At 66.6% G+C, this 55,611-nt stretch carries 57 protein-coding genes and 3 tRNA genes (1 of these 60 only partly in view); 29 read left to right on the top strand and 31 right to left on the bottom strand.

The window, feature by feature from the left end:
- From QRN53_RS16425 to QRN53_RS16360, 14 genes are all read left to right on the top strand, one after another.
- Positions 1-601, top strand: the 3' portion of a protein-coding gene (locus tag QRN53_RS16425) for a winged helix-turn-helix transcriptional regulator (RefSeq protein ID WP_018769102.1). It extends 98 nt beyond the left edge of the window; only the last 601 of its 699 coding nucleotides appear in the window; its start codon lies beyond the left edge, outside the window; its stop codon occupies positions 599-601.
- Between the two features lie 33 nt (positions 602-634).
- Entirely contained in the window at positions 635-1,603 is a 969-nt protein-coding gene (mshD, locus tag QRN53_RS16420; protein WP_285244905.1) for a mycothiol synthase, read from the top strand.
- Positions 1,604-1,735: 132 nt separating this feature from the next.
- A complete protein-coding gene (locus QRN53_RS16415; protein WP_285244904.1) occupies positions 1,736-3,985 on the top strand; it encodes an RNA degradosome polyphosphate kinase in 2,250 nt (749 codons plus the stop codon).
- 8 nt (positions 3,986-3,993) lie between these two features.
- Positions 3,994-4,962: an NUDIX hydrolase gene (locus QRN53_RS16410; protein ID WP_285244903.1), complete on the top strand. Its 969-nt coding sequence runs from the start codon at positions 3,994-3,996 to the stop codon at positions 4,960-4,962.
- Positions 4,963-5,035: 73 nt separating this feature from the next.
- The gene (locus QRN53_RS16405) at positions 5,036-6,649 is read left to right on the top strand and encodes a hypothetical protein (protein ID WP_285244902.1); all 1,614 of its coding nucleotides are present in this window, start codon (positions 5,036-5,038) and stop codon (positions 6,647-6,649) included.
- A 9-nt stretch (positions 6,650-6,658) separates the two neighbouring features.
- The gene (locus QRN53_RS16400; protein ID WP_175316284.1) at positions 6,659-7,462 is read left to right on the top strand and encodes a thymidylate synthase; all 804 of its coding nucleotides are present in this window, start codon (positions 6,659-6,661) and stop codon (positions 7,460-7,462) included.
- Entirely contained in the window at positions 7,459-8,043 is a 585-nt protein-coding gene (locus QRN53_RS16395) for a dihydrofolate reductase (RefSeq protein WP_285244901.1), read from the top strand. Before QRN53_RS16400 ends, QRN53_RS16395 begins: the two co-directional genes overlap by 4 nt.
- Before the next feature lie 4 nt (positions 8,044-8,047).
- Entirely contained in the window at positions 8,048-8,266 is a 219-nt protein-coding gene (locus QRN53_RS16390) for an NF038396 family protein (protein WP_141159734.1), read from the top strand.
- A 112-nt stretch (positions 8,267-8,378) separates the two neighbouring features.
- The gene (locus QRN53_RS16385; protein WP_285244900.1) at positions 8,379-9,401 is read left to right on the top strand and encodes a hypothetical protein; all 1,023 of its coding nucleotides are present in this window, start codon (positions 8,379-8,381) and stop codon (positions 9,399-9,401) included.
- Positions 9,402-9,421: 20 nt separating this feature from the next.
- The gene (locus QRN53_RS16380; protein ID WP_285244899.1) at positions 9,422-10,063 is read left to right on the top strand and encodes a hypothetical protein; all 642 of its coding nucleotides are present in this window, start codon (positions 9,422-9,424) and stop codon (positions 10,061-10,063) included.
- Complete coding sequence (locus QRN53_RS16375; RefSeq protein ID WP_285244898.1) at positions 10,060-10,470, top strand: hypothetical protein; 411 nt, start codon at positions 10,060-10,062, stop codon at positions 10,468-10,470. The genes QRN53_RS16380 and QRN53_RS16375 overlap by 4 nt, the downstream gene beginning before the upstream one ends.
- A 66-nt stretch (positions 10,471-10,536) precedes the next feature.
- The gene (locus QRN53_RS16370) at positions 10,537-10,938 is read left to right on the top strand and encodes a hypothetical protein (RefSeq protein WP_285244897.1); all 402 of its coding nucleotides are present in this window, start codon (positions 10,537-10,539) and stop codon (positions 10,936-10,938) included.
- 96 nt (positions 10,939-11,034) lie between these two features.
- The gene (gene asd, locus QRN53_RS16365; protein WP_285244896.1) at positions 11,035-12,165 is read left to right on the top strand and encodes an aspartate-semialdehyde dehydrogenase; all 1,131 of its coding nucleotides are present in this window, start codon (positions 11,035-11,037) and stop codon (positions 12,163-12,165) included.
- A gap of 30 nt (positions 12,166-12,195) precedes the next feature.
- Positions 12,196-13,356 carry a cation:proton antiporter gene (locus QRN53_RS16360; protein WP_285244895.1) on the top strand — a complete coding sequence of 387 codons (1,161 nt, stop codon included), beginning with the start codon at positions 12,196-12,198 and terminating at the stop codon, positions 13,354-13,356.
- Here the strand turns inward: QRN53_RS16360 and QRN53_RS16355 are convergent.
- The 9 genes from QRN53_RS16355 to QRN53_RS16315 all read right to left on the bottom strand — a co-directional run bounded on the left by QRN53_RS16355 (position 13,353) and on the right by QRN53_RS16315 (position 21,655).
- Positions 13,353-14,456: a winged helix DNA-binding domain-containing protein gene (locus QRN53_RS16355; RefSeq protein WP_285244894.1), complete on the bottom strand. Its 1,104-nt coding sequence runs from the start codon at positions 14,454-14,456 to the stop codon at positions 13,353-13,355. The two genes, QRN53_RS16360 and QRN53_RS16355, sit on opposite strands and share 4 nt — an antisense overlap.
- 45 nt (positions 14,457-14,501) lie before the next feature.
- Positions 14,502-15,569 carry a UDP-N-acetylmuramate dehydrogenase gene (locus tag QRN53_RS16350; protein WP_285244893.1) on the bottom strand — a complete coding sequence of 356 codons (1,068 nt, stop codon included), beginning with the start codon at positions 15,567-15,569 and terminating at the stop codon, positions 14,502-14,504.
- Positions 15,570-15,733: 164 nt separating this feature from the next.
- On the bottom strand, positions 15,734-16,171 hold the full coding sequence (locus QRN53_RS16345) for a MaoC family dehydratase (protein ID WP_285244892.1): 438 nt from the start codon (positions 16,169-16,171) through the stop codon (positions 15,734-15,736).
- Between the two features lie 2 nt (positions 16,172-16,173).
- Positions 16,174-16,635 (bottom strand): FAS1-like dehydratase domain-containing protein, encoded by a 462-nt coding sequence (locus QRN53_RS16340; protein WP_285244891.1) that lies wholly within the window; start codon positions 16,633-16,635, stop codon positions 16,174-16,176.
- 52 nt (positions 16,636-16,687) lie between these two features.
- Positions 16,688-16,912 carry a DUF3188 domain-containing protein gene (locus QRN53_RS16335; protein ID WP_285244890.1) on the bottom strand — a complete coding sequence of 75 codons (225 nt, stop codon included), beginning with the start codon at positions 16,910-16,912 and terminating at the stop codon, positions 16,688-16,690.
- Positions 16,913-16,954: 42 nt separating this feature from the next.
- On the bottom strand, positions 16,955-17,914 hold the full coding sequence (locus QRN53_RS16330; protein WP_285244889.1) for a DUF2797 domain-containing protein: 960 nt from the start codon (positions 17,912-17,914) through the stop codon (positions 16,955-16,957).
- A 25-nt stretch (positions 17,915-17,939) separates the two neighbouring features.
- Positions 17,940-18,803, bottom strand: a complete 864-nt coding sequence (locus QRN53_RS16325; protein ID WP_285244888.1) for an HpcH/HpaI aldolase/citrate lyase family protein — start codon at positions 18,801-18,803, stop codon at positions 17,940-17,942.
- A 166-nt stretch (positions 18,804-18,969) separates the two neighbouring features.
- Positions 18,970-19,911: an aldo/keto reductase gene (locus tag QRN53_RS16320; RefSeq protein ID WP_285244887.1), complete on the bottom strand. Its 942-nt coding sequence runs from the start codon at positions 19,909-19,911 to the stop codon at positions 18,970-18,972.
- 31 nt (positions 19,912-19,942) lie between these two features.
- Complete coding sequence (locus tag QRN53_RS16315) at positions 19,943-21,655, bottom strand: glycoside hydrolase family 13 protein (RefSeq protein ID WP_285244886.1); 1,713 nt, start codon at positions 21,653-21,655, stop codon at positions 19,943-19,945.
- A 97-nt stretch (positions 21,656-21,752) separates the two neighbouring features.
- Between QRN53_RS16315 and QRN53_RS16310 the strand changes: the two genes are divergently transcribed.
- Positions 21,753-22,964 (top strand): ROK family transcriptional regulator, encoded by a 1,212-nt coding sequence (locus QRN53_RS16310; protein WP_285244885.1) that lies wholly within the window; start codon positions 21,753-21,755, stop codon positions 22,962-22,964.
- Positions 22,965-23,003: 39 nt separating this feature from the next.
- Here the strand turns inward: QRN53_RS16310 and QRN53_RS16305 are convergent, their stop codons facing one another.
- From QRN53_RS16305 to QRN53_RS16270, 8 genes are all read right to left on the bottom strand, one after another.
- Entirely contained in the window at positions 23,004-24,575 is a 1,572-nt protein-coding gene (locus QRN53_RS16305) for a Na+/H+ antiporter (RefSeq protein ID WP_285244884.1), read from the bottom strand.
- A gap of 21 nt (positions 24,576-24,596) precedes the next feature.
- Entirely contained in the window at positions 24,597-25,253 is a 657-nt protein-coding gene (locus tag QRN53_RS16300; protein WP_285244883.1) for an NAD(P)H-binding protein, read from the bottom strand.
- A 120-nt stretch (positions 25,254-25,373) separates the two neighbouring features.
- Positions 25,374-25,928 carry a dihydrofolate reductase family protein gene (locus tag QRN53_RS16295; protein WP_285244882.1) on the bottom strand — a complete coding sequence of 185 codons (555 nt, stop codon included), beginning with the start codon at positions 25,926-25,928 and terminating at the stop codon, positions 25,374-25,376.
- Positions 25,929-26,002: 74 nt separating this feature from the next.
- Positions 26,003-26,791 (bottom strand): membrane protein insertase YidC, encoded by a 789-nt coding sequence (yidC, locus tag QRN53_RS16290; RefSeq protein WP_285244881.1) that lies wholly within the window; start codon positions 26,789-26,791, stop codon positions 26,003-26,005.
- A gap of 94 nt (positions 26,792-26,885) precedes the next feature.
- Positions 26,886-26,959, bottom strand: a tRNA-Met gene (locus QRN53_RS16285).
- A 61-nt stretch (positions 26,960-27,020) separates the two neighbouring features.
- Positions 27,021-27,092 (bottom strand) — tRNA-Thr (locus QRN53_RS16280).
- 301 nt (positions 27,093-27,393) lie between these two features.
- Complete coding sequence (locus QRN53_RS16275; protein WP_285244880.1) at positions 27,394-29,511, bottom strand: DEAD/DEAH box helicase; 2,118 nt, start codon at positions 29,509-29,511, stop codon at positions 27,394-27,396.
- Positions 29,512-29,918: 407 nt separating this feature from the next.
- Complete coding sequence (locus QRN53_RS16270) at positions 29,919-30,572, bottom strand: MOSC domain-containing protein (RefSeq protein WP_285244879.1); 654 nt, start codon at positions 30,570-30,572, stop codon at positions 29,919-29,921.
- 134 nt (positions 30,573-30,706) lie between these two features.
- On the opposite strand from QRN53_RS16270, the gene QRN53_RS16265 reads away from it, so the two are divergent.
- The 4 genes from QRN53_RS16265 to QRN53_RS16250 are packed head-to-tail and all read left to right on the top strand — an operon-like array spanning position 30,707 to position 35,191.
- Positions 30,707-31,297: a Tat pathway signal protein gene (locus QRN53_RS16265; RefSeq protein WP_285244878.1), complete on the top strand. Its 591-nt coding sequence runs from the start codon at positions 30,707-30,709 to the stop codon at positions 31,295-31,297.
- 3 nt (positions 31,298-31,300) lie between these two features.
- On the top strand, positions 31,301-32,512 hold the full coding sequence (locus QRN53_RS16260) for a glutathionylspermidine synthase family protein (protein ID WP_285244877.1): 1,212 nt from the start codon (positions 31,301-31,303) through the stop codon (positions 32,510-32,512).
- A gap of 13 nt (positions 32,513-32,525) precedes the next feature.
- Positions 32,526-34,019, top strand: a complete 1,494-nt coding sequence (locus tag QRN53_RS16255) for an APC family permease (RefSeq protein WP_285244876.1) — start codon at positions 32,526-32,528, stop codon at positions 34,017-34,019.
- Positions 34,016-35,191: an acyl-CoA dehydrogenase family protein gene (locus QRN53_RS16250; RefSeq protein WP_285244875.1), complete on the top strand. Its 1,176-nt coding sequence runs from the start codon at positions 34,016-34,018 to the stop codon at positions 35,189-35,191. Before QRN53_RS16255 ends, QRN53_RS16250 begins: the two co-directional genes overlap by 4 nt.
- Positions 35,192-35,218: 27 nt before the next feature.
- Here the strand turns inward: QRN53_RS16250 and QRN53_RS16245 are convergent, their stop codons facing one another.
- From QRN53_RS16245 to QRN53_RS16225, 5 genes are read right to left on the bottom strand one after another with little or no spacing between them, the layout of a single operon-like run.
- The gene (locus QRN53_RS16245) at positions 35,219-35,989 is read right to left on the bottom strand and encodes an SDR family oxidoreductase (RefSeq protein ID WP_285244874.1); all 771 of its coding nucleotides are present in this window, start codon (positions 35,987-35,989) and stop codon (positions 35,219-35,221) included.
- 35 nt (positions 35,990-36,024) lie between these two features.
- Complete coding sequence (locus QRN53_RS16240) at positions 36,025-37,368, bottom strand: MFS transporter (protein ID WP_285244873.1); 1,344 nt, start codon at positions 37,366-37,368, stop codon at positions 36,025-36,027.
- On the bottom strand, positions 37,365-37,871 hold the full coding sequence (locus QRN53_RS16235; protein ID WP_285244872.1) for a winged helix-turn-helix transcriptional regulator: 507 nt from the start codon (positions 37,869-37,871) through the stop codon (positions 37,365-37,367). The genes QRN53_RS16240 and QRN53_RS16235 overlap by 4 nt, the downstream gene beginning before the upstream one ends.
- Before the next feature lie 53 nt (positions 37,872-37,924).
- Positions 37,925-39,088 carry a cystathionine gamma-synthase gene (locus QRN53_RS16230; RefSeq protein WP_285244871.1) on the bottom strand — a complete coding sequence of 388 codons (1,164 nt, stop codon included), beginning with the start codon at positions 39,086-39,088 and terminating at the stop codon, positions 37,925-37,927.
- Positions 39,089-39,115: 27 nt separating this feature from the next.
- A complete protein-coding gene (locus QRN53_RS16225) occupies positions 39,116-40,501 on the bottom strand; it encodes a cystathionine beta-synthase (RefSeq protein ID WP_285244870.1) in 1,386 nt (461 codons plus the stop codon).
- A gap of 62 nt (positions 40,502-40,563) precedes the next feature.
- On the opposite strand from QRN53_RS16225, the gene QRN53_RS16220 reads away from it, so the two are divergent.
- The 3 genes from QRN53_RS16220 to QRN53_RS16210 all read left to right on the top strand — a co-directional run bounded on the left by QRN53_RS16220 (position 40,564) and on the right by QRN53_RS16210 (position 43,598).
- Positions 40,564-41,748: an ArsB/NhaD family transporter gene (locus QRN53_RS16220; protein WP_285245001.1), complete on the top strand. Its 1,185-nt coding sequence runs from the start codon at positions 40,564-40,566 to the stop codon at positions 41,746-41,748.
- A 145-nt stretch (positions 41,749-41,893) separates the two neighbouring features.
- A complete protein-coding gene (locus QRN53_RS16215) occupies positions 41,894-42,877 on the top strand; it encodes a DNA-3-methyladenine glycosylase family protein (protein WP_285244869.1) in 984 nt (327 codons plus the stop codon).
- 106 nt (positions 42,878-42,983) lie between these two features.
- Complete coding sequence (locus QRN53_RS16210) at positions 42,984-43,598, top strand: hypothetical protein (protein ID WP_285244868.1); 615 nt, start codon at positions 42,984-42,986, stop codon at positions 43,596-43,598.
- Positions 43,599-43,696: 98 nt separating this feature from the next.
- Here QRN53_RS16210 and QRN53_RS16205 read toward each other — a convergent pair whose 3' ends face one another.
- Complete coding sequence (locus QRN53_RS16205) at positions 43,697-45,373, bottom strand: AMP-binding protein (protein WP_285244867.1); 1,677 nt, start codon at positions 45,371-45,373, stop codon at positions 43,697-43,699.
- A gap of 102 nt (positions 45,374-45,475) precedes the next feature.
- Here QRN53_RS16205 and QRN53_RS16200 point away from each other — a divergent pair, with 102 nt between their 5' ends.
- Positions 45,476-45,754 carry a putative quinol monooxygenase gene (locus QRN53_RS16200; RefSeq protein ID WP_285244866.1) on the top strand — a complete coding sequence of 93 codons (279 nt, stop codon included), beginning with the start codon at positions 45,476-45,478 and terminating at the stop codon, positions 45,752-45,754.
- A 67-nt stretch (positions 45,755-45,821) separates the two neighbouring features.
- Here QRN53_RS16200 and QRN53_RS16195 read toward each other — a convergent pair whose 3' ends face one another.
- Complete coding sequence (locus QRN53_RS16195; protein WP_285244865.1) at positions 45,822-46,256, bottom strand: thioredoxin family protein; 435 nt, start codon at positions 46,254-46,256, stop codon at positions 45,822-45,824.
- A 92-nt stretch (positions 46,257-46,348) separates the two neighbouring features.
- A complete protein-coding gene (locus QRN53_RS16190; protein ID WP_285244864.1) occupies positions 46,349-46,903 on the bottom strand; it encodes an acyl-CoA thioesterase in 555 nt (184 codons plus the stop codon).
- A gap of 71 nt (positions 46,904-46,974) precedes the next feature.
- Between QRN53_RS16190 and QRN53_RS16185 the strand changes: the two genes are divergently transcribed.
- Complete coding sequence (locus tag QRN53_RS16185) at positions 46,975-47,709, top strand: potassium channel family protein (protein WP_285244863.1); 735 nt, start codon at positions 46,975-46,977, stop codon at positions 47,707-47,709.
- Positions 47,710-48,049: 340 nt separating this feature from the next.
- Complete coding sequence (locus QRN53_RS16180; protein ID WP_285244862.1) at positions 48,050-49,048, top strand: LysM peptidoglycan-binding domain-containing protein; 999 nt, start codon at positions 48,050-48,052, stop codon at positions 49,046-49,048.
- Between the two features lie 55 nt (positions 49,049-49,103).
- Here the strand turns inward: QRN53_RS16180 and QRN53_RS16175 are convergent.
- A tRNA-Tyr gene (locus QRN53_RS16175) sits at positions 49,104-49,185 on the bottom strand.
- A 167-nt stretch (positions 49,186-49,352) separates the two neighbouring features.
- Positions 49,353-49,607 carry a hypothetical protein gene (locus QRN53_RS16170; protein WP_285244861.1) on the bottom strand — a complete coding sequence of 85 codons (255 nt, stop codon included), beginning with the start codon at positions 49,605-49,607 and terminating at the stop codon, positions 49,353-49,355.
- A 184-nt stretch (positions 49,608-49,791) separates the two neighbouring features.
- On the opposite strand from QRN53_RS16170, the gene QRN53_RS16165 reads away from it, so the two are divergent.
- Both QRN53_RS16165 and QRN53_RS16160 read left to right on the top strand, forming a co-directional pair.
- Positions 49,792-50,283: a YajQ family cyclic di-GMP-binding protein gene (locus QRN53_RS16165; RefSeq protein ID WP_285244860.1), complete on the top strand. Its 492-nt coding sequence runs from the start codon at positions 49,792-49,794 to the stop codon at positions 50,281-50,283.
- Between the two features lie 188 nt (positions 50,284-50,471).
- The gene (locus QRN53_RS16160) at positions 50,472-50,963 is read left to right on the top strand and encodes a DUF3995 domain-containing protein (RefSeq protein WP_285244859.1); all 492 of its coding nucleotides are present in this window, start codon (positions 50,472-50,474) and stop codon (positions 50,961-50,963) included.
- Here the strand turns inward: QRN53_RS16160 and QRN53_RS16155 are convergent.
- Positions 50,907-51,488: a DUF2306 domain-containing protein gene (locus QRN53_RS16155; protein WP_285244858.1), complete on the bottom strand. Its 582-nt coding sequence runs from the start codon at positions 51,486-51,488 to the stop codon at positions 50,907-50,909. The genes QRN53_RS16160 and QRN53_RS16155 overlap by 57 nt on opposite strands.
- 138 nt (positions 51,489-51,626) lie before the next feature.
- Here QRN53_RS16155 and QRN53_RS16150 point away from each other — a divergent pair, with 138 nt between their 5' ends.
- Both QRN53_RS16150 and QRN53_RS16145 read left to right on the top strand, forming a co-directional pair.
- Positions 51,627-52,367, top strand: coding sequence for a helix-turn-helix transcriptional regulator (locus QRN53_RS16150; RefSeq protein WP_285244857.1), 741 nt, complete (start codon positions 51,627-51,629; stop codon positions 52,365-52,367).
- Between the two features lie 42 nt (positions 52,368-52,409).
- A complete protein-coding gene (locus QRN53_RS16145; RefSeq protein WP_285244856.1) occupies positions 52,410-52,784 on the top strand; it encodes a VOC family protein in 375 nt (124 codons plus the stop codon).
- Between the two features lie 75 nt (positions 52,785-52,859).
- Here the strand turns inward: QRN53_RS16145 and htpX are convergent, their stop codons facing one another.
- From htpX to QRN53_RS16130, 3 genes are all read right to left on the bottom strand, one after another.
- Positions 52,860-53,726 carry a zinc metalloprotease HtpX gene (gene htpX / locus QRN53_RS16140; RefSeq protein ID WP_285244855.1) on the bottom strand — a complete coding sequence of 289 codons (867 nt, stop codon included), beginning with the start codon at positions 53,724-53,726 and terminating at the stop codon, positions 52,860-52,862.
- A gap of 240 nt (positions 53,727-53,966) precedes the next feature.
- The gene (locus QRN53_RS16135) at positions 53,967-55,280 is read right to left on the bottom strand and encodes a dicarboxylate/amino acid:cation symporter (protein ID WP_285244854.1); all 1,314 of its coding nucleotides are present in this window, start codon (positions 55,278-55,280) and stop codon (positions 53,967-53,969) included.
- Positions 55,281-55,480: 200 nt separating this feature from the next.
- On the bottom strand, positions 55,481-55,611 hold a 131-nt coding region (locus QRN53_RS16130), incomplete at its 5' end, for a hypothetical protein (RefSeq protein ID WP_285245000.1).

The following is a 55,611-nucleotide window of genomic DNA, read 5'->3' as shown; positions in this document are numbered from 1 at the left end:
CGAACCCACTGCCCTGCTGGAAACGGACCCGTGCGACATCGTCCTGCTGGATGCGCGCAAGGACCTCGTGGGCGCCCGTTCCCTCACCCAGCTCCTGAAGGCCACCGGCCTCAGCGCACCGCTTGTCCTGATCCTCACCGAGGGCGGCATGGCCGCGGTTTCCTCCGCGTGGGCCGTTGACGACATCGTCCTTGATTCCGCCGGACCCGCCGAAGTTGAAGCGCGCATCCGGCTGTCCGTAGCCCGGGCCGTACCGGAGCAGGAGGACGCACCCAGCGAAATCCGGGCCGCCGGTGTGATCATCGACGAAGCAAGCTACACGGCACGGGTCAACGGCGCACCGCTGAACCTGACGTTCAAGGAGTTCGAGCTCCTCAAGTACCTGGCACAACACCCGGGCAGGGTCTTCACACGCCAGCAGCTGCTCACGGAAGTCTGGGGCTACGACTACTACGGCGGCACCCGCACCGTTGATGTCCACGTCCGCCGGCTCCGCGCCAAGCTCGGCGCGGACCACGAGAACCTGATCAGCACCGTCAGGAACGTCGGCTACCGCCTCACCCTGGTCAGGCAGCAGGAAGACGAACTGACCGAAGCCTGAGCCCGGCCCGCCTTTGCCGTATAGCCTTGGCTCATGACTCCAGCGCATCCGCAGAAGTGGCCCGTCCATGTCGTCCGGGGCGGGGTTGACCAGCAGCTCCTGAAAGACTGCCGCGACCTCCTGGCGGCAGCCGAGGAATCGGACGGCAATCCCTCGATCTCCGAACAGACCCTGGTGACCATGCGCGCCGGCGACTCCCCGGACCACGCCCTGCTGACGCTGGCCCTGTACGCGCCGGACGAGGACTCCGATCCCGCCACAGGCCAGGACCTGGCCGGATTCGCCGTCGTGGTGGACGAACCGGACGGTACCGGTGTCCTGGAAATCGCCGTGCACCCCTCGTACCGGAACCAGGGCGTGGCCGACCGGCTGGTGGGCGCGCTCAAGGAGGTGCGGGGATTCGACGGCTTGAAGGCCTGGTCCCACGGCAACCACGAGGCCGCCGCGGACCTCGCGGCCCGCTACGGCTACGCGCCCGTGCGCGAATTGTGGAAGATGCGGATGACGACGGCGGGCGCGGACCTGCCCGACGCCGGGCTGCCGGAAGGCGTGGCCATCCGTGCCTTCGTGCCCGGCAAGGATGAGGAGGCGTGGCTCGCGGCCAACCGGGCGGCGTTCGCGCACCACCCCGAGCAAGGAAACCTGACCCGCGCGGACCTGGACGCCCGGATGGCGGAGGACTGGTTTGATCCTGCAGGCTTCTTCCTCGCCGAAGACCGTGACGGCCGTTTGCTCGGCTACCACTGGACCAAGGTCCACCCGCGCCACGGAGGTCATCCGGCAATCGGCGAAGTCTATGTGGTGGGCGTTGCGCCGGAAGCGCAGGGCCTCGGCCTGGGGAAGGCCCTCACGATCGCCGGCATCAAGCATTTGCGCGACTCAGGACTGAACGGGGTCATGCTCTATGTGGATGCGGACAATACTGCGGCCGTTGCCTTGTACCGGCGGCTGGGGTTCACCCGGTGGGACATGGACGTCATGTACGGCCCGGCTGCCGGCTAGGTTAAGGACGCCGGAACATCGCCCGGCGGTGGGTGAAACAGGGCCGTGGGGCGGGTGAATGCTTGTAAGGTTGGAAGGGAGCCGTGCGGGGCGGAAGCGCCGGCACCACAGCGCCAGCCATAAGGAGAAGCCATGAACCCGGAACGCTCCGGAACAGCCACGTCCCAGGATGTTGCGTCGCCTGCGCGTGCGCGTTTCGGCTCCTCCGAGGTCCCTGCGGCAAGGGCCACCCAGGACCGCATCGACATCCCGGAATTCGCACCCAACCTCAAGCCTGAGGGCGACATCCGGCCGGACCGTTTCCTGGACCGCGAACTGAGCTGGCTCGCCTTTAATTCGAGGGTGCTGGAACTGGCCGAGGACCCCACCCTGCACCTCTTGGAACGCGTCAGCTTCCTGTCCATCTTCGCCTCCAATCTGGACGAGTTCTTCATGGTCCGCGTTGCCGGCCTTAAACGCCGGATCGCCACCGGCCTGGCCGTTCCCTCCCCCGCCGGTCTGAGCCCCGTGGAGGTGCTGGAGCGGATCAGCGAGGAAGCCCACCGGCTGCAGCAGCGGCACGCCCAGGTTTTCGCCGACCAGATCCGCCCGGCACTGGCGTACGAGCACATCCACGTCATGCAGTGGGGCGAACTGGACGACGCCGCCCAGCAGCAGCTCAGCGTGATGTTTGCCGAGAAGGTGTTCCCAATTCTGACGCCGTTGGCGGTGGACCCGGCGCACCCGTTCCCCTACATCTCAGGCCTGTCACTGAACCTTGCCGTCGTGGTCAGGAACCCGGTCAGCGACAAGGAACTGTTCGCCCGCGTCAAAGTGCCGGACCAGCTGCCCCGCCTGATTTCCATCGACGGGCCGCGGGCCGGCGCAGTCCCCGGACGGGTGGCACGGTTCATCGCCCTTGAGGAAGTCATTGCGGTCCACCTGGACAAGCTCTTCCCGGGCATGGAAGTTCTGGAGCACCACACGTTCCGCGTTACCCGCAATGAGGACGTGGAGGTGGAAGAGGACGACGCCGAGAACCTCCTGCAGGCGCTCGAGAAGGAACTGCTGCGCCGCCGCTTCGGCCCGCCGGTGCGGCTTGAGGTCACCACGGACATCAACCCGAACATCCGCGCCCTCCTGATCCGCGAACTTGGGGTCGAAGAGTCCGAGGTGTATTCGGTCCCCGCGCCGCTGGACATGCGCGGGCTGTCGGTGATTGCCGGAATCGACCGTGCCGACCTCCACTACCCCAAGCACATGCCGCACACCTCGCGGTACCTGAACGAATCCGAAACCTCCAAGGCCGCCAACGTTTTCGCCGCCATGCGGCGACGGGACATCCTGCTGCACCACCCGTACGATTCCTTCTCCACCTCGGTGCAGGCATTCCTGGAGCAGGCGGCGTCGGACCCCAAGGTCCAGGCGATCAAGCAGACCCTCTACCGCACGTCCGGGGACTCCCCCATTGTGGACGCCCTGATCGACGCCGCCGAGGCAGGCAAGCAGGTCCTGGCCCTGGTGGAAATCAAGGCACGCTTCGACGAGCAGGCCAACATCTCCTGGGCCCGGAAGCTGGAGCAGGCCGGCGTGCATGTGGTGTACGGCATCGTCGGCCTGAAGACGCACTGCAAGCTTTCGCTGGTGGTACGCCAGGAAGTCGACGGGCTGCGCCGGTACTGCCACATCGGCACCGGCAACTACCACCCCCGCACCGCCCGCTACTACGAGGACCTGGGCCTCCTGACCGCGAACGAGCAGGTGGGCGAGGACCTTTCCAAGCTGTTCAACCAGCTCTCCGGCTACGCCCCCAAGTCCACCTTCAAGCGTTTGCTCGTGGCACCCCGGTCAGTCCGGTCCGGACTCATCGACCGGATCGAGACGGAGATCCGCAACGCGAGGGCCGGCGTGCCCGGCCATGTGCAGATCAAGGTCAACTCGATGGTGGACGAGGCCATTATCGATTCGCTGTACCGTGCCTCGCAGGCCGGAGTGAAGGTGGACGTTATCGTCCGCGGCATCTGTTCGCTGCGCCCGGGGGTCCCGGGACTGAGCGAAAACATCACGGTGCGCTCCATCCTGGGCAGGTTCCTCGAGCACTCACGGGTCTTCGCTTTTGCCAATGGCGGCGACCCCGTGGTGTACATCGGTTCCGCGGACATGATGCACCGCAACCTGGACCGCCGGGTGGAGGCCCTGGTCCAGCTGAGCAGTGCCGACGACATCACCTATGTCCTGGACCTCCTGCGGCGCTACATGGACCCGGAAACGTCCAGCTGGCACTTGGACAACGAAGGCGCGTGGACGCGGCACCACCTTTCGGACGACGGCGAGCCGCTTGAGGATGTCCAGTCCTGGCTGCTGGCATCCCGGCCGCGGCAGCGCACCCTGAGCCGGCGCTAGGCAGCGCATTGTCGAGCGATGCACTCGTAGCCGACCAGACTGACCACCCGGGGGAACCCGTAGCCGTGACGGCTGCGGGTGCCATCCCGTGGCGGGTCACCAAGGACCGGCTGGAAGTCCTGTTGATCCACCGGCCGCGCTATGACGACTGGTCATGGCCCAAGGGAAAGATTGACGACGGCGAGACCGTCCCCGAATGCGCTGTGCGGGAGGTGCGCGAGGAGATTGGACTCGAGGCGCCCCTGGGAATTCCCTTGCCGCCCATCCACTACCACGTCGCTTCAGGCCTCAAGAAGGTCTACTACTGGGCGGTCAAAGTCAACGGCAATGGCCTGGTTCCGGACGGCAAGGAGGTGGACAGCGTGATGTGGTGCGGGCCCGAGAAGGCGGCCCGGCTGCTGTCCAACCCGTCCGACGTCGGCCCTTTGGAGTACCTGCGGGACGCGCATGAGCGCGGCAGCCTGGACACGTGGCCCCTGGTGGTGCTCCGCCACGCCAAGGCCAAACCCCGCTCATCCTGGAGCAAGGCGGAAGGTGAGCGGCCCCTGGCCGCCACCGGGACCCGCCAGGCGCAGGCCGTTGGAAGGCTCCTGCAGGCATGGAAGCCGATGCGCGTGGTTACCAGCCCGTGGCTGCGCTGCGTTGCCACCGTTGCCCCGTACGCACGGGCTACGGGAGCGAAGGTGAAGCTCGCCGAGGGACTGACCGAGCACAGGCACCAGCGCAGCCCGCGGAAGACGGCCGCCGTCATCGAATCCCTCTTTGACAAGCAGCGGCCGGTGGTTGCCTGCACCCACCGGCCCGCCCTGCCAACAGTGCTCAAGCAGCTTGCCGGCCACATGCCTTCACACCTGGCGAAATTGTTGCCGGCGGACGAGCCCTTCCTCTCCCCCGGCGAGCTCGTGGTATGCCATGTAACGCAGGGCGGGAAGAAGCGGATCGTGGCGGTGGAACAGTTCAAGCCGTTTGACGACTAGCCACACTTCGGCTTGACCCCGGGCTCCCGTCCGTCTTGACTGGGTGGACTACGCACTGTTCTGGGGGGATAACGTGCACGCTGCCACTCTCGCTGTTGTCGACGACTTTCCGCTGCCGGCGCTGCTCTGGCCGGTCGTTCTTGCCGGCGTTGTGTACTGGCTGCTTTCGCGGGTGATCCGGAGGGCAAGGGATGGCAGCCCACGGGCTTCGGCGTCGCGGCACGCATTCCTGACGGGCCTGATCGGATGGCTTGCCAGTTCCCTGGTTCCGGCCGCGAACGCAGGAATTATCCCCCTTCCCCACTCGGCGGCCGCTCCGGTGGATATCCTCCCTGCCCTTGCATGGCCGGTCCTCGGCTGCGTGGCCGCACACGCGCTGGGGCAGGCCAGCTACCCCAAGGCACGCGCCAGGCCGGTCCTGCAGAGCGGAAAACCTCCCAGGCTCCGGGGGTTCGTTTCCCGTCCGCTCGCCTGGACGGTGGCGGTGATCTTCCTCCTGTCCGCTGCCCAGATCGCTTGGACGTACACGCTGCCCGGTTTCGCTCCCCTTGAGTACGGGTCACGTCCGGATGGTGACGGCGGCTATGCCACCTTCGGCGGGGAAGGCCGAATCGCCGGAATGGACTTGGGGACGTACCTGGGTGCGGCGTTGGTCATCCTGGCAGGGGGAACCCTCGCCGTGCTGTTCCTGACCAGCCGCAGGGCGCCGGTAGACGGACTCGCTCCGGGACCGGACAGGCTCCTGCGAACCATCACCTCGAACCGCCTGCTCCGTACGGTGGCGACCATCGCGTCCGGGTTGGCGGCCATTGCGGGGAACCACGCAGCCCGGCCCGATCCGTCCACCGGACCGTCCAACTGGTTCAACCCGGCAGGGGCCCTGAACCTGGCTGTCCTGCTGCTGATGCTGTTGTGGGCCCCGCCGAGGCTTCCCGGACCATCGCCGGTCCCGGGGAAGGGCGCGGCGGGAGGGCAACCGGTGACCAGACTCATGGTGTCGATCGGCGCGACCATGGGACTGGCCGCATTCCTGCCCGTGCCCGCAGCAATTTTCGCCCCGGGAGCGTTTGCGGGGCAGCCGGCGGTCTTCGTTGCCGCGTCGGCGTGCGGCGTCCTGGCGGTTGTTTCACTCGGCGAGCTGTTGGTCCACCGGAACTACGGAACCCCGGAAGAGCCCCGCAGTTGGCCGCGCCACGCGATTGCACCCGGCATGGCCGGCACCCTCGTGGTGGCTGCGGCCGTATTTGTGGCTGTTGTGCTTGTGGTGGCCTGGCGCCGGATGGGGCCGGAAGTGGGGCCGTCCTGGCAGGTGACGGCGTGGAGCAGCGCAGGAATCGTGCTCGTTGCCAGTGTTCCGTTGGTCCTGGCCCGGCGTCGGAGCAGCGTCCCGGGGCCGGTTCCGGGGCTGGACGCCGCGCTTCGAGCCATCACTGTGCACCGCGTGGTCCGGACTCTGGCCGCGTTCCTGGCCGCCCAGGCAGGGGTGCTGCTGATGGCCGCCGGGCCACAGCTGCAGCGGCCGTCGCCCCCGGGCCTGGAGCGGTGGGACGTCCTGTGGCAGGTGTCCCCCGCCCTCGGTGCTTTGCTGGCCGCCGCTGCCGTGGTCATCGCCGTGATCCCGGTGGCAGCGGTTGGCCCGCGTCATGGCGCGGCGTCTACGCAGCCCTTGGTCCCCGCTGCAAAGTAGACTTGGGGCGTGAGCATCCCTACGCCTTATGAAGACCTCCTGCGCGATGTCCTGGCCACCGGCACCCATAAATCGGACCGCACGGGCACCGGAACCACCAGCGTTTTCGGGCGCCAGATCCGCTTTGACCTCTCCAAGAGTTTCCCGCTGATCACCACCAAGCGGGTCCACTTCAAGTCCGTGGCGGTGGAGCTCCTGTGGTTCCTGCGCGGCGAGACCAACATCAAGTGGATGACGGACCAGGGCGTCACCATCTGGAACGAGTGGGCGGATGAGGACGGCGACCTCGGCCCGGTTTACGGCGTGCAGTGGCGAAGCTGGCCCACCCCTGACGGCGGCCACATCGACCAGATCGCTGAACTCATTGAGAACCTGAAGTCGAATCCGGACTCCCGCCGGCACATCGTGTCAGCGTGGAACGTCTCCGAACTCAATGACATGGCGCTCCCGCCCTGCCACGCGTTCTTCCAGTTCTACGTGGCCAACGGCAAGCTGTCCTGCCAGCTTTACCAGCGCTCCGCTGACATGTTCCTGGGAGTGCCGTTCAACATCGCTTCCTATGCGCTGCTGACCTGCATGGTCGCCCAGCAGGTGGGGCTTGAGCCCGGCGAATTCGTGTGGACCGGCGGGGACGTGCACATCTACGAGAACCACATGGACCAGGTCCTCAAGCAGCTGGAACGCGAGCCCTACGAGTACCCGCAGCTGAAGATCACCCGCAAGCCTGCCTCGATCTTCGACTACACGCTGGAAGACTTCGACGTGGTGGGCTACCAGCACCACCCCACCATCAAGGCGCCGATCGCCGTATGAGCACCGAAAACTTCACCGATCCCCAGTCCTTCACCGAGGAGCTGGCCGCCTCAACCACCGGCGTCGGCCTGGTCTGGGCACAGACCTCCGACGGGGTCATCGGCAAGGACGGGGACATGCCCTGGCACCTGCCGGAGGACCTCAAGCATTTCAACCGGCTCACCACCGGGCACCCCGTGATCATGGGCCGGAAGACCTGGCTGTCCTTCCCGGACAAGTACCGTCCGCTGCCCGGACGCACCAACATCGTCATCACCCGGCAACAGGGCTGGGCCAACACGCCCGAGGCGGAGGGCGCCGTCGTGGTTCCCTCCCTGGATGACGCGCTCCTTGAGTCGCAGTTCGTCGACGGCGGCGAGACCGTCTGGATCCTGGGCGGCGGTGAGGTCTTCCGCCAGTCCACGGACCTCGCCAACGTTGCGGTGGTCACCACCATCGATATGAAGGCCGACGGCGACACCTTCGCCCCGGAGCTCGGCACCAGTTGGGAGGCCACCGCCTCCGTCCCGCCGGACGGGTGGCTGACGGCCGCCAACGGCACACGCTACCGATTCACCAAATGGTCACGGACCGAGGGCTAGGAACATGCTGAAGAAACCGGAAACCCTGTTCGTCCTGGGTTACATGCTGCTGCCCCTGCTGGCGCTGCTCTCCGCGATCGTGGGGCTCACCATGATCCTGGGCGGCAACAAGATCGCCGGAGCCATTGTGCTGGTGGTGGTCACACAGGTGTTCACCTTCGGGGCGTTCTTCGCCCTGCGTGCGCGGAAGGCAGCGGTGCTGGAGCAGTCGGACCAGGGCTAGGGCTTTCGGCAGCGGCATGGGAAGGACACCCCATCGCGGCCGAGCAGCTCCTGCCCTAGTCTGGGCACACAGCACTCTGGGGGCTGTTGGATGAATATTGGGGGGAATCCTGGTGGCAGGAACTTTGTGGGGCGCCGACGTCGAGCAACTGCGGACCCTCGCGCAGCAGTTCAACAAAACGGCGGACCTGCTTCAGCAGCAGTCCACGCAGCTGAGCAGCCAGATCAACAACAATCCGGCCTGGAAAGGCGCAGACGCCCAGCGGTTCCGGTCTGACTGGAACAGCAGCCACCGGACCCTCCTCCAGCAGACAGTCTCGCGGCTTCAGCAGGAATCGAAAGTACTGCTCAAGAACGCCGATGAGCAGGAGAAAGCCAGCACGTCTGGCGGGCCTGGCTCCGCCACGGGTGGCGGAGTGCCAGGTGTTCCCGGATCACCCGCTGCTCCAAACCCGTGGGGCCCGGACTGGCTCGCAAAGGGCTCCCCTTTCAGGGATGCTTGGGGCCTCCGTGGAACGTTCAAGAGCGCCCTGGACCTGCCCAAGAATGTCTTTGGGCTGGCCACGATGGCCTCCCAGGGGCTGGACAAATTCACCGACGCCGCCCGCTGGGCGAAGCTTCCGGGCAATAGCATCACGTACAACCTGCTGGATTCAGGCACGGATCTCCTCGGACTGAAGAATCTGCAGAAATACATCCCGGCGCTCAACCAGTTCGGCGGAGTATTCAAAGAAAGCCCCTGGCTGTTCAAAGGCCAGGGCGCAATCCTGGAAGGCCTTGGAAAGGGCGGACTCGGCCGGGGCCTGGGCTGGGCAGGCGTGGGCTTGAACGCCTTCGACGCCGCCGGATATCTCGCAGAAGGGAAATACGAAGAGGCCGGTTGGTCGGGCGCCAAGGCGGCACTTGGCGTGGCCTGCTTCCTGCCGCCTCCCGCCGGAACCATCTGCACCGTAGTCAGTGCCGGAATTGCCATCTACGAAATCCCCGCGGTCAAGGAATTCGTCAACAGTGCGGCCAGCAACGTGGTGGACACAGTGGCCAGCGCCGTTAAAGATCCGGGCAAGTTCGTCGAAGACACCGGCAAGAACCTGGCAGACCTCGGCAAGAGTGCGGCCAGCTTCCTTGGCTTCGGATAATTCAACTAAAGGACAAACTCGTGACAACCAGCACTGAACTCATCGAATCGCCGGACACGGCAATCGGCTTCGGCTTTGCCGAAATCGCATACCTGATCAGAAGGTTCGATACCGAAGCCGCCAGGAAGTCCGGCCAGGTACTCCGTTTGGAAGAGGAAGTCAGGTCGGACCCGATCTGCATCGCCGGAAGTTCTTCACTTCTGGGCCGAGGCTTCGCCAGCGTCGACGACGACCTTGAACTGGAAGGGCCGGCGGTGCCCGTCGCATACGCCCTGTCCAAGGCCGTCCGGTGGTCCGAAATCAGCCTGGTTGACGCGGAGAAAACCGATACTGTGGTGCACGTGGAGTCGGACAAGGTATCTCTGCTGATGCAGCCCAGAACGCTGGGCACTTGGTTCGTCTTCGCCCAGGACCCCGATTTCGACGGCGCAGATGCCGAACTCTTCCTCATCGAGCAACACAGGCAAACCCATCCCGAGGGGACCGCGTTCATCCGGGTTAAGTCGATCTCCGGTGAAGACCACCTGCTCATCCGACCAGATGGCCTTGCCTGGGCGGTGGGCAAAGTCATTGACCCTACAAAGGATGTCGAGGAAATCACCGGCCTGGACACAGCCGGCCTGCTCACCCGGCTTCGGGAAACCCGGGGAGAAACCAAATGAGCAGCGAGGCGCCCCAACCCGGGCCTCCGGCACGGCGCAAAGGCTACTACAAACGCCAGATCGAATTGGAAGCCGGGAAGCAGGGACTGACGCCCGAGGAATACGGGGTCTACAAGGGCTCAACCGGCAGCGCCATCAAGCCCATCAACTCGGCCGGCGGCCTGCTCTTCCTGGCCATCCTGATATCGCTGTTCTCTGGAGTAGTCGTCGTAGCCGCCATTATTCTGCTCACCGGTGAAGGGGTCACCAACTGGGTGCAATTCGTCTTCGGCTGTGCAATCGCCCTTGTCCTGGTACCGACATCATGGGCCTACTACTTCAAAGAACGTAAGGCAGTGCGCCTCCGGAAGGCAGCGGGAAAGACTCTTGAACCCCCTACCCGCCGCTCAGGCAGGCCGGACTGGTAGGAAGACTCGGAATGGGGGTATCCCGGAACCCAGTGCACTCCGGATTGGTTGGGGGCCAGGATCGGCATGGCCAAGCGTAGTAAGGGCGTGCCGCAGGAACCTGGCTACGTTCCTTACCCGCCGCCCAAACAGCGCGTGCTGCATCGCCTCGCCGAGAACGGGGAGGCGGTGGCCTACACCGAGGAGGAGTACGGCGTCCGCAAGGATGATGGCCTGGGCCTCGTCGAACCCGTGAACAGTTCGGGTGGTCTGCTGTTCCTCTCAATCCTGATCACCCTTGCATTCGGCGGGATGCTGTACGGCCTGGTTCAAATCGCCATCACCGGACAATGGGAGATCCTCGGCCGCACGTGGTGGATGTTCCTGCTGATCCAGATCCCGCTGCTCGGCGCCTGGGCCGGCTACTTCAAGGAGCGCAAAGCCGAAAAGCTGCGCAGAGCGAAGAACCTCCCGCGGCCGGTGGAATAGCGCCTAAAGGAGTGTGCCGCCGTCGTACCTTTCCTGCTCGCCCACGCGTGACGTAACCGACTGCGCCCTTCCGGACGCGAAGTCTAAACTGGACGAATGACTACAGCAGCTACCCCTTCCGTCGGCCTGGTCGGATGGCGCGGCATGGTCGGTTCCGTCCTCATGCAGCGCATGCAGGACGAGGGCGACTTCGCCAACATCAACCCGGTGTTCTTCTCCACCTCCAACGCGGGAGGTGCCGCGCCGTCGTTCGCTGACAGCGCCGGCAAGCTCGAGAACGCGTTCGACGTCGACACGCTGGCAAAGCTGCCCATTATCGTCACCGCCCAGGGCGGCGACTACACCAAGCAGGTCCACGGCGAGCTGCGCAGCCGCGGCTGGGACGGCCTCTGGATCGACGCCGCCTCCACCCTGCGCATGAGCGACGATTCGATCATCGTGCTGGACCCCATTAACCGCGACGTCATCGACAAGGGCCTGGTCAACGGCACCAAGGACTTCATCGGCGGCAACTGCACCGTCTCCTGCATGCTCATGGGCCTCGGCGGCCTGTTCAAGAACGGCCTGGTGGAGTGGGGAACCTCCATGACCTACCAGGCAGCATCCGGCGGCGGCGCCCGGCACATGCGCGAGCTGCTCAGCCAGTTCGGCACGCTCAACGCCGAGGTCAGCACCGAACTGGACGACCCCGCGTCGGCCATCCTGGACATCGACCGCAAGGTCCTGGCCCACCAGCGCACCGACATCGACGCCACCCAGTTCGGCGTCCCCCTGGCCGGCTCCCTGATCCCCTGGATCGACGCGGACCTGGGCAACGGGCAGTCCAAGGAAGAGTGGAAGGCCGGGGTTGAAACCAACAAGATCCTGGGCACCTCCGAGGAAACCCATGTGATCATGGACGGCCTCTGCGTCCGCATCGGCGCCATGCGCTCCCACTCCCAGGCCCTGACGCTCAAGCTGCGCGAGGACCTGTCCGTCGCCGAGATCGAGAAGCTCCTGGACGAGGACAACCAGTGGGCCAAGGTTGTCCCCAACACCAAGGAAGCCTCCATGGCGGACCTCACCCCGGTGGCCGCTTCCGGCACCCTGGACATCCCGGTGGGCCGCATCCGCAAGATGGAGATGGGTCCGCAGTACATCAGCGCCTTCACCGTGGGCGACCAGCTCCTCTGGGGCGCCGCCGAGCCGCTGCGCCGCATGCTCAACATCGCCACCGGCAACCTGTAGCAGCCCGCCCGGCCGCCGCGCAGGCAGATCATGGCATTCCTTGCACTCGCCCTGATCACCGTGGTTGCCATGGCCGGCCCGCTGCTGGCGTTGCCGGCCAAATGGCGGGTGCCAGTGGTGGCCGGCGAGCTGTTCGCCGGCGTCGCCATCGGCCGGAGCGGGCTGAACCTGATCGACGCTTCCGACCCCACGCTGCGGCTCCTGTCCGACGTCGGTTTTGCGCTGTTGATGTTCGTCGTCGGTACCCATGTCCCCGTACGGGATGCCCGACTCCGGTCAGCCTTGGGCCACGGTGCCGTGCAGGCCGTGGTGGCAGCGGCCTTGGCTGCTGCCACAGGAGTCGCCGTGGCGGCAGCCTTCGGTACCGGCCACGCCCCGCTCTATGCGGTCCTGCTCGCTTCCTCCTCAGCGGCGATGGTCCTGCCCATCGTTGACTCACTGGGCCTCGGCGGCCCTCCCGTGCTGGCCATGACGGCACAGGTGGCCATCGCGGATGTCGCCTGCATCGTGGCGCTCCCCCTGGCCCTGGACCCCGCGAACGCCGGCCGGGCGGCCGTGGGAGCCCTCGCCGTCGCACTGTGCGCCGTGGTGCTGTTCCTGCTGCTGCGACGTGCCGAGCAGTCAGGCGCCCGGGCCAGGCTGCACAAATTGTCGGAAAACCGGAGGTTCGCCCTGGAGCTCCGCATCCAGCTGGCAATCCTCTTCGCCTTGGCCGGACTGGCGGTGCTCAACAACGTCTCCATCATGCTCGCCGGCTTCGCCTTCGGCCTGGTGGTGGCTGCCGTGGGTGAGCCCCGTCGGCTCGCCCACCAGTTGTTCGCGGTGAGCGACGGGTTCCTGGGACCCGTCTTCTTCGTGTGCCTGGGCGCCTCGCTGAACCTGAGCGAGCTGGCGGCGCACCCCGGCATGATCCTGCTGGGACTGTGCCTCGGTGGCGGATCCCTTCTCATCCATGCGGTCCTCCGCCTCCTCGGCGTGCCCGCCATCCTCGGCGTCTTGTCCGCAGCCCAGCTTGGCATTCCGGTGGCCGCGGCCAGCATAGGAACCCGGACGGGTGTCCTGCTCCCCGGTGAGGGCGCCGCGGTGCTCCTCGGCCCCCTGGTCACCATCACCGCGAGTGCCTTCGCAGGACAGCGTGCCGCCCGGCGGTGGGCACCGCCGGCAACTGGGAAGCCGATTCCGGGAACCTAGCGTCCAAGAAAGCCGAGATACTCCTGGGCGGCCTTGGCGAGCGTTTTATGGGCGGCCGGGCCAAGGGGCGCGTCGGCGTCGAACATTTCCGGCACGACGACGGCACTCCGGCCGGTGCCGTGGACAGTCCAGGTGCCGGCAACCTTCCCCGCGGCCACCACAGTCTTCTTGAAGATACCGTTCCCGCCGGGAACGATCAGGTCGAAGTGCTCCGGCGCCAGGACGGGCGTGCGGTCGGTGTAGCCGAGGACGAACTCGTCAAAACCGGGCAGCAGGTGCACGGAGCGGGCGCCCGGCAGGCCGGCCTCGAGGAGGGCCGCCGTTTCGGGCGACATCCAGTACGTGGTGCCCTCGCATTCCAGCTCCTCCAACTGCCCGCTGACCTCCCGGAGCGCGGCCCTCACCTCGGTCAGCGGCAGCTGCGTCCACCAGGCGAAGTCCCGCAGCGTGGCCGGCCCGTGGCTGCGGAAGTAGCGGAGCAGGAATTCCGCGACTGCTTCCTCACGGTCCAGGGCACGGGATGAGGGTATCCACTGCTCGTAGGCCGCGATCAGCTGCTGGTTCCCGGCCAGGGGACCCAGCACCAGCCAGCCGTGCCGGCAGAGCGAGCCCAGGAGGTGGACGCCCCGCTGCCCCTGGGTCGGCTGGCCGCCGGCGTCGAACACCCGGAACAATTCGGGGCGGCTGACGGGACCATCCGCCAGAATCCGGTCAAGGGCGAGGTCCCGTGCCTTCTCAACGTCCGCCCATGCAATGTCCAGCTGGCGGTGCCGGGCTGCGATGCTGCGGGTGATCCGCTCGGCAGTCAGATCGAGCATCCAGCGCAGGTCCTCGGGCGCCACCAGATGCAACGTTCCCCGCATCGGCCAGGACCGGACCACCGTGCCGCTGTCGATGGCCGCCCGTACCTCGCTGATCCCGGCGCCCGGCACCCGCGCCCCGACGGCCCACAGGGCTGCCGGCAGGTCCTGGGCCTGCATGGCTGTCATCCACCGGACCAGCTCCGGCACTGAGCCGCCGCCAGCGCCCAGCAGCCGCTGCGATGCGAGCCGCAGCCTGCCTATCATCCTGCGGTCGCGCAGGGCACCTCGTGCAGCCATGGCCCCATCCTAGGCCGGTCACCCCCGGCGCGGAGCCGTCAGGGCTTAGAGCTCCAGCCCGATCAGCAGCGGTTCGGGGTGGAGCAGGATCCCGAAACGGCGCTCGACGCCGGCGCGCACCTCCCGCGCCACCGCCGCCATATCGGCCGCGCTGGCTGTGCCGCGGTTGGTGACCGCGAGGGTGTGCTTAGTGGAAAGTGAGGCACGGCCCCCGGAGACGCTTCCAGGTTCCAGCCCGAACCCTTTGCCGAACCCGGCCTGGTCAATCAGCCACGCTGCCGAAAGTTTCACCAGCCCGTCCCCGCCTGCCGGGTAGCGGGGAGCCGATTCCGGCAGCGTTTCGGCGACGTCGGCCGGGACGATGGGATTGGTGAAGAACGAACCGGTGGAATAGGTATCCCTGTCGTCGGCGTCCCACACCATCCCCTTGGAGGCGCGCAGCCGCAGCACTTCCCGGCGGACGTCATTGGCGTATGCTCGCTTGCCCACCTCGACGCCGAGGGAACGGGCCAGCTCGGCGTACCGTATGGGTGCGCTCATGCGGCCCAGCGGCAACTGGAATTCAACGGTGAGGACCACGTACCGGGGAGAACCGTCAACGGTGGTCCGCTTAAGGATGGAGTCCCGGTAACCGAATTTCAGTTCCGAATTAGTGAACGTTTGCACGGCGTTCCGCTCGCGGTCCCAGGTACGGACTGCGGCAATGGTCTGTGACACTTCGGCGCCGTAGGCACCCACATTTTGGACGGGAGTGGCCCCGGTTGAGCCAGGAATACCGGACAAAGCCTCAATCCCGGACCAGGCGTGGCGGACGGCGTGCTCCACCAGCCGGTCCCAGTTGTGGCCGGCCTGCACCACAACGGCAACACCCCCGCACGAGTCTTCCGCGTTCACCGTGAAGCCCTCCGAGGCGATCTTGACCACGGTACCGGGGAACCCGTCGTCGGACACCAGGAGGTTGGAGCCGCCGCTGATGATCAGGAGCTGCCGCCCTGCGGCGTCCGCCGACCTGACGGCGTCGATGATCTCCTCCTCCGTCCGGGCTTCGATGAAGGCGCCGGCGGGGCCGCCGACGGCGGACGTGGTCAGCTGGGAAAGCATGGTGACAGTCACCCGTCAACAATACTAGGGAACCGCCGGGCGACCCGTCGTCGCGGCTTCCTGACCCACCTGTGCCACAAAAAGGGTTGAGGGAGGATGCCCACGGGGGCGTCCTCCCTCAACCCTGTTGAGCAGCCGGGCCTATGCGCCGGCCGGGCGGTGTTGCCGGCGCTGCCTCAGGCCAGTTTGACCAGCGCCTGGGCCTTCATCAGCACCTTCTGCCCGGCCGCGATGACGGTGAGGTCGATCCGCGCGGTGTTGGCCTCGGCATCGAGCTTTCCGATGATGCCGCTGACCTCGATGGTGGCGCCGGGTTCAGGGGTGCCGGTGGTATCGGTGACCAGGACAGGCTTGGTGAAGCGGGTCTGGAAATCAACGACGGCGGCGGGATCGCCTGCCCAGTCCGTCACCAGCTGGACGGCAGAGCCCATGGTGAACATGCCGTGCGCGATGACGCCGGGCAGTTCCACACCGGTGGCAAAGGCCTCGTTCCAGTGGATGGGATTGAAGTCACCGGAGGCGCCGGCGTACTTGACCAGGTCGGTGCGGGTCACCTCAATGGTGCGGCTGCCAATGTCCTGGCCCGGGCTGAGTTCGTGGATGCTGAAGCTCATGGCTACTGTCCCTCTCCGCGGACCAGGATGGATGAGTTGGTGGTGGTGACGTGCTTGCGTGAATCGTCGTGGCCGAGGGCGAAGATCTCGGAGCGGGTGGTGATCATGGCGCCGCCGCCCATGGCCCGGACGCCGTCGACGTGCAGCTCCGCGACGAGGCGGTCTCCGGCCACGATGGCGCGGTGGTGGATGAAACGCTGGTCGGCGTGGACCACGCGCGAGAAGTCAATACCGGCTTCCGGATCCTCGATGAGCTGGGCATCGGCGCGCTGGGCGATGATGATGGCGAAGGTGGGCGGGGCTACGAGATCGCCGTGACCCAACGACTTCGCTGCCTCGACGTCGAAGTGCGCGGCGTGGGTGGCCTTCACGGCGCGGGCGAACTCGCGGATTTTCTCCCGGCCAACGTCGTACACCTCTGCGGCAGGGTAGCTTCGGCCCTGCAGATCCGGATTGATAGTCATGGATTCCAGCCTATCCTCCGCGTGTTGGCGGCAGGAAAACGCGGAGGATAGGCTACCGGCGGAGGTTCTTACGAATGGACTGGCCGCGGACCACCATGCCCACGACGTGCAGCACCAGGCCCAGGCCGATCAGCGGCAGGGACGCCATGGCAAGACCCTGGTTGCCGCCCGTGTTGCCGATGACATTGAGGACGATGCCGACGGCGATCAATCCCATCGCGCTGAAAACCAGGACTTTATAGCGGGTTGGCGCGGTGGCCCAGAATTCGTTCAGCACCGTCCAAGTCTACCGAGCGCCGCGGCCGGGCAAATCCCAAGCTCAGAACAAGGCCTCCTGCAGGGCAGGAACCGCAGAGGCGTACTCCCCCAGCACGATGGTCCGGGCGGCGATCTGGGAGAGGTTGACCACGAAGGGGGCGTCCGTGCCGTCCAGCCGCGCCAGGGCGTTAGCTCCGCTCAGGGAACTGACGTCGAAGCCGTGCCGGCCCCGGTCCAAAGCGTGCGGGTAGGCGTGGCGGGGCGCCGCGCCGTGGAGGGCTCCGGCGTGCGCGGGCCTGGCCCACTGTTCCTCCACCACATCGAAGCCGTCGACGGCGGCAGTCGCCAGCAGTGCCCGCGCCCCAGCAGCAGCGCGGGTATTGACGGCCGCCAGCTCCGCGGCCGGGAGCGGGTTCAACAGCGCCTCCGCCTTGGCCGCGGACCGCACCTGCTGGGTCAGGCCGGCCTGGGCTGTCACCAGGTCCTCGAGAATGCGGACCACCCTTCCGTCCCGCGCCCTCGCGACGTAGCTCGCCGCTGCGGCCCCCTGTTCGGCCAGCCTGTTCCACTTCCGCGGGCCGGAGGCCGTTCCCACCTTCGTTGTCCCGCCGGCGAACGTGGCCACGTACAGCCAGTGTTCCTGCATCAGGTAGTCCCGCAGGCCGGGCGTCACGCGGCCGCCACGGTGGAAGTCGTGCATCAGCCGGGACTCATCGAGCACGAAGCACCGCTCGCACTGCTTGCCGCGGACGGCGGGAGCCCCTGCGGCGCAAAGGATATGGTCCCGCCTCGTGGACGAGTGCACCACTGTATGCCCCAGGCAGGACTTGCCGGGGTGGACTACCTCGAAGCCAAGCCGTGCGTGCGGTTGGAGGCTGAGCTGCCGGAAGCCCCCGGCTGGTGACTGGAGGCGCAAAACCGGATTGCCGGCGTCGTGCGCGGCGGTGGAAGCGTGCGTCCCCGGGAAGGCGCCCACGCCATCCCAAAAGACCCCGTGGACCAGATAGCGGGTATCGGTCAACGGGGTCTCCTGAAACGTGGTGTGGCTAGAGTGCGGGCTGGACCCCGAAGGCAACGGCGAGCTTCATGATCTTCTCTGCGCGGCCCAGGCGGGGCAGGTCCGAGCCGTCACGGATGACGCGGCCGTTGGCTTCGAAGTCGTTCATGAAGTCGGTGGCCCAGGCGACGTCCGACGGCGTGGGGCTGATGACCTCGTTGATCACGGGTGTCTGGTCGATGGCCAGGCACAGCTTGCCGGTCATGCCCATCATCACCGTGATGCCGGTCTGCTCGCGCAGGATGGGGTGGTTGGTGCCCACGGTGGGGCCGTCGATCGGGCCGGGCAGGTTGCCGACGCGGCTGGCAACCACGAGCTTGGCGCGCGGGTAGGCCATGGCCTCCGGGGTGGCCGCCATGCCGGTATCGCGGCGGAAGTCACCGGAACCGAACGCCAGCCGGAATGCGCCCTGGGCCTTGGCGATGTTGTTGGCCTCTTCGATGCCGACGGCGGACTCCACCAGCGGGATCACGGGAGTCTTGCCGTCCATGCGGTGGAAGCTCTCGGTGACCTGGTCCGCCGATTCGGTCTTGGCGAGCATGACACCGAGCAGGCCCGGGGTGCCGCGCAGACCGGCGAGGTCATCGGCCCAGAACGGGCTGGTGGCGTCGTTGATCCTGACCCAGGCCTCGCCGCCGGCGGTCAGCCAGTCGATAACGTTGTTCCTGGCCTGGTCCTTCTGCGACGGGTCCACGGCATCTTCAATATCCAGGATGATCGAATCAGCGCGGGACACTGCCGACTGATCAAAGAGCTCCGGCTTCATGGCATTGACCAGCAGCCACGAACGGGCGATCTCTGCGGGGATATTGCGTTCCGGCCTTACGGTTTCGGCGGGGATGGTAGACGTCATGGTTTCTACAGTATCCGCCCCGCCAGCGGCACGGCGAAGAAAACGGCCCGCTTGTGAGGATCAATACGAACTAAACGGGTTGTGACCGGCCTGGCGGGGAAAGCAGCCGGCAGTAGTTGCCGTTTTGGAGCTTCCAAAACGGCAACTACTGCCAGCCAGGTGGCGCTTAGGGGATGTTGCTGCCGCGTGCCGTCACCCAGAGCCGGTACCACTCGGCGCGGGTCATGGCGCCGGCCACCCGTTCAGCGTCCCGGCACGCACGGATCCGGTCCGGGTTGGCCGTCCCGATCACGGGCGCGATCCCGGCCGGATGCTTCATCAGCCAGCCCAACAGGACCGCTTCGCCGGAGGTTCCGTACTCCCCCGCCAGTTCCGCCACAAGCTCTGTGGTGGCGGCCTCGGCAGAGGTGGGGCTTTCCAGCTCCGCCCCTGTGTAGGTGCCGCGGGCAAGGGACCCGTACGCCTGCAGGGTGATGTTGTTGCGGGCGCAGTACTCGAGCGTGCCGTGCGGGAAACTGTAGTCCAGGTGCTCCGCGTGGTTGACCAGGACCTGGCTTTCCAGCCACGCCCGCTTGAGCAGGCTCATCTCCAGCTGGTTGGCCACCACGGGCGTCTCCAGGCGATCCTGCAGCACCTCGATCTGCGCCGCTGACATGTTGGACACGCCCAGCTGCCGGACTTTGCCTTCGGCCATGAGCTGCCCGACGGCGGATGCCACCTCCGCAGGGTCCGCCAGGGGGTCCGGGCGGTGCAGGAGGAGAATATCCACGTACTCCGTCCGCAGCCGTTTGAGGCTTCCATTGACCCGCTCAAGGATGGCTTCCCGGCTCAGGTCGTAGTGGGTCTGCAGGCCACGTTCGTTGAGCCTGATGCCGCACTTGGTCTGCAGCCGGATCCGCTCCCGCAGGCCCGGGGTGGCCGCCAGCACTTCACCAAAGACGGCTTCCGACTTTCCGCTCCGGTAGATGTCCGCGTGGTCGAACAGGGTGATACCTGCGTCCATGGCCGCCTGGACGGCGGCAGCGGCCTGGTCCACATGCTTGGTTTCATGCGGTTCGTCAGACCAGCTGCCACCCAGCCCCATGCACCCATAAATGAGTTCCTGCATCAGGGGCGCCCGCTTCCACGGCTGCCGTGCATCAGCGCAGCCACGCGGTGGTGTTCGCCGGCAGCTTGCCATCTTCCAGCGGCGCGCTGCCGACCAGCACCTCACCGGCGGGAAGGTCCACGGCGGTGGACCCGAAGTTGGTCACCGAGTGCCAGCCGTTGGGGCGCTTGAAGTGCAGTACGTCCGGGCTTCCGGCGTCAATCCACTCCAGTTCCTCGCCCGTGAGAAGTTCGCGGCGCAGCTTGAGGGCCTTGCGGTAGAGCTCCAGGGTGGATCCTTCGGTGCCGTCCTGGGCCTCGACGGCGTACTTGCTGAACCAGTCAGGCTGCGGCAAGTGGGCCCCGCCATCGCCGAAGCCGAACGAGGTGCCTTCCACCTTCCAGGGCAGCGGTACGCGGCAGCCATCGCGGCCGATCTCCACGCCCCTGTTCCGGAAGAAGGACGGGTCCTGGCGCTCTGATTCCGGTATTTCGGCAACTTCCTGCAGGCCCAGTTCCTCGCCCTGGTACAGGTAGGCAGAGCCGGGGACGGCGAGCATCAGCAAGGTGGCGGCGCGGGCGCGGCGTTCACCGAGCTCCACGTCCAGCTGGTCCTTGGGGCCGCCGGCGAGCAGCCAGTCCTTGCCGTCCTGGCCCTTGGCACCGGCCTTCGCCTTGGCGACCTGAGGCAGGCCGTAACGGGTGGCGTGCCGTACGACGTCGTGGTTGGAGAACACCCACGTGGAGGAGGCGCCGGTGGCAGCGGCCTCCGCGAGGTTGCGGGTGATGATCTCCTTGTACTCGGCGGCGTCGAAGTCGGACTGCAGCAGGTCGAAGTTGAACGCCTGGCCCAGGCCCTGCGGGCTGGCGTAGCGGGCACGCCGGGTGGCGTGCACCCAAGCCTCCGCCACCGCGGTGCGCGGCGGGTTGTACTCGTTGAACACCTCACGCCATTCGGCGTAGATCTCGTGGACTTCGTCGCGGTCCCAGAACGGGTGCGAGCCGTCGTCGAATCCGTCCACGCCGGTGTTGGCCGCGCTCAGTTCGAGCTTGGACAGCAGCGGTTCGGTGAGGTCCTTGGTGAGGGCGTGCGCCACGTCAACACGGAAGCCGTCCACGCCGCGGTCGGACCAGAAGCGCAGGGTCTTCAGGAAGTCGTCGCGGATCTCGCGGTTGGACCAGTTCAGGTCCGGCTGTTCCTTGGCGAAGATGTGCATGTACCACTGGCCGGGAGTACCGTCCGGTTCGGTGATCCGTTCCCAGGCGGGTCCGCCGAACACTGAGTCCCAGTCCGACGGCGGGAACTCGCAGTTGGGGCCCTTGCCGTCGCGGAAGATGTAGCGGTCGCGGGCCGGGGATCCCTTGGGCGCGGCCAGCGCTTCCTGGAACCACCGGTGCCGGTTGGAGGAGTGGTTGGGGACGATGTCGGCGATCAGCTTGATGCCGGCGTCGTGCAGGGCCTTTGCCATCTCGTCGAAGTCCGCCAGCGTCCCGAGCTTGGGGTCAACGTCGCGGTAGTCGTCCACGTCGTAACCGCCGTCAGCGAGGGCGGAGGGGTAGAACGGGCTCAGCCAGACGGCGTCGATTCCCAGCGACTTCAGGTACGGCACCTTGGCGGTGATGCCCTTCAGGTCGCCAATGCCGTCGCCGTTGGAATCCGCGAAGCTGCGGGGGTAGATCTGGTAGACGGAGGCCTGGCGCCACCAGTTGGGATCGGCAAGGCGGTCGGAGTCGGACAGTGTTGCCAGCGTGGCAGTGGTGGACAAGGAGACGGTCCTTTTCTTCGGTGCGGGTATATTTATATTGGATCTAAATTTACTTCCTCAAGTATTATCTGGTGCATTGTGCAGGAAGGTCAACAGCATGCCTGAAATGGTTCCCGCGACTCCCCAATTGCTGCGGCGGGTCAGCGCCGGCGCGGTCCTTGAGTTCATGCGCTCCGCGGCGGCAGTAACCGTCACTGACGTCATGGCAGCCACCGGCCTGACCCGCGCCACCACCATTGCCGTCTGCGAGGACCTGGTCCGGCGCGGCTGGATCCTGGAGCGGGAAAACCAACGCGAGTTCGGCGGCTACCAGAAGGGCCGGCCGGCCCGCCGGTTCGAGCTCAACGACCGGGCAGGGGTGGTCCTGGGCATGGACATCGGCTACTCCAAGGTCACCGTGGTGGTGTCCGATCTCCGCGGGAACACCCTTGGCCGCTCCAGCCGCCCGTTCCAGGCCGGTGACGTCAATTCCCGGCAGCGCATCGGTTTCATCGACGCCGTGGCCATGGCCGCGCTCCGTTCCGCGGGGATTGAGCCCGGGCAGGTGCTGGCCGCCTGCGCCGGGGTGGCTGCACCGGTGGACCGGCACGGGGAGGTGGTGGCCACGCAGGAGTTCTGGGGACTGTTTGACCTTGGCCTGCGGCCGGCCCTCAAAGAGGCCCGCGGGTGGACCGTCCTGCTGGAGAACGACGCCAACCTGGCAGCACTGGGCGACCGGTGGCAGGGCGCGGCGGCCGGTGTCGACGATGTGGTGGTGATCCTGGCCAGCGAACGGCTGGGCTCCGGCATCGTGGAAGGCGGCCGGCTGGTTCACGGCACACGCGGCAGCGCCGGGGAACTTGCATACCTGAACCTCGTGGAAGGCGTGGGCGATACCTACGGGATCGCGCACCTGGCCCGGACCTGGGCCGCCGAGGCCCTGGCAACGGACGTAGCCACCGCCCTCCGCGCCTTCGGGCCGGGGCGGGTGGAAGCCGAGCAGGTCTTCGCCGCCGCTGCCCGGGGGGATGTAGTGGCGCTGGCCATCCTTGACCGCCTGGCGGACAGGATGGCACGGGTGATCGGCACCGTGGCCACCATGCTCAACCCCGAGCTGGTGGTGATGGGCGGCGGCGTTGCCCATTCGGCTACTGTCCTCCTGGCGCCCATCAGCGAGCGCCTGCAGAACTTCACGGCCACCCCCGCGCGCGTTGCGGTATCCCCGCTGGGTGACTCCATCGTGACGGTGGGTGCCGTGCGCTGCGCCCTGGACTACGTGGAGAAGAACTCCCTGGATTTGGAGCTGGCGGCGCCCGCTGCTCCGGCCTGAGGCCGGTTGCCTACGCGGAGCTGCCTCTGCCTGGGCCGGTTACTCCGGCATGACCATGGTGCGCAGGTCGAGCTGCCGGAGCACCCTGTCCGCCACCTCGGGATCCATGTCCGGCTCGTTCCGCGCCGCCACCACTTCCTGCCTGGCCGCGTCCAGGGCGATGGTCTGAACGGCGATGGCAAGTTCGCGTCCCCGCTGGCGCTTTTCCGCCAAGGGTTCGTTCCGCAGGCTGCCGTCCGTCAGTTCCGCGTGCAGGCGCCGCATCCTGTCCTTCACCAGCGCCACCTTCTCCGGCGGGAGGTCCGTCATCAGGTCGTGCTGCTTCAAGGCGGCCACCGCGGCGGCCTGGGCCCTGGTGGCCAGCAGCCGGACGGCGTCGCGTTCGGCCGTGCCGTCTTCGGAGGCCTTGAGCACCCGCATCAGCCAGGGCAGCGTCAGGCCCGGCAGGACCAGCGTGGCCAGCAGCACAGCGCAGGCAATGACCAGCAGATAGTCCCTGGCCGGGAACGGCGTGCCGTCCGCGAGAGTCAACGGCAGGGCCAGTGCCAAGGCCAGGGTGGCCAGGCCGCGCATGCCGCACCAAGTCAGGATGAGGACCTCCTTGAGGGATGTGGGCTGCAGGAGGTTCCTGCGTTTCCTGGCGCCCACGGCCAGGGCGCCCAGCCACAGGAAGCGGACTGCGAAGACCAGGACACAGACCACCGCGGCCACCCCGATCATGCCGAAGATTTCCGTCCCTTCATCCCGGATGACGTGGCGGATTTCCAACCCCACCAAACCGAACGCCAGCCCGGTGACCAGCAGCTCCACCACGTCCCAGAACGCGTTGCGGGTGACCCGTTCGGCTGCGTCCTGCGGGCGGGCGTGCCGCTGCATCTCAAGGGCTGTGACCACCACAGCGATGACGCCGGAGGCGTGGACCTCTTCAGCCAGGATGTAGGCGGCAAAAGGCACCACCAGCGTTACCGCGCTCCGGGCCACCATGGACGTGACCAGCCGGGTGATGAGCGCGATCAGCCAGCCCATGGCGATGCCGACAAGGACGGCAAGTGCCGCGCCCACCAGGAACTGCGGGACGACGTCGGGCCCCACCTTGGTGCCGCCCACGGCAGCCGCCACGGCAGCCTGGAAGATGACGATAGCGGCGGCGTCATTGAACAGGCCCTCGCTCTGCAGGACGGTGATGAGGCGGCGCGGCATGTGGACGCGGCCCGCCACGGACTCCACGGCCACCGGGTCCGGCGGTGCCACCATGGCCCCGAGGGCGATGGCCGCGGGAATCCCGATGCCGGGAATCATCAGCCACGCGGCCCCGGCCACCACGGCGGTGCTGATCACCACCAGGGCCACTGCCAGCATGATCAGGGTCCGCCACCGGACGCGGAAGACGGCCCACGAGCTGCGCTGGGCCGTGGCAAACAGCAGCGGCGGCAGGAAGATGGGCAGGATCAGCTCAGGTTCAATTTCCAGGTCCGGGAAACCCGGGATGAACGTCAGGGCTACCGCCAGCAGGAGCATCAGGACCGGGTAGGGCAGCCGCAGCCTGTCCCCCAGGCCCACGGCCACCACCGTGGCCAGCAGTAGTCCGACAATAAGAGCGAGCTGATCCATAAGCCTCTTCCCTGCCGGCGCCTACGGGCGGGGTTCCAGCGCCGCGGCCACCGGAAGGGTGCCGTCGCGGAACTCAATGGTCCGGCCCGCGGTCTGAGGCAGGTCCAGCACCGCCGCGGCCACGATTGCCACATTGGCCCGGGCGGTGTCCCGGTCCCCTTCCGGCGAGGGGTCGACGTCGATCCGTCCGGTTCCAGGGTTGTCCGTCAGCGCACCGGGCCCCAGGATGGTCCACGCCAGGTTGGTGCCTCGCAGGTACTCGTCCGCGGCCGCTTTGGCTTCGGCGTAGGCAAAGAAGCTGTTGCTTTCGGGCACCCCGTGGTCCATGCCGGCCCCGAAGTAGGAGACCATGACGTACCGGTCCACGCCGGCCTGGGCTGCGGCATCCATGGAACGGATGGCGGCGTCCCGATCCACGGCGTAGGTGCGTTCGGGGCTGCCGCCGCCCGCGCCCGCGGACCAGACCACGGCGTCATGCCCGGCGAGGGCCTCGGCGACCGCCGGCGTCGTGGCATTCTCCACGTCCAGGACGGACGGCGTGGCGCCGGTGGCACTCACGTCACCGGCATGGTCCGGGTTTCGAATGAGCGAGGTGACGCTGTGGCCCTCGTCGGTGAGGAGTGCGGACAGGAGGAGGGCCACTTTTCCGTGGCCGCCGATTATGGCGATGCGTGTCATGCACCCATTCTGCCCGTCCCGCCAGACATTCGGGCAGACCCCCCGTCCTGAACAGGGCCTTTATGCAAAGTGAGTGCCGCCAGCGGCATGGGCGACTGCTTCCCGCCGCACGGCAGCGGTTCAGCGCGCGCGGTAGCGCAGGTAGGCCACCCCATTGCCGAACCGGCGTTGGTCCACCAGCTCCAGCTGCGCCTTCAGCCCCTCAGGCAGGAAGCGCAGGCCGCCGCCGACAGCCACCGGGTTGATGAACAGCTGGCACTCGTCCACCAGCCCGGCGTTGAGGGCGTGTGCCGCCAGGGTGGGGCCGCCGATGCTGATGTCCCTGTCGCTGCTTCTCTTCATGTCCTGCACCCTTTCGGGGTCGAAGCGCCGCACCAACCGGGTTTTTGGGGTACTGGCAGTATCGAGAGTGGTTGAGTAGACCACTTTGTCCGCCCCCTGCCAGATGCGGGCGTAGTCCTGGATGACCGGCGGCTCGTCCCGCGTGTCCATGGTTGCCCAGACGGACATCACCTCATACATCCGCCGGCCCAGGAGGTATGTGCCCACGTCCCGCTCGAGGTCGTTGATGAAGGCGTGGATTTCTTCATCCGGCGCGGACCAGTTGAAGTTGCCGTCGGGGTCTGCCGTGTAGCCGTCCAGGGACATGATTGCGGAGTAGATCAGCTTCGCCATGGGCCCATTCTGCCCGGGGCAATGTCGCCGGGAACAGGCCCGGAACGGTGATGGGGTTTCGGTCGGCGCTGTGCTCAGCGGGTTCGGGAGACCAGGAACTGCTGCCCCAGCGTCCAGAGGTTGGAGACCGTCCAGTACACCAGGACGCCCAGGGGGAAGAAGATTCCGCCCACGCCGAAAACCAGGGGCAACACATACAGCAGGACCTTCTGCTGCCGGACCAGCGGGCCCGCCGGGTCCTGCCGGCCCGTGGTCCTGGCAGCAACGAGCCTCTGGGTCAGGATCTGGCAGGCAGTCATCACCAGGATCATCACGACGGCGAGCACGGCCACGGCGGCCGGGTCTCCCCCGCCACGGACCAAGGACGCGGACAGGGGTGCCCCGACAATGCTGGACGAGTCGAATTGCGCCACCTGGTCCCGGCCCATGGCGCCGAGGCCGGCGCCCTGCTGCGAGGCGTTGGAGAGCCCTGACAGGACCTGGAACAGGGCGAGGAAGAACGGCGCCTGGATCAGCAGGGGCAGGCACGCCGAGAACGGATTGGTGCCGTGCTTGCGGTACAGGGCCATCTGCTCCCGGGCCAACGCTTGCCGGGAAGCCTGGTCAGTCCTGCCCTTGTACCGGTCCTGCAGCTCCATCAGTTCCGGCTGCAGGAGACCCATTCTGCGCTGTGCCCGGACCTGGGCCAGGAACACCGGAATGAGGGCGGCGCGGATCACCAGCACCAGCCCGACGATGGCCATTACCCACGTCCCGCCACCGGCTGCAGGCATGCCCGCGGCGCTGAGTCCGTCATGGAAAGCCACCATGATCACGGACACCAGCCACCGGAACGGTTCCAGGACCGCAGCAATAACATCCACCGAATCCCCCATCCGACAGTTGCTGCAAAGCTACTGCCGATCCAGGAAACAGGAAAGCCCCCGGGATCCTTGCGGATTCCGGGGGCTTAGCCTGTAGCGGTGGGGAGGCTCGATCTCCCGACCTCACGATTATGAGTCGTGCGCTCTAACCAACTGAGCTACACCGCCACGAATGAGAAAAACCTGCGTCAAGCCGGTCAAAACCGCCTTGACGCAGGCCCTCATTCAGAGCCCCCCACCGGAATCGATCCGGTGACCTCGTTCTTACCAAGAACGCGCTCTACCACTGAGCTAGGGGGGCAACGAGTAAATACTCTACCGGAAGATTTACGCACCAACAAATCGGCATCAAGGGCGGTCCGGAGCGGTCGAAACAGTTGCAAAGGCGCCGGGAAAAAGTCCGTTTTTCCGCGTCTTTCCGCGGTTTACAGGCATCGAAAAGACAGAACGAACGACGCCGGGAAGCGGCCTGCGCGGCCACCCTTCAACGCTGAGGCGGCCGAATGTGGTGAGGCCCACACCTTACTGGTGGTTAAACGCCGATGGGCCGGCTCGAAAGCCGGCCCATCGCCGTCGTCAATCACTCAACGCCGGGGAAGTGTTTACCACTTGCCCTTGCGGTTGAAGTCGCGGTGGCCGCTGTCGCCGCCGCTGCGGGGCTTGCGGGAGCCGTCCCCATGGCCACCAAAGCGCGAGTCACCGGCCTGGCCGCGGTCACTGAAGGAGCGCTCCGAACGGTCGCTGTAGGAACGGCCGCCACGGTCCGCCGAGGACCGCTCGCCGTCGTTCTTGCGGAATTCCTTCTTGAACCCGCCGTTGCCCTTGAAGTTTCCGCCACGGTCGCCGCCACGGTTGCCTTGGTAGGCGCCGCGGTCACCCGAGGGCTTGCGGCCGTTGTCCAGCTCGAGGTGGATCAGCTCGCCGCCGATCCGGGTGCGGGAGAGGGCCCGCAGCTGCTCGGGGCTCAGGTCCGCCGGGAGCTCCACGAGGGAGTGGTCCGAACGGATGTCGATGCCGCCGATCTGGGCCGAGGAGATGCCACCTTCGTTGGCGATCGCGCCCACGATGGAACCCGGCATGACGCGCTGGCGGCGTCCGACGGCGATCCGGTAGGTGGCGTTGCCCTCGGTCAGGGCGCGGGTCGGCCCGCGGGAGCCGAAGCCGTCCTTGGAGCGTTCACGCTTCTGGAACTCGGGAGCAGCGGGCAGTTCCTTGACCAGGAGCGGCTGTCCGCCCTGGGCCATGACTGCCAGTGCCGCAGCGATTTCTGCTGCCGGCACCTTGTGCTCTTCCTCGTAGGAGGCGATCAGGTCACGGAACATCGAGACGTCCTCGGATTCGAGGGTCTCGGTGATGCGCTCGGCGAACTTGCCCAGGCGCAGCGAGTTCACGGTCTCGGCGGTGGGCAGGTGCATCTGCTCCACCGGCTGGCGGGTTGCCTTTTCGATGGCGCGCAGCAGGTACTTCTCGCGCGGCGTCATGAACAGGATCGCCTCACCGCTGCGGCCCGCGCGGCCCGTACGGCCAATGCGGTGCACGTAGGACTCGGTGTCGTGCGGGATGTCGTAGTTGACCACGTGGCTGATGCGCTCAACGTCCAGGCCGCGGGCAGCGACGTCGGTGGCCACCAGGATGTCGATCCGGCCTTCCTTCAGCGCGTCCACAGTGCGCTCACGCTGCTGCTGCGGGATGTCGCCGTTGATCGCGGCGGCCTGGAAACCGCGGGACTTCAGCTTGTCAGCCAGGTCTTCGGTGGCCATCTTGGTGCGCACGAACGCGATGACGCCGTCGAACTCTTCCACCTCGAGGATGCGGGTCATGGCATCCAGCTTGTGCGGGCCCATGACCTGCAGGTACCGCTGGCGGGTGTTGGCGCCGGTGGTGGTCTTGGACTTCACCGAGATCTCGGCAGGGTTGTTCAGGTACTGCTTGGACATCCGACGGATCTGGCTCGGCATCGTGGCCGAGAACAGCGCAACCTGGCGGTCCGACGGGGTCTGCTGGAAGATCTGCTCCACGTCTTCGGCGAAGCCCATGCGCAGCATCTCGTCAGCTTCGTCCAGCACCAGGTACTGGAGCTCGGACAGGTCCAGGGAACCCTTGGAGATGTGGTCAATCACGCGGCCGGGGGTACCCACAACCACCTGGGCGCCGCGGCGCAGGCCGGCGAGCTGGGGGCCGTAAGCGGATCCGCCGTAGACGGGCAGCACGGTGAAGTCGTCGATGTGCTTGGCGTAGGAGGTGAAGGCCTCGGCGACCTGGAGGGCAAGCTCACGGGTGGGGGCCAGGACAAGGGCCTGGGTCTTCCGGGACGGGCCGTTGAGGTCGTGGAGCTCGGCCAGGCGGGACAGTGCCGGCACTGCGAATGCTGCAGTCTTACCGGTACCGGTCTGTGCCAGGCCTACTACGTCGCGGCCTTCGAGCAGCAGCGGGATGGTGGCTGCCTGGATGGGGGACGGCTTCTCGTACCCGACATCCTGCAGGGCGGCCAGGACACGGCCGTCGATGCCGAGGTCGGCGAAGCGCACGCCGCCTTCTTCGTCTTCGCCGGCCTTGGACGCCGGGGTTTCTTCGGCGTCTGCCTTGGCTTCGGGAGCGGCCGGGGCGGCTTCGGGAGCTTCAGCGGTTACGCCGGCGGCCTCTGCTGCGGGCGCAGCGGGCTCGGTGAATTCGATGCTGGCGGTTGCTTCGGAGGTGGTTTCGTTCTGGTTTTCGGGCATAGGGAGATTCCTCATCCATAGGGGGCCAGGCGGCACTACCCGGGGTGAGCGGAGCCGCAGTACACGTGCCGATGGTGCCGGGCAGACGTTGACCGGCCGGTCACAGAAGTCCGGCGCTTTCGCAATCCCATGGCAGGACTTCGCGCTGCATCTCTTGGCTGCTATCCCAGCAGTCTGTACAGCGTTTTCTTTAGCCGGCTCTCCCTATGAAAATGCCCGCATCGCTTGCGCGGGCCCCAACACTTGCCAGTCCTGCCTCAAAAATTGGGCAGGAATAAGGGATTTCCGGAGTGGGGGATGTTTCAAGTGTAGGGCACGGACACCGCCGGCGGGAAATTAAGGGCCCGACGACGACGGTGAGCTTGCGCACACGGTGCACGGACAGCACGCCATGGGGCGCGTCGGGCCTACTCCCCCAGCCGCCGCATCAGTACCTCGAACCTGGCGTGGTACTCCTCCTGGAGCCTGATCTCGCCGTCGGCCTCGGCATCGCGGAGGGCTTCGACGGCCTCCGCGTCCGGCGCACTGAACCATCTTCCGATGGTGACGCCATGGCGCGGCACGAACGTCCGGTGGATGTAATCGCCCGCCTGGATGGTGCCGGTGCGGATGACGCGCAGGTAGGCGCCCACGCGCCCTTCCTCGGTGAAGCGCTTCACCCATTGGGGTTCCTTCATCCGGCGCTGGAAGGCGGCGCAGGGGACGCGCGGGGACGTGACCTCAAGGACGACGTCGGTACCCACCTGCCAGCGCTCCCCGATCACCGCGCTGGTCGGTTCGATGCCGGAGACCCGGAGGTTCTCGCCGAAAGTACCCGGTGGCAGCTCCCGTCCGAGCGTCCCGGCCCAGAAATCGGCGTCCGACTGCGAGTAGGCGTAGATGGCCTGGTCCTCGCCGCCGTGGTGGACCCGGTTGGCCTGGATATCCCCGTGCACGCCCAGCTTGTGGACTTTCACGGGACCGTCGGACGGGCGTTTGTCGATCGCCGTGACACCCACGTTTCCCCGGTCTCCCAGGAGCTGGTGGACGCGGCAGACGGCGAGGACAGAAGCTGGTTCCATGGCTTCAGTCTAGGGTTCCTGCCCGCCGTGCCAATCTCGTCAACGGACCGTTGCAGGGACTACGCTGGGTCCAGACTTGCCTGTGGGGGTGCAGCGCTGCGCCCAAATGGCGTGGACAACTGAGGGGGACGGCCGTGGACTCGAACGAGAAAGACCCGAAAGAGGACCCGGACAAGGCACCCCCGGAGGGAAGCGGAACCGCCAAGCCTCCGCCCTGGCAGGTCCCCAAGCCGGACCTCCGCCCCGAACTGCTCAATGAGCCCCTCAGCCCGGTGGACCCGTTCGCGCGGGAACGGGAAAAGCAGCTCAACGACGCCGCAGCCCGGAAGAAACGCTCCCAGCGCCGCACGGTGGTGGTGGGCCTGGGCGTCACTGCCCTCCTGGCGGGGACCATCACGGCGGTGGTGGCCAGCAACGAGGACGACCCCGAGTACGCCCAGGTCTGCTTCAACGACGACACCGGCGAGCGCGTCGAGGACACCAACTGCGACAGCTCTGCCGGCCGCAGCGGCGGGGTTTACGCCTGGTATTTCTACTCCCGCGGGGCCAGCGTCCCACCGGTGGGCCAGAACAGGTCCACGGCGCCCGGCTACACGCGGACCATCCCCAGCGGGGCGAAGGCCTCCACCGGGTACAGCAGCAAGGGCGGCACTGTCAGCCGCGGCGGGTTTGGTTCCAGCGCCAAGAGCGGCTCCAGCGGCGGCGGCAAGGTCTCGGGGGGCTGAGCGATGAAGAGACTGTTGTCTGAGCCCCGGCCGGGCTGGAAGCAAAAGATCGAAGAGCAGGGCCTGGTGTTCTCCACCACCACCATGGATGACGGCCGACGGATCGAGTACTGGAACGAATCAGCGTACTACGAGTTCACCATGGACGAGGTGGAGGCCCTTGAGGTCGCCGCGGAGGACATGCACCGGATGTGCCTGGAGGCAGCAAAGTTCCTTGCCACCGGGGCCATGGGCAGCATCGGCATCGGACCGCAGGCACTGGAGCTGGCGGCGGAATCCCTGCAGGCCGGCGACGCGGACGTCTATGGCCGGTTCGACTTCATTTACGACGGCCAGGGCGGCCCGGCCAAGATGCTCGAATACAACGCCGACACCCCCACCGGGCTGATCGAGGCCGCCGTGGCCCAGTGGTTCTGGCTGCAGGACGTGTTCCCGGAGAAGGACCAGTGGAACGGCATCCACGAGGCATTGATCCGGCAGTGGAAGAAGTTCCAGTACCGCACGGGTATGAGCACCCTCCACGTGGCCCACTCCGAGGTGGAAGAGTCCGGCGAAGATTGGATGACGGCCGCGTACATGCGCGACGTGGCGAGCCAGGCGGGCTGGACCACCATCGGCATCAACATGTCCGATATCGGCTGGGACCCCAACCTGAACCGGTTCGTGGACCTGGACAATTTCATGATCAGCACCATCTTCAAGCTGTACCCCTGGGAGCTGATGATGAAGGAGGAGTTCGGGCCCCGCCTGCTGGAACGGGCGCACAACCCGCGCTGGGTTGAGCCGGCCTGGAAGATGCTGCTCTCCAACAAGGCCCTGCTGGCCGCATTGTGGCACCTCTACCCGGACCACCCCAACCTGCTGCCCGCCTACCTCTCGGACCCGGGGCCGCTGAAGGAATGGGTGGCCAAGCCCCTGCATGGGCGCGAAGGCGACAACATCCGGATCCACGCGGACGGCATCACGCTGGAGCAACCCGGCGGGTACGGCCGCGAGGGCTGGTGCTACCAGCAGTACCACGCGCTTCCCGACTTCGACGGCAACAGACCCGTGCTGGGACTCTGGGTGGTGGACGGCGAATCCGTGGGCTGCGGCATCCGGGAATCGGACGGCCCGGTCACTGACTACTTCTGCCGCTTCGTGCCCAACACCATCGACGCACCGGCGCCGCTCTCGGCGGTGGCCAACTCCAGCAAGGCAGGTATCGTCCTATGAACCCGGAGACAGCATGAGCACGGACATGACGACGACGGGAGGCCCCGGCGGCGCCCCCGGCACCCCGGTGCCGGGCAAGGGATTGCGGGCAGGGATCCTGGACCTGGGCGACTCGGTGATGCTGGGGCTGGCCTCCACCGCCCCGGTGTACTCGCTGGCCGCCACCTTGGGCCTGATTGTTGCCGTCAACGGCAACTACACTCCCCTGATCCTGCTGCTGGGATTCGTCCCGGTCCTGTTCATCGCCTACGCCTTCCGGGAGCTCAACAGTGCCATCCCGGACTGCGGCACCACCTTCACCTGGTCGCGCCAGGCCTTCGGCCCGTGGGCGGGCTGGTTGGGAGGCTGGGGCGTGGCACTGGCAGGGATCGTGGTCCTGGCCAACCTCGCCCAGGTGGCGGGCCAGTATCTGTGGCTGCTGGTGGGTGACGGTTCGCTGGCGCAAAACAAGGTGGTGGTCACGGCCACGGGCCTGCTGTTCATCGTGTTGATGACCCTGGTGAACTACCGCGGGATCCGGTTGGGCGAGCACGTCCAGCGGGTGCTGACCTATGTGCAGTACATTGCCCTGGGCGTTTTCGCGCTGGCCCTGGTGGCGCGGATCGTGGGTGGCGCCCCGGAGGGCCAGGCCTTCGATTTCGAGTGGTTCAACCCGGTGGGTGCCCTTACCGATCCCGGTGCCGTGGTGCATGGAACACTCCTTGCCCTATTCATCTACTGGGGGTGGGACACGTGCCTTGCCGTCAACGAGGAAACCGAGAATCCCGCCAGTACGCCCGGCCGCGGGGCCGTCATCTCAGCTTTCGTCCTGATGGCGATCTATGTTTCGGTGGCGCTGCTGGTGATGATGTATGCCACTGTGGGCTCGGAGGGTATCGGCCTGGGCAATGAGGCCAACAAGGATGATGTCTTCCTCGCCATGAAGGACGTCGTCCTGGGGCCCTGGGGCTGGCTGATCGTCGTCGCGGTCCTGGCTTCCGTCCTGTCCTCCACCCAGACCACCATCCTGCCCACAGCCCGCGGCACCCTGTCCATGGGGGTTCACGGGGCACTGCCGGCGAAGTTCGCCGAGGTCCATGAGCGGAACCAGACGCCCGGTTTTTCCACCCAGGTGATGGGCGGTGCGGCCGCTGCCTACTACGTGGCCATGAGCTTCCTGAGCGAGAACCTGCTGGCGGACTCAATCAGCGCCATCAGCCTGTTCATCGCTTTCTACTACGCCCTCACCGGGTACGCCTGCTTCTGGTACTTCCGGACCACCTTGCGGGACTCCGCCCGGAACCTCTGGTTCCGCGGCATCCTGCCCCTGCTCGGGGCGCTGCTGCTGACGGCTGCGTTCTTCGTCTCCGCCGTGCAGATGTGGGACCCGGCGTACGGCGATACCCGGATCTTCGGCGTCGGCGGTGCGTTTGTCAGCGGCGTGGTGCTGCTGGCGCTGGGCGTGGTCCTGGCAGCTGTGTGCCGGTTCCTTCCGGCTACCCGCGGCTACTTCGAGGTGAAGCGGTGAGCGCCGGGCCGTCCGACGTCCTGGACCTCGACTCCCTGCTGTCCGCGGACGAACTGGCGCTCCGCGAGCACATCCGCGACTTCACCCGCCAGCGGATCAAACCGGATATTGCCCGCTGGTACGAGGACGCGGTGTTCCCGCTGGAGCTGGCCACCGAACTCGGCGAGCTGGGCGTCCTGGGGATGCACCTGGAAGGCTATGGCTGCCCGGGCCGGACCGCCGTCGAATATGGACTCGCGGCCATGGAGCTGGAAGCCGGGGACTCCGGAATCCGCACGTTCGTTTCGGTCCAGGGCTCGCTGGCCATGACAGCTATCCATACTTGGGGCTCGGAGGAGCAGAAGCAGGAGTGGCTGCCGCGGATGGCCGCCGGCGAGGTGATCGGCTGCTTTGCCCTGACCGAGCCCACGGCCGGATCCGACCCCGCCGCCATGGCCACCGTTGCCCAGCGCGACGGCACCGGCGAGGACGCCGGCTGGGTACTGAACGGTGCCAAGCGCTGGATCGGCCTGGCTTCCGTGGCGGGCGTCATGGTGGTTTGGGCCATGACGGACGACGGCGTGCACGGCTTCCTGGTACCGGCCGGAACCCCAGGCGTCACCGCGACGCCCATCGCGCAGAAGCTCTCCATGCGGGCGTCCATCCAATGCGACGTGGTGTTCGACGACGTCCGCCTGGGTCCGGAGGCGCTGTTGCCGGCGGCCCGCGGGCTGCGCGGCCCGTTCACCTGCCTGAACGAGGCAAGGTACGGCATCGCCTGGGGCGCCATGGGCGCGGCCCGGGACTCGTACGAGGCCGCGCTGGCCTATTCGCTGGACCGGCTGCAGTTCGGCAAACCGCTGGCCGGGTACCAGCTGACGCAGGAGAAGCTGGTGAACATGCTGCTGGAGATCCAGAAGGGCACCCTGCTGGCGCTGCACCTGGGGCGGCTGAAGGACGCCGGGGCCCTCCGGCCCGAGCAGATCTCGCTGGCCAAGCTGAACAACGTCCGCGAGGCCATCGCCGTGGCGCGCGAAGCCCGGACCATCCTGGGCGGCAACGGCATCACCGGCGACTACTCGCCGCTCCGGCACGCCGCGAACCTGGAATCGGTCCGGACCTACGAGGGGACCGACGAAGTGCACACCCTGATCCTGGGCCGGCACATCACCGGGTTAGGCGCCTTCCACTGACGCTGTCCCCTGGCGGCAACAGGGACCTCAGGCCGAGAAGCCGCCGTCGGCCTTGATCAGCTGCCCGGACACCCAGCGGCCGGCCGGCGAGAGCAGGAAGGCCACGGTTCCGGCGACGTCGGCAGGGGTGCCGAGGCGGCCGGTGGGCTGCTGTGCCGTGAGCTCTTCACGGATCTCCGGGGTCATCCAGCCGGTATCGATGGGGCCGGGGTTCAGGACGTTCGCCGAGATACCCTGTGGACCGAGTTCGCGCGCGGCGGCAATGACAATCCGGTCCAACGCGCCTTTCGAGGCCCCGTACGGGAGGTTGAAGGCCGTGTGGTCGCTGGTCAACGCGACGATCGCGCCGCCGCCGTCCGCGGCCTGGCGGGCGAAGGCGGCGATCAGCTGCCAGCTGGCCCGCGTGTTCACGGCGAAGTGCCGGTCGAACGATTCAACGGTGGTGTCCAGCACCCCGGAATCCACCGATTCGGCGTGGCTGAGCACCAGGCCCCGCAGCGGGCCGGCCAGCTGCACGGCCTCTGCCACCAGTTGATCCGGCACACCGGGGTCCTGCAGGTCTGCGGGAAGGGCGCGGACGGTGGCGCCGATCGCTTCGAGCTCGGCGGTGAGGCGCAGGACATCTTCCGGCTCGCTCCCCCACGGCATTCGGGCGTCATACCCGCCCCAATAGGAGAGGACGAGGTCCCACCCATCGGCAGCCAACTGCCGGACAATGCCGGCGCCGATGTTCCCCGTGCGTCCGGCGCCGGTGACCAGGGCAACGGGGCGGGCGGCTGCGGGTGCGTCAGGTTCCATCCGACCAGCCTAGCGGCGACCCGGAATGCGTTGCCTCAGGCCGCGGCCGGCTCCGCGTCCCGCGAACTGCGGTTCCGGCGGATTGTGGCGCTGATGACCGCAGCGATGGTGCACATGGCCGCCGCACCGAACCAGGCGTACGTGTAGTGCCCGGTGGCATCGCGCAGGGCCCCCGCGGCGATGGCGGCTGCAGCGGCTCCGAGCTGGTGGGCCGCGAAGACCCAGCCGAAGACCACGCTGCCGTCCGCGCCGAACGTCTCGCGGCAGATGGCGGCCGTGGGGGGAACGGTGGCCACCCAGTCCAGGCCGTAGATCACCACGAACACGATCATGCTGGGCTGCACCTCGGCGTTCAGCAGCAGCGGCAGCACCAGCAGGCCGATGCCGCGGAACTGGTAATAGACGGCCAGCAGGACGCGCGGATTAAAGCGGTCGGTCAGCCAGCCGGAGGCGATGGTACCGATGATGTCGAAGATCCCGACGACGGCGAGCAGCCCGGCAGCTGTGGTTTCGGGCATGCCGTGGTCATGTGCCGAGGGGATGAAGTGGGTGCCGATCAGGCCGTTGGTGGTGGCGCCGCAGATGGCGAAACCGGCTGCGAGCGCCCAGAAGGTCCGGACCTTGCTGGCGCGGCGGAGAACTTGGAGGGCACGGACGGCGGCGTTGGTGCGCGGCCCGGATTCCGGTGCGGCTGCCGGGGCTGCCTCAGGCTCCGCACCGTATGGCAGCACCCCGACGTCGGCGGGCGAGTTCTTGAGGAACTTCAGCACCAGCGGGACGACGGCCAGGGCGCCGGCGGCGATCAGCAGGGACGCCTGCCGCCAGCCGGGGTCCTGGGCCAGCAGGGCGATGAGCGGGAGGAAGACGAGCTGCCCGGCGGCGCTGCCGGCGGTAAGGATGCCAATGACCAGCCCGCGGCTTTTGGTGAACCAGGTATTGGCGATCGTGGCGGCGAAGACCAGCGCCATGGAACCGGTACCGAGTCCGATCAGCAGGCCCCAGGTGAGCAGGATCTGCCAGGACTGGTTCACCATGACCGTCAGGGCACTTCCCATACCGATCAGGACCAAGGCTGTTGCCGTAACGGCCCTGACGCCGAAGCGTTCCATCAGGGCGGCTGCGAACGGGGCGGTCAGTCCGAAGAGAACCAGGTTGATGCTCACTGCCGCCGAGAGCACCGTAGTGGACCAGCCAAACTCCTGCTGCAACGGGACCATGAGGACGCCGGGGGCGGCCCGGAACCCTGCTGCCCCGACCAGTGCCAGGAACGCCACGGCAGCCACGATCCAGGCCGGATGCAGCCTGCGCCGGGAAGTACGGGCGCCGCCTGTTTCGGCCTGGCGGGCGGGGACGGCTGCTTCATCGGGCAACGTGCTCATGCGGCGGGCTCCTTGCCGGATGCGGTGGACAACGGGATGGGCTGTTCTGACCTGGAGCGGCTGTGCCAGCTGGTGTTCGCGGCGGTAAGCCGTTCCCCGCACCAGGTGCAGGTGTCGGCCGAGGTGGTGGGCTTCCCGCAGCCCGTATGGATGACGTACAGGTGGGCCTGGGCCGAGGGCGCGGGCAGGTGCTTTTCCGCCCAGATGGTGACCGCATTCAGGACCGGGAGCGCGTCTTCGCCCATGGGAGTGAGGACGTATTCCTGTCGGGTGCGGCCGCCGTCGTCGTATGCCTTCTTCTCCAGGAGCCCGGACTCCACCAGGCCCGCAAGGCGTTTGGTGAGGACCGAGTCGGCCACCTCGAGGCGCGCCTTCATGGCGTCGAAGCGGCCGTTGCCGAAGAAGACCTCGCGCAGGACCAGGACGGACCAGGGGTCACCCAGAATGTCCAGGCCCCGGGCCATGCTGCAGGTGCGTTGGGACCAGTCGGAGCGAAGGGGCATACAGGAACCCTAGCTGACTCTCTTCAAGAAAGCTAGAGTTCCCGGAGGGTCTGCTATGGAATGGCGGAGAAAGCCTGGTCCAGGTCCGCGATCAGGTCCTCGACGTCCTCAATGCCGCAGGACAGGCGCAGCAGGTTCACCGGAACTGCGAGCTCGGTGCCCTTGACCGAAGCATGGGTCATCTCGGACGGGTAGTTCATCAGCGATTCGATCCCGCCCAGGGACTCGGCCAGGGTGAACACGGATGTGGATTCGGCCACCTTGCGGGCGGCAGCCTCGCCGCCCTTGAACTGGACGGAGACCATGCCGCCGAACTTGCGCATCTGCCGCTTGGCCAGCTCGTGGCCGGGGTGCGACGGCAGGCCCGGGTACAGGACGGCCTCCACCTCGGGACGTTCCAGCAGCCACTCGGCCACGGCCTGGCCGTTCTCGCTGTGCCGGTCCATGCGCACCCCGAGGGTCTTCAGGCCGCGGGTGGTGAGGAAGGCGTCCATCGGACCGGACACCGCCCCCACCGCGAACTGGACGAAGCCGATCTTCTCGGCCAGCTCCGCGTCCTTGACCACGACGGCGCCGCCCACCACGTCCGAGTGGCCGCCGATGTATTTGGTGGTGGAGTGCACCACGACGTCGGCACCGAGGGCGAGCGGGTTCTGCAGGTAGGGGGAGGCAAAGGTGTTGTCCACCACCAGGAGGGCACCGGCGTCGTGCGCTATGTCGGCGAGCGCCACGATGTCAGTGATCTTCATCAGCGGGTTGGACGGCGTCTCCACCCAGACGAACCGGGTCTTGTGGGCGGCGACGGCGTGGCGGACCCTGTCCAAGTTGGCCATGTCCACCGGGGTGTTGCCGATTCCCCAATCGCCCAGCACGCGGCTGATCAGCCGGTAGGTGCCGCCGTAGGCGTCATTGCCGAGCACGATGTGGTCGCCCGGCCGGGTGAGGGCGCGGATGAGGGCGTCCTCCGCGGCGAGGCCTGAGCTGAAGCTGTAGGCGTGCGTCCCCAGTTCCAGGGCGGCGAGCTGTTCCTGCAGCGCGTCCCGGGTGGGGTTGCCGCCGCGGCCGTACTCGTAACCGCTGCGCAGGCCGCCGATGCCGTCCTGCGCGTAGGTGGAGCTAAAGTGCAGCGGCGGGACAACGGCTCCGGTACGGGGCTCGAACGCCTGGCCGGCGTGCACGGCTCGGGTGTTGAAACCTTGGTTTTCAGAGGCAGTCATGGATGCTCCTTTACGGGGTAACGCAAATTAGTTGCTGAGGTAGGCCAGCAGGTCGTGCCGGGTCAGGATGCCCACGGGCGCGCCCACGAACGTGACCATGAGGGTGTCCGAGTCCGAGAGCAGCTCCCTGGCGGCGGAGATGGTTTCCAGCGATCCGATCACCGGCAGCTTGGGTCCCATGTGTTCGGAGATCTTGTCCGTCAGCTTCGCTTCGCCGCGGAACAGCTTGGCGGTCAGCGTGCGCTCGTCCACGGCGCCCAGGACCTCTCCCATGACGACGGGCGGTTCCTGCGAGAGGACCGGGATGTGGCTGACGCCGTACTCGGTCATGATGTTGATGACATCACGCACCGATTCGTTGGGGTGGATGTGCACCAGGTCCGGGAGTTCGCCGTTCTTGGACTTGATGACCTCACCCACCGACGTTTCCTCGCCGCCGGAGAGGAAACCGTAGGAGCGCATCCACTGGTCGTTGAAGATCTTGGCCAGGTAGCCGCGCCCGGAGTCAGGCAGGATGACCACGACGACGGCACTTTCCGGCAGGTCCCGGGCGGCCTGCAGGGCGGCCACTACCGCCATTCCGGAGGAACCTCCCACCAGCAGGCCTTCCTCCCGAGCGAGCCGGCGGGTCATGCTGAAGGAGTCGGCGTCGCTGACGGCGATCACGTCGTCGGGGATGGATTTGTCGTAGTTCCCGGGCCACATGTCCTCACCCACGCCCTCGACAAAGTAGGGACGCCCGGTTCCGCCTGAGTAGACCGAGCCCTCTGGGTCGGCGCCGATGATCCGGACCACGCCGCCGTCGGACTCCGGCCTGTCAGCCGAAACCTCCTTGAGGTACCGCCCGGTGCCGGTGATGGTGCCGCCCGTGCCCGCGCCGATGACGCAGTGCGTGACCCTGCCGTCGGTGTCGCGCCAAATCTCCGGGCCGGTGGTCTTGTAGTGGCTGCCCGGTGCCGCCGGGTTGGAGAACTGGTCAGGCTTGTAGGCGCCGGGTGTTTCGCGGGTGATCCGGTCCGAGACGCCGTAGTAGCTTTGCGGGCTGTCCGGCGGCACCGACGTGGGGGTTACCACTACTTCAGCGCCGTACGCCTGCAGCACGGCACGCTTGTCCTCGCCCACCTTGTCCGGAACCACGAAGATGCATTTGTAGCCCTTTTGCTGCGCTACCAGGGCCAGGCCCACCCCGGTGTTGCCGGACGTCGGCTCAACAATGGTGCCGCCGGGCTTCAGTTTGCCTTCGCGTTCGGCGTCCTCGATCATCTGCGCCGCAATACGGTCCTTGATGGAGCCGCCGGGGTTCAGGTACTCCAGTTTGACCAGGACGGTGGCTTTGATGCCGTCAGTCACGTGGTTGAGTTTGATGAGCGGCGTATTGCCAATGAGGTCCAGGATGGACTGGGCGTACTTCATAGATACAAAGCTACCGCTTCCTGCAGGCCGTTCCCCGCCCGGGATGGGAGGATAGCCCGGTGATGCAGTTCGCATGGCTGAAAGCAGCCCGCAGCTACCTGCTGTCCGGCGCAACCCTGGCGGCAGGCTTGGCCACCCTCGCCGTTGGTGCCCTCCCCGTTCCGGCCTTCGGCGAACTGGCCGGACGCACCATTCCCATCCTGGCCTTCGTGCTGGCAATGTCACTGGTCACTGAACTGGTGGATGAGGCCGGGCTGTTCAGGGTGGTGACCGACCGTTTGGCGGCGATGGGCCGGGGCCGCGTGTTCACCCTGTGGCTGCTGGTAGTCGCCGTGGCCACTGTAGCCACGGTGTTCCTGTCCTTGGACACGACGGCGGTGCTGGTGACACCCGTGGTGGTCCTCCTCGCCGTCCACGCGCGGATCCCCCCGCTGCCGTTCGCGCTGACCAGCATCTGGCTGGCAAATACCGCCTCGCTGCTGCTGCCGGTGTCCAACCTGACCAACCTCCTGGCCCAGGACCGGCTGGGCCTGAGCCCGTGGCGCTTCGCGGGACTGGTCTGGGCGCCCGCCGTCGTGGGACTGCTGGTCCCCCTCATCCTGCTGTGGCTGGCGTTCCGCCGGGACCTGCGCGGAACCTACGGGCCGCAGCCGTCCCACCCCGTCCGTGACCGCACCCTGTTGAAGGCCGCCGCGGTGACCCTCCTGGTCCTGCTCCCGGCCCTGGTGTCAGGAGTCCCGGTCCAGTACCCCGCCCTTGCCGCGGCGGCGGTCCTGCTGGCGGTTTTCCTGCGCCGCAGGCCCTCGGCGTTGCGGTGGTCCATGATCCCCTGGCGGCCGCTGATGCTGACAGTGGGCCTGTTCATGCTCATGGAAACGCTGCACGCGCACGGGCTGACCACCCTGCTGGCCGGCATTGCCGGATCGGGCGACAGCCTGCCGGCGCTCCTGCAGCTGGCCGGTCTGGGTGCGGGGGCGGCCAATGCCGCGAACAATCTTCCCGCCTACCTGGCACTGGAGCCGGTGGCCGGATCCCCGGCCAGGCTGGCCGCCCTGCTCATCGGCGTGAACCTGGGTCCGCTGGTAACCCCGTGGGCTTCGCTGGCCACGCTGCTGTGGCACGAGCGGCTGCGGGTGCTTAACGTCCCCATCAGGTGGGGCGGGTTTGCTTTAGCAGGGCTGGTGGCCGTCGTGCTGACTGTGCCGCTGGCCGTGCTGGCACTGTGGCTGGTTTCCGGCATGCACTGAGGGCCGGCCGGGTCCGAAGCAGCCGGCGTCGGCAGGATCCCGGCGCTCAAACCGGGTCCGGGTTCCCGCCCTCCGGTTAGTTGGCCGGTGGGGAGAAGGGTCGTTGGTCCCGCCAGTGTCGGTGGTCCGTGGGACCATGGAAGACATGACGATCGCAGACGCACCTCCCCGGCTGGCGGCCGCGGCGGACGTGTCCCTGCGCTGGTACCCGGAGGCGCCCTACAGCCTGTCCAGGACCCTTGCTCCACTGCTGCGAGGCGCCAGTGATCCTTCCTTCTGCGTCCAGGGTGATGTCATCTGGAACGCCTTCACCGCTCCCGCCGGGCCGGCCACCCTGCGGCTGGCACCCGCAGGCGGCGAAGCGGGCGGGCCGTGGGTGGACGTCCAGGCGTGGGGTCCGGGAGCCGCAGCCGCGATCCACGCAGCACCCCGGCTGTTGGGGGCCGACGACGACTGGCGGGGTTTCGACGAACCCTCCTTCCATGCAACGCTGCCCCGCATGGTCCGGGAGGCACGCAGACGGAGCCAGTCCCTGCGCCTGCCGGCGAGCGGCCGCATGGTGGACCAGTTGGTGCCCATCATCCTGGAGCAAAAGGTGACGGTCATAGAGGCCCGGCGCGCCTACCGGTACCTGGTGCACCGCTACGGAACGCCGGCCCCGACGGCGGGGCCGGCCACTCCGGCGGGCCTCATCGTGGCGCCGACGGCGGCGCAGTGGCTGCAGATTCCCAGCTGGGAGTGGCACAAGGCCGGTGTGGGCCCCCAGCGTTCGGCGACCGTCATGCGGGCCCTCCGCTCCGCCGCCGCCCTGGAAAGGCTGGCAGCGCTGCCTGCCGCGGAAGCCGCCGAAAAGATGCAGGTGATTCCCGGAATCGGTGTCTGGACGGCAGCCGAGGTGGTGCAGCGCACGCACGGCTGCCCAGACTCCATCGCCGTGGGCGACTACCACCTGGCAGCCTACGTAGGGGCCGCCCTCACCGGGCGAAGGACCGACGACGCCGGCATGATCCGGCTGCTGGAACCCTGGCGCGGCCACCGGCAACGGGTGGTGCGGATGATCCAGAGCACCGGCTACCGCAAACCCACCTTCGGCCCGCGGATGACCATCCAGGACCACCGCCGGCACTGACGCCGCAACGGCCGGCCGGCAGGTGCTTGATCCGCACTGCAATGGGTACGGCTATGGTGTGGCGTCCAGCCAGGCCGACGGCTGGACCACGACTGAAAGGATCACGATGAGCTCCGAAACAGGCAGCAACGTTCCTGCTCGCCCGAAGGTCGACAACCCGCCCCAGGACCCTGCGGTGCTTGACCCGGAAGCGCAGGATCCTGACGAGGATGCCAAGCTCAAGCTGCAACTGGCCATTTTCGACGTGACGCGCCGCGGGGCCACGGGCAAGAGCCTTGAGGAAATCCGGGAGATGCTGATGGCAGCCTTCGCCGCGCGGAACGTAGCCCCGCCGCCGTTCACGTGGGTGGAGTCGGCGGCGTCCTCGGCGTTCTACGGTGAGCCGTACATCATCGACTACCCAACAGCCATCGCCGCAGACGATCTGGAAGCCGCACCCGATGAAGCAGTGCGCGAGCGGCTGGCCGACCGCCGGAAGCTGCGCGAGGTACAACTGCCGGAGGGAATCCTCCCCAAACCATCTGAGTGGAACATTCCGGCCAACGAGGTCACCAGCGCGGACCCCGGACGCGGCGGGCGGGGTGCCCTCCGAAACCTGATGACACCTGAAGGCCCCTCCCGGCAGATCCTGGCGGCGACAGCGCTGGCAGGAGTCGTCCTGGCTGCCCTTGCGGTTATCCAGTTATCACGCCGCACCTCCAGGGCCTCCCTGGAGGGCTAGGCGCACTTGTCCCCATCCCGCCTCCGCCTGCTGCCGCACAGGCTGTTGGAGGTTGGGACTAAAGTGTCCGCTTCGACCTGGTGCAGCAGCCCGGATAGTCACAGGCCCAGCCGGGCCACCGCTTCCTCGCGCATCTGGACTTTGCGGATCTTCCCCGAAACCGTCATGGGGAAGCTCTCGCGGACCTCCACGTAGCGCGGGATCTTGTAGTGCGCCAGCTTTCCGCGGCAGAACTCCGCGAGCGCCCCGGCCTCGAGGGGCTCGGCTCCCGGTTTGAGGATGATGCAGGCCATCAGTTCCTCACCGTATTTGGGATCCGGGACACCGATGACCTGGACGTCCTGGATGGCGGGATGGGTATACAGGAACTCCTCAATCTCCCGCGGGTAGACGTTCTCGCCGCCTCGGATCACCATGTCCTTGATCCGGCCTTCCACCACCACATATCCGTCCTGGTCCATCCGGGCCAAGTCGCCGGTGTGCATCCACCCGTCGGCATCGATCGCCTCGGCTGTCTTGTCCGGCTGGTTCCAATACCCGGACATCACGGCGTAGCCCCGGGTGCAGAGTTCACCGATCTGCCCGCGCTCCAGGTCTTCCCCGGTGGCCGGGTCAACGATCCTGCTTTCCAGCTGCGGCATGGTCCGGCCCACGGTTTCGGTGCGCTGCTGCAGGGTGTCCCCTATGCGGGTCATGGTGGACACCGGAGACGTCTCGGTCATGCCGTAGCAGATGGCCACATCCACCATGTGCATCTCGGAGATCACCCGGTTCATCACCTCGATGGGGCACAGCGAACCGGCCATCACGCCGGTCCGAAGCGTGGACAGGTCATAGGAGCCGAAATCCGGGAGCGCCAGCTCGGCGATGAACATGGTGGGCACGCCGTACAGGGAAGTACCGGCAAAGTCCTGCACGGCCTCGAGTGCGGCGGCCGGCGAAAAACCGCGCCCCGGGATGATGGTGGCAGCGCCGTGGCTGAGCGCGTTCAGGTTGCCGATCACCATGCCGAAGCAGTGGTAGAACGGCACAGGGATGACCACCCGGTCGTGTTCGGTATAGCCCAGCAGCTCGCCGATCGCGTAGCCGTTGTTGAGGATGTTGTGGTGGGTCAGCGTGGCGCCTTTGGGGAATCCTGTGGTGCCCGAGGTGTACTGAAGGTTGATGGGATCGTGCGGGCTGACCTCGGCCATCCGGGCTTTCAGGAGGGAGTGTCCGACGGCGTCCGCGCGCTTGAGCAGTTCGGCGTAGGTCAGCTCCGCGTCGCTTTCGGGGCTGCCGGCCGCCAGCCCGTCCAGTCCGTGGTCCGGCAGGAAGATGAGTTCCTTCAGGTCCGGGCAGGCGGCGAGCGCCTGGCGGGCCATGCCCACATAGTCGCTGTTGGTGTCCGACGGCGCCGTGACCAGCATCCGCATGCCGTTCTGTTTGACCACGAATTCGAGTTCGTGGCTGCGGTAGGCGGGGTTGACGTTCACCAGGATCGCGCCGGCCTTGGCGGTGGCGTATTGCAGGAGCGTCCACTCGGCGCAGTTGGGACTCCAGATGCCCACCCGCTCCCCCTTGGCGACACCCAGGGCGAGGAGCGCCCTCGCCAGCCGGTCGACGTCGTCGTTCATCTTGGTGTAGCTCCAGCGCCGCGCATCCGCGCCGGGCACGGGGGCGGCCTCGATCAGGGCGTCATGGAGCGGAAACTGCGCGGCGACGCGCTCGAAGTTCGCGCCGATGGTTTCTTCCAGGAGCGGGACGTCAGTGTCCCCGGCTGTATAAGCACGCATGCTGGAACGCTACCAACAGGATCCCGGCAGGAGAAGGAAGGCAGGGCCGGAAACGGGCGCAACACAAGGGACTGGCCGGGGGCGCCCGGTATTGTGAAATCCATGAGTGCACCCATTGACCTGAAAGCAACGTTCATCCCTAATGACGGCGAGTTCCACCGCGTCAAGCTGGCCCTGGAAATCGCCATCGACGAGGTGGTGAAGGAGCCAGGCTGCATCCAGTACGAGCTCACCGAAGCCACCGAGCAGAAGCTGGTCCTGACGGAGCAGTGGGCCTCCCAGGAAGACCTGGACAGGCACTCCAAGGGCATCGCCGTCCAGGACCTGAATGAATCGCTGAGCGCGCTGCTGGCCGAACCGGTCAAGGTGGAACGCGTCTAGCGCAGCCGTTAAACGCAGAATGCGGGACCTCCGGTGGGAGGTCCCGCATTCTGCGTTTAACCGGGTCTTAGAAGTCAGGAATCTGCGAGCCGTCCTGCGGGCCGTTCTGGGTGGAAGGATTGCCGGCCGCTGCGGATGCTTCTTCCCGCTGCTTGGCCACGTGGGCGTGGACCTCGTCCATGTCCAGCGCCTTCACGGCGTCCACCACCTGTTCCAGCTGCTGGGCGTTCAGCGCGCCGGGCTGGGAGAACACCAGCACCTTTTCGCGGAAGGCCATCAGCGTGGGGATGGAGGTGATGCCTGCCTCCGCCGCGAGCTGTTGTTCTGCCTCGGTGTCCACCTTGGTGAAGAGGACGTCCGGGTGCTTCTCGGAGACGTTGGCGTACGTGGGGCCGAACTGCTTGCAGGGGCCGCACCATTCTGCCCAGAAATCGACCAGGACAATATCGTTGCCTTCGATCGTGGATGCGAACTGTTCACCTGTGATGTCAAGGGTAGCCATGTGTCCACGCTACGCGCCCTGGGCTGCCCGTGTCGCGGATGTTCGCTCCCCGCGTCATCGGGAATACTGGCGTACGACGACGGAACGCCGGTTCAGCGGTTGGCGTCCCACAGGTGCGGGGCGGGGGTGCGGCTGCCGGGCAGGGCGCTGGTGGCGCGCCATTCGTGGATCCATTCGGGCAGCACAAGGTCCGCCGGTGGGGCACCAAAATCCGCGATGATGTCCTCCTGGCTGACCGGCCCTCCTTTGGTGACCAGCCGGGTGGCGATGTAGGCACGTGCGTAAATCTCGCCGTCGGCCACCATGCGCTGTTCAAAGAAGATCGCTTTGGTGTCCAGCCCGATGATGCGGGTCTCGATGGTGTACTCCTGCCACAGCTGCAGCGATTTACGGAAGGAGATGGTCTCGGCAGACACGACAGGGCTCCAGCCGCGGCGCCGCATCCGCTGCCAGATGCCGCTGCGGACCATCAGGTCGAACCGGCCCAGGTCCATGAGGGACAGGTACATGCCGTTGTTGACGTGCATGGCGATGTCGATGTCCGTGGGCAGGACGCGCAACGGCAGCGACGACGGCTCCCACACTGTGAGGGACGGCCGCCGTTTGGACCGGAAGAGCAGGAGCAGGGTTCTCAGAAGCAGGTGCATGGACCAATGCTACCCGCGGGTAACATCCTGGGCCCTGCTGTTGGGGATGCCATCGCCGTAGGATTTCCTGCATGACGCAGCAACGCTACCGTGACCTGGCGGAGTGGCCCCTGATGGCAACGGCACTGATATTCCTGGCGGCGTACGCGTGGCAGGTCATCGGCAGGTTTGAGGGCAGCGGAGCGGACTGGCTGGAAATGGTCATGTGGGGGACGTGGTGCGTGTTCGTGCTGGACTATGCAGCGAACCTGTGGCTGGCGGAGAACCGCCGGCGGTGGTTCATCCGCAACCTCCACGAACTGGTCATCGTCGCGCTGCCCTTCTTCCGGCCCCTGCGGCTGCTGCGGCTGGTGACCCTGTTGTCCGTACTGCACCGGACCGTGGGCGAAACACTGCGGGGCCGGGTGGTCACCTATGTGGCGGGTTCTGCCGCGCTGCTGGTGTTCGTGGGCGCGCTGGCAGTCCTGGACGTGGAGCAGTGGGCGCCGGGCGCCAAGATCCTCACGTTCGGTGACGCCCTGTGGTGGGCCACGTCCACCATCACCACGGTGGGCTACGGGGACATGTATCCCGTGACTCCGATTGGTCGGCTGGTGGCTACGGCGCTGATGATGAGCGGGATCGCGGTATTGGGCGTGGTCACCGCGTCCATCGCATCCTGGCTGGTCCAGCGGGTGGAGGACACGGCGGAATCGGTGGCCGAAGCGGTTGAAGAGCCCATGCGGGTTGAAGTCTCGGAACTGGTGGCTGAGATCGCCCTGCTGCGCCGGGAAATCGCGGCACTCCGGGACCGCCGGCCGCTGTAGCGGCAAGTACCGGACGCTCCGGGCCTGAGTAGGGGCGCTGCCGGGGACGAGTACCGGGGCCGAAAACTCGGGTAATTCCTACTGGTGCCCGCGCCGTGGCGTGATTCCTAGACTCGGGATTCCTAGGACTACCACGCACCGGCAGGTGCACCGGGTTGCTTCCGGATGTTCCTGCCGACACGCGGAGCTTCGCATTTTCTGGGTATGCGGATGCCTCCATCTTGCGCCGCAGCGGCTCCGGCACTTGCCGGGGCCGGCGGTGCAACAGCATTGCGATCCGTCCCCCGCCTTAGGCATGCATCGTATGTCCTGGCTGGACCGAACCCAGATGGGCCCTCCCATGAACCAGCCTCTCCCCCCTTCCGACGGCACCAGCAGAAGCTTTGTCACCGACGAACCCCGGACGGACCTCACCACCGGACGCCCGGCCATCAGCAACAAGTTATGGGCCGGCATGGCCACGGCGGCCGTTGTGGCCGCGATGGGAATCGGCGCGATGGCCGCGCCGCCCGCCTCCCTCAGCGGAGGTACGCCTGCGGCGGCGGTCCAGGTGGCGGAGGCCGCCGTGCCATCGCCGGCTCCCGCCGCTGAATCCGGCGCCGCAGCAGACTCGTCCGCGCCAAGCGCACCCGATGCGGCTGCCGCCGCTGCACCGGCACCTGCGGCCGCTCCCCCGGTGGAGGCCGCCCCGGCAGCGGCCCCGGCACCCGCTCCCGATCCTGCGCCAGCGCCAGCGCCGGCTCCCGAACCGGCCGGGGACCCCAACGTGTACACAGTGGTTTCCGGCGACACGGTGGGCGCGATTGCTGCCAGCCACGGGGTGGATATGAATTCCATGCTCGCGGCCAATGGACTGGGCGCGTACAGCATCATCTACCCGGGCCAGACGCTGCTGCTGACCGGTCCCGCCCTGGCGGTGGCCGCCCCGGCTCCCGCTCCTGCCGCGGCCCCGGCACCCGCGCCGGCGGCAGCCCCGGCCCCGGCACCCGCTCCTGCACCGGCGGCACCCGCCGTCCGTACCATCTACGTGGCGGGGTCCGGCGGCCAGTCAATGGTGGACGCGTGCATCGGCCCCATCCATTTCACTCCGAACGACGGGTATTCGCTGTTCATCACCGAGCACGATTTCTGCGGCGGCTGGGCACGATTCTCCGGAATCGGGGTAGGTGAGACGGTCAGCATCCCCGGCTACGGCACCTACACCGTCACGGGCCGCGGCACCGTCCCCAACCCCGGAACCACCAACGACGTGATTGCAGTCTTCGGCGGGTTCCCGCGGGCCATCCTGCAAACCTGCATCCCGGGCACCAGCACGATGCTCCTGATCGCATTGAACTGACCCAGGACACAGAAAAGCCTCCGGAACCTGACGGTTCCGGAGGCTTTTCCAAGGGTGGCAGATGAGGGATTCGAACCCCCGTAGGCGTTGCCAGCTGATTTACAGTCAGCCCCCTTTGGCCGCTCGGGTAATCTGCCGAACTTCAAAAGAAGTACCCGCCGATGCAGTGTTCGGAGCGTCCGTTTCCGGTCCGTTCCGCTTCCAGTAACCGCGGGCAAGACAACTTTACAGAACTTCCGGCGAAGAATCGAATCGGGCCCTGCATCACTCCAAAACCCTTGAGATGACGGGAAATAAGGCCGGATCAGACCTCACCCAGGATGCGGTCCGCGAGCTTGGCTTCGAAGCTGAGCGCCTGCTCCGCGGTGATCTGGTTCAGCTGCACCGCCCGCTGGAGGTCTGCCCGCACCCCCTCCATCCGGGCCGAAGCATCGGGTAGCGGGCTGAAGACGATCGAGGCCGCCACTGCCGCCGCCGCCACGGAGGTTGCCGCTGTTGCCACCGCCCCGGCTGCTGCTGAGGTGGTCCGCGTGACGTAACGGGCGGCTTTGCGGTGCATGGTGTTCCCTTCGAGCTTTGTACAACTGCTCCAACTCTCGCCGGGGCGCCTTCGTTCCCGCGGTGCGTCCGCTGAGAGGGAACTGTGAATCCAGCACCACCCCTGCCGGGGCATCCGTATTAGGCTTGATGCCAGTGATCCCGGCCCTGTTATGCGCAGGGCTCCCATCAGCAAAAGGAGAGTCATGGCAGGCGAGTCAACGTTCGACGTCGTAAGCAAAGTGGACAAGCAGGAAGTGGCCAACGCCCTTAACCAGGCCCAGAAGGAACTCACCCAGCGCTACGACTTCAAAGGCGTCGGCGCCGAGGTGGATTTCAGCGGCGAGAAGATCCTCATGAAGGCCAACTCCGAGGAGCGCGTGCTGGCCGTCCTGGACGTGCTGCAGTCCAAGCTCATCCGCCGGGGCATCTCGCTGAAGTCGCTTGACACCGGCGAGCCCTACGCCTCCGGCAAGGAGTTCCGTCTGGAAGCCTCCATTAAGGAGGGCATCGCCCAGGACCTGGCCAAGAAAATCAACAAGCTGATCCGGGACGAAGCCCCCAAGTCGGTCAAGTCGCAGATCCAGGGCGATGAACTGCGCGTGACGTCCAAGTCCCGTGACGACCTCCAGGCCACCATGGCGCTCCTGAAGGACTTTGAGGAAGCCGACCTGCAGTTTGTGAACTTCCGCAGCTAGCACTGCCCCGGCGTCGTTCCCGGCGCGCAATGCTGTTCCGCTGCGTAAAAGAGCCGGCGCACCCGATCTACGGGCGCGCCGGCTTTTGACGTTGTGGGCTTGGTGTCTTTTGGAGAGTGTGGGCTGTGCCCCTGGCAAACGGCACTTTCGACTCAGCCGATCTTCGGCGGTTGGCTACAGTGAGCCACGTGACGTCCGCGAGAAAGTTGACCTTCAGTCGATTCTTGGTGTGGCTGGCCTGCCTGGCCGGTACTGTGCATGCCGGATTCAGCTTGTACTGGGCGCTGGGTGGGCAAGGGCTCCTGGCCACGGTCGGCCAATGGGCAGTCCAGCTGTCAGCCGATGCTCCCCTCGAGGCTGGACTCGTCCTTGGAGTTGTCGCGGCGGGAAAGTTGCTGGCAGCGGCGATTCCCGTCGTCGTCGCCTATGAAAGAACGCCCCGGCAGAGGTTCTGGCGTGCGGTGAGCTGGGCCGGCGGCTTACTCCTTGTCACTTATGGGGGTGTGAACACCATCGTCAGCGGTGCCGTTCTTGGAGGAGTAATCCGCCCTGAAGGTGGGTACGACCTCAATGCGATGATTGGCCACGCCTGGCTGTGGGATCCGCTGTTCTTCCTTTGGGGTTCAGCCCTTGTGCTGTCGCTCTGGTACTCGCGCAAGAGCTCCACGGCGGTTACGTAAATCCGGTCCTTTACCGGACGCCGCATAATGGCACCTCAGCTGTCGTAGGGGCCGGCTTCGAGAACGTCCAAGCCCGGTAGAGTGCGACTCATGACATTGGGGGATGCCACACCGAAAGTAGGCCGCCGGCCATGGGCGTTCGGTGCGGTCTGCGTGATGCTGGGGGATGCGGCGCGTGGGCACGGCCAGCACACCAACGAAGGCGCCGAGCAGACCGAAGTAGCTACCTGTCATGAAGCTGCGGTGGGCACGGATATTTCCTTTCCGGACAGCCCACAGCCCTGCCGTGAGTGTGCAGAACGTAAGAGCTGAGAGCGCATGGAGCCAGTTGAACCCGCCGTCAATGGTCCGGATTCCGAAGAAGGTCAGCACCACGATGTACATGGCGGCAACCCAGATCCGGCCTACTGCCCTATGAAGGTCGCCGCCTTTGGTCCGACGCAACAGGTTTACGGCTCCAAAGATGAGTGCATAGCTGGCAGCCACTGCGTGCACAGCGATCAAGACGGTCCAAGAGGAAGGCATACACCGGAGCGTAGCGGACCTGAATTTCCCGGCCTTCTTCGTTACGGCCTGCCGGTGCTCGCCGGAGCGACCGTTGAACCACCGGCGCAGGGCCGCTGCAAGGAGGATTCGGCCTAGTAGGGATTATAGGATCGGGACGTGACTCGCACGGACCGGCTCTATGCACTCGTTGAGGAGCTGCGTGCTGTGGCACCCCGCCCGAGGAGTGCCCGTTGGCTTGCCGAGAAATTTGGTGTCAGTGCGCGCACCATTGAACGGGACTTGTCGGCACTGCAACAGGGTGGCGTCCCTATTTGGTCAGAACCGGGGCGTTCGGGTGGCTACTGTCTTGATAGGGCGCACACCCTGGCGCCGCTCGGGTTCTCCGTTGACGAAGCTCTCGCGGTTACGATCGCGCTCGGGATGCTGTCGACGTCTCCGTTCGGAGACGCGGCGAGGTCTGCGCAGCGGAAAGTCGCTGCCGTCATGGAAGATCGAAATCTTACAGAGACCGCCGGACTTGCAATGCGCATCCATCTCCTGGACGAGGGTCCCACGGCAGTGGTGCCTGACGAATTCGCAACGGCGCTCCGATCCGGGCAGGTGCTTCGCATCGCCTACGCCGACCGCAACACCATCACAACTTCACGCGAAGTCGAACCTATGGGCTACATCGGGAAGGGGCGCGACTGGTATCTGGTTGCCTGGTGCCGCCTCCGAGACGGCGTTCGTGCGTTCCGTGGCGATCGCATCAGCATGGCTGAACCGACCGGCGAAAAGCCGCCGCAACGCCCACTGCATCCAGAGGACCTCGGCATTGTCCATGGGGTTCTCCGCGAGGTCAGCCCCATCGGAGAAATCGCTAAACACCGACACTACGGTGTCGGGACACCAATTTAGGTTGGACGGGTTGAGGCAAAACCCCTACAGCCTGGAGGACCCATGGAATTCGCATCAATCCGCATCATCACCCACGACGTAGAGCGGCTCACCCGTTTCTATGAGACAGTCACGGGCACCACCGCGCTAAGGCCGGCTCCCGTGTTCTCAGAGATCCGCACCGGGACGTGTGTTATCGCGATCGGGAGCCCAGCGACCGTGGCTATGCTTGGTGACCAGGCTCCGAGGCCCGGTAGCAATGACGGCCTCATTATCGAGTTCCTCGTCCCGGACGTTGACGCTGATTTTGCTCGACTCCGCGCTGCACTGGAGAATATCGTGCTCGAACCGACCACCATGCCGTGGGGAAACCGGTCGACGCTGTTCCGCGATCCTGATGGAAACCTTGTCAACCTGTTCTCGCGCCCGGCCAACTGAGCTCGATCACCTCGGGGTGCGGGAAAGTTTTCCAGCTCTCGAACGTCGGTATGGGGCTCGACGGCGGGGTCCCGGCTACAGTTGCCGGCCCGCCATCCGCTCCAGCCGTGCGATCCGGTCCCTCATGGGCGGGTGGGTGGCGAACAATTTGTTCATGGCGCCGCCCCGGAACGGATTGGCGATCATGAGGTGCGATGCGTTGACCAACCGCTGGTCCTGCGGCAGGGGCGCGATGCTGACGCCGCGCTCAATCTTGGCCAGGGCTGAGGCGAGTGCCAGCGGATCGCCGGTGAGCTGCGAACCGTCCTCGTCGGCGTCGTACTCCCTGGTGCGGGAGATGGCCATCTGGATCAGCGACGCGGCGAAGGGCGCGAGCAGTGCCATGGCGATCATGGCCAACGGGTTGGCGTTCCGCCGGTCCCCGCCGCCGAAGAACAGCAGCATCTGGCCCACCGAGGTGATCACGCCGGCGACGGCGGCCGCGACAGATGAGGTGAGGATGTCGCGGTTGTAAACGTGCATCAGTTCGTGGCCCAGGACCCCGCGGAGTTCGCGGGCGTCCAGCAACTGCAGGATGCCTTCAGTGCAGCAGACGGCAGCGTTTTTCGGGTTGCGGCCAGTGGCGAATGCGTTGGGGTTCATAGTGGGCGACACGTAAATCCGCGGCATGGGCTGGTTGGCGCGCATGGAGAGCTCGCGGACAATCTGGTACAGCTGGGGCGCCTGGGCTTCGGTCACCGGGAAGGCCTGCATGGAGCGGATGGCGATCTTGTCGCTGTTCCAGTAGCCGTAGAACGTGGTGCCGACGCCGATCAGCGCCATGATCACGATGGGTGCGGAGCTGCGGGTACCGACGCCGATGAGGCCGCCGAGGCCAAGCAGTACGGCCCAGAGCACCCCAAACAGCGCGGCGGTCTTCAGTCCATTGTGATGGTTGTGCACGTTTCCTCCTTACCTAAGGAACGGCCTGCTACGGCACCTGGTTCCGCGCAGTGCAAAGCCGAGCCACAGGACCCGGACCTCATCCAGAATCTTAGCCGCGCCGCCGGCCGGCAGGTCGCCAAGCGGGGGCCGCCACCATCACGAGGAGCCCGCCCATTGCAGATCAGCCGTGCCCGGTTTCGGTGCCGGGCCGGAGCCAGGCCAAACCGGACACGGCATGATCTGCCAACGGGAAGTACCTCAGTGCATCGAGACAGTCTCGCGCTGCCTGCCCTCAGCGTCCAGTTCTTCCACTGGTTCCGCTGCGGCCTGCGTGGTGCCGGCGACAGACGGCGACACGCTGGACTCTTTGTCGTGGTTCCGTCCGATGACAGCCGTGGCAATGGCATTTCCCAGGATGTTGGTGGCGGTTCGGCCCATATCCAGGATTTGGTCGATCACCAGAAGGACGCCGATACCGGCCGCCGGGATGCCGAAGGCGGGAACGACGGCGGCCACGACCACGAGCGAACCGCGCGGGACGCCGGCCATGCCCTTGCTGCTGAGCAACAGCATTCCGGTCATCGCGATCTGCTGGCCGAGGTCCATGTCGATGCCGTAGGCGTTGATGAGGAAGACGGACGCGAAGGTCATGTACATCATGGAGCCGTCGACATTGAAGGAGTAGCCCAGGGGAAGGACGAACCCGGTGGTTCGTTTCTCGATGCCGAACTTGGTCAAGCCCTCGATGAGCTTGGGCAGAGCCGCTTCGCTGCTGGAGGTGGCGAAGGCTATGAGCATGGGTTCACGCACGATCCGGACCAGGCGGAACGCTGCCTTCCCGAGGCAGGCAACGGCGACGGCGATCATGAGGACCCACAGAGCCGAAAGGGAAACATAGAATCCGCCGATGAACGAGGCATAGGTGGCAAACGCATCGAGGCCCTGGGCCGTGAAGGCGGACGCGATGCCGGCAAAGACACCCACCGGAGCCGCAAGCATCACGTATCCGGTGACCTTGAGCATCACACCCATGAGTTCATCGACAGCGTCTGCGATGGAGGAACGGCCCCGCTTGCGAAGGTTCAACAGCGCTATACCGAAGAGCGCCCCGAAGACGAGGATCTGAAGCGGGTTATTGGCGGCCAGGGCGGCGAAAACGCTGGTGGGGATGATGTGGGTGATGAAGTCCGCGTAATCAAGCGGCTTCGACTCAATCCCCGCGTCTCCACCCGGCAGCAGATGCAGTCCCGCGCCCACATTGAGCAGATGCGCGCTGATGAAGCCGAAGACACCCACCAGGGCGGAGGCGGACAGGAACCAGATCATGGAACGGCCGAAGAGCTTCCCCACCCCAGCTGACTTGGCAGCACCTGCGATGCCCGAGACAAGGGTGGCGAAGATCAGCGGAGCGATGATCATCTTGATCAGGTTCAGGAACATGTGCGTAACGGTGTCCAGCACCGTAACGACTGATCCGCCGGCGTCCGTGGGAAGCAGCCAGTGGAACAGCAGGCCGCCCAGTATTCCGAAAACCAGTGCGGCGAGAATCCACATGGTTGACTTGTTTTTCATATCCATCCTTCGGTAAATGCCGGGAAGTCGGTCCCGTGGCCGGGACGGTCCTCGTCGCTGAGGTCCGCTTCTGTGTCGTCGGCTGAGGAAATTCGGGCACGTTCATATACCCCTGGTACAAAGCCCAGGGGACGATTTAGGTGGGCCCAGGCCTGCCGGGTTCCCTGGCCGGGTTTGCGGGGCCAGGGGGCGGGTGGGGACTACTTGCTGAGGTTTGCCAGGCGTTCGGGGCTGAGGAGGTCCTGGAGTTGGGCGTCGGTGAGGAGGCGGTGTTCCAGGACGAGTTCGGCGACGCCCTTGCCGGTGGCGAGGGCTTCTTGCGCGATGGCGG

The sequence above is a fragment of the Pseudarthrobacter sp. fls2-241-R2A-127 genome (assembly GCF_030209355.1).
GTDB lineage: Bacteria > Actinomycetota > Actinomycetes > Actinomycetales > Micrococcaceae > Arthrobacter.
Note: the sequence above shows the minus strand (reverse complement) of the source record. Positions and strands in the feature narration are given on the sequence as shown.

Coding starts and splice junctions, on each gene's coding strand:
- QRN53_RS16190 (WP_285244864.1), bottom strand. CDS start 46,903: ATGCACCTGCTTCTGAGAACCCTGCTCCTGCTCTTCCGGTCCAAACGG.
- QRN53_RS16185 (WP_285244863.1), top strand. CDS start 46,975: ATGACGCAGCAACGCTACCGTGACCTGGCGGAGTGGCCCCTGATGGCA.
- QRN53_RS16155 (WP_285244858.1), bottom strand. CDS start 51,488: ATGCCTTCCTCTTGGACCGTCTTGATCGCTGTGCACGCAGTGGCTGCC.
- QRN53_RS16255 (WP_285244876.1), top strand. CDS start 32,526: ATGAGCACGGACATGACGACGACGGGAGGCCCCGGCGGCGCCCCCGGC.
- QRN53_RS16360 (WP_285244895.1), top strand. CDS start 12,196: ATGGCATTCCTTGCACTCGCCCTGATCACCGTGGTTGCCATGGCCGGC.
- QRN53_RS16295 (WP_285244882.1), bottom strand. CDS start 25,928: ATGGCGAAGCTGATCTACTCCGCAATCATGTCCCTGGACGGCTACACG.
- QRN53_RS16390 (WP_141159734.1), top strand. CDS start 8,048: ATGCTGAAGAAACCGGAAACCCTGTTCGTCCTGGGTTACATGCTGCTG.
- QRN53_RS16180 (WP_285244862.1), top strand. CDS start 48,050: ATGAACCAGCCTCTCCCCCCTTCCGACGGCACCAGCAGAAGCTTTGTC.
- QRN53_RS16195 (WP_285244865.1), bottom strand. CDS start 46,256: ATGGCTACCCTTGACATCACAGGTGAACAGTTCGCATCCACGATCGAA.
- QRN53_RS16345 (WP_285244892.1), bottom strand. CDS start 16,171: ATGAGCTTCAGCATCCACGAACTCAGCCCGGGCCAGGACATTGGCAGC.
- QRN53_RS16325 (WP_285244888.1), bottom strand. CDS start 18,803: ATGACGTCTACCATCCCCGCCGAAACCGTAAGGCCGGAACGCAATATC.
- QRN53_RS16235 (WP_285244872.1), bottom strand. CDS start 37,871: ATGCCCCTTCGCTCCGACTGGTCCCAACGCACCTGCAGCATGGCCCGG.
- QRN53_RS16300 (WP_285244883.1), bottom strand. CDS start 25,253: ATGACACGCATCGCCATAATCGGCGGCCACGGAAAAGTGGCCCTCCTC.
- QRN53_RS16245 (WP_285244874.1), bottom strand. CDS start 35,989: ATGGAACCTGACGCACCCGCAGCCGCCCGCCCCGTTGCCCTGGTCACC.
- QRN53_RS16260 (WP_285244877.1), top strand. CDS start 31,301: ATGAAGAGACTGTTGTCTGAGCCCCGGCCGGGCTGGAAGCAAAAGATC.
- QRN53_RS16270 (WP_285244879.1), bottom strand. CDS start 30,572: ATGGAACCAGCTTCTGTCCTCGCCGTCTGCCGCGTCCACCAGCTCCTG.
- QRN53_RS16415 (WP_285244904.1), top strand. CDS start 1,736: ATGAACCCGGAACGCTCCGGAACAGCCACGTCCCAGGATGTTGCGTCG.
- QRN53_RS16170 (WP_285244861.1), bottom strand. CDS start 49,607: ATGCACCGCAAAGCCGCCCGTTACGTCACGCGGACCACCTCAGCAGCA.
- QRN53_RS16310 (WP_285244885.1), top strand. CDS start 21,753: ATGCCTGAAATGGTTCCCGCGACTCCCCAATTGCTGCGGCGGGTCAGC.
- QRN53_RS16205 (WP_285244867.1), bottom strand. CDS start 45,373: ATGCGTGCTTATACAGCCGGGGACACTGACGTCCCGCTCCTGGAAGAA.
- QRN53_RS16135 (WP_285244854.1), bottom strand. CDS start 55,280: ATGAAAAACAAGTCAACCATGTGGATTCTCGCCGCACTGGTTTTCGGA.
- QRN53_RS16355 (WP_285244894.1), bottom strand. CDS start 14,456: ATGGCTGCACGAGGTGCCCTGCGCGACCGCAGGATGATAGGCAGGCTG.
- QRN53_RS16370 (WP_285244897.1), top strand. CDS start 10,537: ATGGCCAAGCGTAGTAAGGGCGTGCCGCAGGAACCTGGCTACGTTCCT.
- QRN53_RS16320 (WP_285244887.1), bottom strand. CDS start 19,911: ATGCAGGAACTCATTTATGGGTGCATGGGGCTGGGTGGCAGCTGGTCT.
- QRN53_RS16340 (WP_285244891.1), bottom strand. CDS start 16,635: ATGACTATCAATCCGGATCTGCAGGGCCGAAGCTACCCTGCCGCAGAG.
- QRN53_RS16375 (WP_285244898.1), top strand. CDS start 10,060: ATGAGCAGCGAGGCGCCCCAACCCGGGCCTCCGGCACGGCGCAAAGGC.
- QRN53_RS16210 (WP_285244868.1), top strand. CDS start 42,984: ATGAGCTCCGAAACAGGCAGCAACGTTCCTGCTCGCCCGAAGGTCGAC.
- QRN53_RS16305 (WP_285244884.1), bottom strand. CDS start 24,575: ATGGATCAGCTCGCTCTTATTGTCGGACTACTGCTGGCCACGGTGGTG.
- QRN53_RS16230 (WP_285244871.1), bottom strand. CDS start 39,088: ATGACTGCCTCTGAAAACCAAGGTTTCAACACCCGAGCCGTGCACGCC.
- QRN53_RS16215 (WP_285244869.1), top strand. CDS start 41,894: ATGACGATCGCAGACGCACCTCCCCGGCTGGCGGCCGCGGCGGACGTG.
- QRN53_RS16240 (WP_285244873.1), bottom strand. CDS start 37,368: ATGAGCACGTTGCCCGATGAAGCAGCCGTCCCCGCCCGCCAGGCCGAA.
- QRN53_RS16145 (WP_285244856.1), top strand. CDS start 52,410: ATGGAATTCGCATCAATCCGCATCATCACCCACGACGTAGAGCGGCTC.
- QRN53_RS16395 (WP_285244901.1), top strand. CDS start 7,459: ATGAGCACCGAAAACTTCACCGATCCCCAGTCCTTCACCGAGGAGCTG.
- QRN53_RS16275 (WP_285244880.1), bottom strand. CDS start 29,511: ATGCCCGAAAACCAGAACGAAACCACCTCCGAAGCAACCGCCAGCATC.
- QRN53_RS16225 (WP_285244870.1), bottom strand. CDS start 40,501: ATGAAGTACGCCCAGTCCATCCTGGACCTCATTGGCAATACGCCGCTC.
- mshD (WP_285244905.1), top strand. CDS start 635: ATGACTCCAGCGCATCCGCAGAAGTGGCCCGTCCATGTCGTCCGGGGC.
- asd (WP_285244896.1), top strand. CDS start 11,035: ATGACTACAGCAGCTACCCCTTCCGTCGGCCTGGTCGGATGGCGCGGC.
- QRN53_RS16200 (WP_285244866.1), top strand. CDS start 45,476: ATGAGTGCACCCATTGACCTGAAAGCAACGTTCATCCCTAATGACGGC.
- QRN53_RS16165 (WP_285244860.1), top strand. CDS start 49,792: ATGGCAGGCGAGTCAACGTTCGACGTCGTAAGCAAAGTGGACAAGCAG.
- QRN53_RS16220 (WP_285245001.1), top strand. CDS start 40,564: ATGCAGTTCGCATGGCTGAAAGCAGCCCGCAGCTACCTGCTGTCCGGC.